This is a genomic window from Blastococcus tunisiensis (genome assembly GCF_900112815.1).
Taxonomy (GTDB): Bacteria; Actinomycetota; Actinomycetes; order Mycobacteriales; family Geodermatophilaceae; genus Blastococcus_B; species Blastococcus_B tunisiensis.
The window spans coordinates 1-55,784 of the sequence record NZ_FOND01000011.1; the positions used below are offsets into that span (position 1 = coordinate 1).

Sequence of the window (55,784 nt, forward strand, 5' to 3'; positions counted from 1 at the left end):
GCCTGGGCCCACCACCACCGAGCCCCGGCTACCGGCCCACCGACCCCCTCCAGCGCTACGTCCGCGCCCGCGACCGGCGCTGCCGCTTCCCCGGCTGCCGCGCCCGCGCCGACCGCTGCGACCTCGACCACAACACCCCCTACCCCGCCGGCGCCACCAGCTGCGACAACCTCTGCTGCCTGTGCCGCCACCACCACCGACTCAGCCACCAGGCACCCGGCTGGACCATGCGCCGCCTGCCCGACGGCGGCATCGAATGGACCACCCCCGGCGGCGACCGGATCACCACCCACCCACCCCGCTACGGCACCGAGGACCCACCACCGCCACCGGCCGACCCACCCCCGCCGCCCACCCTCCGCGAATGCCTCCTCGATCGCCCCACCACCGAGGAACTGCGCGCACAACTCCGCGCCGACCCCGCACCCTTCTGACGGCGAGCGCGCGGCCACGGTGAACGCGCACGGCGCCGGCACCCCGCGAGGCGGGGGCCGGCGCCGTGTCGGTGCAGAGCGGGTGCGGAGCGGGGAGCTACTGGGCCTTCGCCAGGGTCCCCAGGTAGAGCTCGATCACCTTGGGGTCGTGCATGAGCGACTCACCGGTGTCGGTGTAGGCGTTCCGCCCCTGGTCCAGCACGTAGCCGCGGTCGCAGATCTGCAGGCACCGGCGGGCGTTCTGCTCCACCATGATGATCGAGACGCCGGTGGCGTTGATCCGGCGGCAGCGGATGAAGACCTCGTCCTGGTACGCGGGGGAGAGGCCGGCCGACGGCTCGTCCAGCAGGAGCACCGACGGGTCCATCATCAGTGCCCGGCCCATCGCCACCATCTGCCGCTCGCCGCCGGAGAGGGTCCCGGCCTTGGACTTGCGGCGTTCGCCGAGGAGCGGGAACAGCTCCACGACGTAGTCGAAGCGATCCTTGAACGTCTTCGGCCGCAGGTACACGCCCATCTGCATGTTCTCCTCGAGCGTGAGCGAGGGGAACACGTTGTTGTTCTGCGGGACGTAGCCGACCCCCATCGACACCAGCCGGTGAGCGGGCGCCGAGGTGATGTTCTCGCCCCGCAGGGTCACCGATCCCGACCGGACGGGGATGAGCCCGAACAGCGCCTTCAGCAGGGTGGACTTCCCGGCGCCGTTCGGCCCGATGATGCCGACCAGCTCGCCGTCCTTCAGGTAGAAGTCGCAGCCGTTGAGGATGTTCACCCCGGGCACGTAGCCGGCCAGCAGCTCGTCGGCCCGCATCAGGGCACCCTCGGCGAGCTTGACGTGCTCCTCGCGCGTCGCGGCCTTCTCGGCAGGGGTGAGCGGTGCGGTCCGAGCGTCGCTCGCCGGCGTCTCGTCGGGGGTGACCTCGGCGGGACCGGTGCGGTCGTCCACCGGCCGGTCGAACTCGTACTCCGGGTTGGTGCTCTCGCGCGGGTCCGTCATCGGTCCGTGCCCTTCGGGTTCTTCGGCCGGTCGGAGCTCAGGACGTCGCCGCCGGAGCGTTCCTGCCGGGCGATCGTCTCCTCGGCCTCGGCGAGGACCTGGTCCTCCTCCTCGGCGCTGAGCGGGGCGTCGTGGTGGGCGCCGAGGTAGGCGTCCACCACGGCCTGGTTCTGGCTGATGGACTCCGGCGGCCCCTCGGCGATGATCTTGCCCGCCGACATGACCACGACCCAGTCGCTGATGTCCCGGACGACGTCCATGTCGTGCTCGACGAAGATCACCGTCATGCCCTGCTCGCGCAGGTCCTTCACGTGCCCGAGCAGGCTCTGGGTCAGCGCCGGGTTCACCCCGGCCATCGGCTCGTCCAGCATGACCACCTGCGGGTCGCTCATCAGCGCGCGCGCCATCTCCAGGAGTTTGCGCTGACCCCCCGAGAGCGTGCCGGCGAAGTCGTCCTTCTTGGTGTCCAGCTTGAACCGCTGGAGCAGGTCCATCGCCTTCTCGGTGTTGGCCTTCTCCTGCGCCCGCCACGTGCCGGGCACCAGGGCGCGGAAGAAGCTCTCGCCCTTCTGGTCCTGGGCCCCCAGCAGCATGTTCTGCAGCACGGTCAGCCGGGACAGCGCCTTGGTCAGCTGGAAGGTCCGGACGACGCCCATCCGCGCCACCTGGTGCGGGGAGAGCTTGCCCAGAGACTTCCCGTTGAACGACCAGGTCCCGGTGTCCGGCTGGTCGAATCCGGTCAGCAGGTTGAACAGGGTCGTCTTGCCGGCACCGTTGGGCCCGATCAGCCCGGTGATGCCCCCGCGCTGGATCTCGAGGTGGTCCACCGAGACGGCGGTCAGACCGCCGAAGGTGCGGGTCACGCCGTCGACGACGACTGCCGGGTCCGGCTTGGCGACACCGATCTCCCAGGGCAGGTCGCGCAGGGCGATCTGGGCGAGCCGCTGGGGGGTGTCGCCGCTGGCCCACCCGCCCTCCTGCCCGGGGCGGTAGCCCTGCGGGGACCCACCGGACGTCCCTGCCCCGGAAGCCGTCGCACCGTGCGGTGTCGGGTCAGCGGGCATCGAGCATCACCTCTCGTCGATCGCCGAAGATCCCCTGGGGCCGGAAGATCAGCAGCAGCATCAAGCCGACCCCCACCAGGACGAAGCGGATCTGCGCCACGTCGGTGGAGGAGAGCAGGTCCTCGGGGATGACCCCGTTGCTGATCAGCAGCCGGAGACCGGTGTCGGCGAACTGCAGGATGAACAGCAGCAGCATGGCCCCGATGACCGGCCCGAGCACCCGGGCCGCGCCGCCGAGGATCAACGCGGCATAGGCGAGGAACGTGTTGGCGTTCTGGTACTGGTCAGGGATCGCCGAGCCGGTGCCGACCGCATAGACCATGCCACCGAGGGCACCGAAGACGCCGCCGAGCACGAGCGCCTGCATCTTGTAGACGTAGACGTTCTTGCCCAGGGAACGGACGGCGTCCTCGTCCTCGCGGATGGACTTGAGCACGCGGCCCCACGGGCTGCGCATGAGAGCGAACACCAGCAGGCTGCCGAGGATCACCAGGATCCACCCGACGAGGGCGACCCAGAGCTCACCCCCGGACCACGAGGTGCCCAGGATGCTGTACCGCCGGCTGGTGTTCCACGGCGCCAGGGCGATGAAGTCACCGTTGAACGCCGACAGGCCGCGGGTGCCGTTGGTCACCGGCGTCGCCGACACCGAGCGGAAGAGCAGGCGCAGCCCCTCGGCCGTGGCGATCGTCGCGATCGCCAGGTAGTCCGCCCGCAGCCGCAGCGTCGGGAGCCCCAGCAGGAGGGCGAGGACGACCGCCGCCAGGATGCCGACGAGCACGCCGACCCAGAACGGCAGGCCCCACTTGCTCACCGAGATGGCGATGCCGAAACCGCCCAGCATCGCGAACGCGATCTGGCCGAAGTTCAGCAGGCCCGCGTACCCGAACTGCACGTTGATGCCGATGGCCAGCAGGGCGAAGAAGATCGCCTGGAAGCCCAGTGCCGACTTGCCGGCGACGGCGAGTGCGTTGAGGAGATCGGCCATCGGTCAGCCCACCCGCGCTCGGCTGCCGAGGATGCCCTGGGGCCTGATGACGAGGATGACGATCAAGAGCAGCAGCCCTCCGACGTACTTCACGTCATTCGGAATGACGAGGGTCGACATCTGCACGAACACGCCGACGATGAGGCTGCCGACCAGGGCGCCGTACGCCGTCCCGAGACCGCCCAGCGTGACGCCGGCGAACATCAGGAGCAGCAGGCGGAAGCCCATGTCCCACTGGACCTGGTCGGAGAGGCCGAGCAGGACGCCGCCGAGCGCCGCCAGCGCCCCACCCATCATCCAGACGAACAGGATGACCCGGTTGACGTCGATGCCCGACGACGCGGCCAGGTCCCGGTTGTCCGACACCGCCCGCATCGCCTTCCCGATCTTCGTGCGCTGCAGCATCACCGCGACGAGCAGCAGGACGACGACGGAGATGACGATCGAGTAGAAGTCGTTGTCGGTCATGGTGAACAGGCCGTAGTCCTGCGCGCGACCGCTCTGGGCCCCCTGGAAGGGGCTGGACCGGCCGCCGTAGACGACCTGGACCAGGTACCGCAGCAGCAGCGACAGCCCGATGGAGACGACGAGCGCGGCGATCAGCCCGGTGCCCCGGCGGCGCAGCGGCCGCCACAGGCCCAGTTCGTTCAACGCCCCGACCGCCGCCCCCACGAGCATCGCCAGCAGCGTCGCGGGGATCAGCGGAACGCCACCCTGCACGTTGATGTACCAGGCGGCGACGGCCCCGATGGTGACCAGCTCGCCGTGCGCGAAGTTGGTGAGGCCGGTGGTCCCGAAGATCAGGGACAGCCCGACCGCGGCCATCGCGATCAGCAGGCCGAAGCGGATGCCGTCGACCAGCAGCTGGACGGCTCGCACGCTGCCGCCGCCGGAGTTGCGGCTGCCGTCGGTCAGCCCGATCAGCACCGCCTGCCGCCGGCCCTCGTCCACGGTGACCGTCCGGCTGTCGCCGGCCGCAAGGGTGACCCCGTCGGGGAGATCGCCCTCGTCGATGGTGACGACGTACTGGCCCGGTCCCGGGAGGTCGACCGACCAGCGGCCGTTCTCGTCGGTCTCGACGCTGTCGATCTCGTCCCCGTCGGCCGTGGTGACCTCGACCTGCACGTCCTCGATCGGACCGCTGAGGCTGGTCTGCAGGGTGCCGTTCAGCACCTCGGTCGCCTCGGTCTCCTCCGTCTCCGCGTGGGCCAGGCCCGGCGCAAAGGCCGCGAGGCCCAGGCCGAACGTCAGGACCAGCAGGAGCCGGACGACGACGCGGTGCCCGCTCGGTGGCCGACCGCGACCTCTCGGTCGCTGCGGGGACCCGGTGGGTCCCGATCGTCGACCGTGCCGGCGGGCACGGTTTCCCGCGTGCGTCACTCGACCTCCCAGGGCGGATGAATTGAGCACGGACCCTAACCCCCTTGTGTTGCTCCACCGTCTCTTCGTGCTGACCTGTGACCTTTCCGCGACACGCCGCGGTGGTAACGGTCCGTGTCGTTGCGGCGCGTCGGCGTGATCAGGGCAGCTCAGCGGTGCAGTCTTCGCCCACGTCCAGGGGAGGCTCCCGTGCCAGGTTCCGGTCCGCGGTCCCGTGTGGTCACCCGCACGGCACGAGCGGGGGATCTGCCCGCCGTCCTGGCCCTGGTCCGGCAGCACCGCGCCGACGCGCACGCCGAGGACGTCCTGACCGGTCACGCGCCGCTGAACGCGGCCGCGTCCGGGTTCCGCCGGCTCCTCGAGGACCCCGGTCACCGGGTGGTCCTGGCCGTCCTGCCCGGGCCCTGCGCGGCCGACGGCGGCGCGACCGGCGAGCTGGCCGTCGGTCTGGCGGTCCTGGGCCTCGACCCGCTGTCCCTCGTGCTCGGCAACCCGCAGGTCACCGTGGACACGTTCGTCGTCCACCGCGAGCACCGCCGCCGCGGGGCCGGTGCCGTCCTCCTGGCATCTGCCGCCGACTACGCCCGGGAGAACGACGCGGCGCACGTGGTGGCCGCCGCCGGCGGGCACGAGGCCGAGCGGCAGCGGTTCCTGGCCCGCATGGGGTTCGCGCCGCTGACCACCCGGCGGATCGTCACGGTGGAGTCGCTGAGCCGTTCCCTCGCGTCCTGGGAGCGCGGCGGCTACCCGGTGCCCGGCCCGCGGCGCGCCTCGGCCGCCCGGCGGCGCCCGGTCCCGCGGCGGCTCACCGCCTGAGGCCCCTCGAGGGGGTCGTTCGTCAGGCCGGCAGGATCATGCAGGTCAGCCGGGCGCTGGCCGTCGTGCTGCCCGACTCGTCGCTGACCTCGATCAGGAACGTCGCGAGCGTCCGCCCGCGGCGCACCGGCGTGCAGACGGCCGTCACGACGCCGGACGTCGCCGCCTTGACGTAGGTGGCGTTCAGCTCGATCCCCACGGCCCGCCGGTCGGGCCCGGCGCCGATCGCCGCGGCCCACGAACCGATCGTCTCCACCAGCGAGCAGGTGGCGCCGCCGTGGAGCAGGCCGAAGGGCTGCTCGTTGCCCTTCACCGGCATCGTGGCGACGAGCCGGTCCGGGTGGAAGTCGACGATCTCGATGCCGAGCTTGTCGTCGAGCGGGCTGAAGCCCTCGGTCGGCATCCAGTCGGGGCGCGGAGTGGTCACGCAGGCACCGTATCGACGTCGGTACCCCCACATAGGATCGGCTCCGATGTCAGCGCCCAGCACCGCCGCCGCCCCGTCCGCCGCCGCCCCCACCTCCGGGGATCGGCCGCGCCTGCTGCTCCTCGACGGCCACTCGCTGGCCTACCGGGCCTTCTTCGCGCTCCCGGTGGAGAACTTCTCCACGACGACGGGGCAGCCGACCAACGCCGTCTACGGCTTCACGTCGATGCTGATCAACATCCTGCGCGACGAGAAGCCGACCCATCTCGCCGTCGCCTTCGACGTCGGCCGCAAGACCTTCCGCAGCGAGATCTTCGCCGAGTACAAGGCCAACCGCGCCGAGAGCCCGACCGACTTCCGCGGGCAGGTCAGCCTCGTGCAGGAGGTGCTCGCCGCACTGCACGTCCCGGTCATCACCGCCGAGGGCTACGAGGCCGACGACGTCATCGCCACGCTCACCGTGCAGGCCGTCGAGCAGGGCATGGACGTGCTGATCGGCACGGGCGACCGCGACGCCCTCCAGCTGGTCAACGAGCACGTCACGGTGCTCTACCCGCGCAAGGGCGTCTCCGACATGACCCGCTTCACGCCGGGGGAGGTGGAGACCAAGTACGGCCTCACCCCGAACCAGTACCCCGACTTCGCCGCGCTCCGTGGCGACCCGAGCGACAACCTGCCGAGCATCCCGAGCGTCGGGGAGAAGACGGCGGCGAAGTGGATCCGCGAGTACGGCTCCCTCGACGCGCTCGTCGACCAGGTCGACACCGTCAAGGGCAAGGTCGGCGAGAAGCTGCGCGAGCACCTGAGCTCCGTGCTGCAGAACCGCCGGCTCACCGAGCTCGACCGTGCCGTCCCGCTCGAGCTGGGCCCGGCCGACCTCGCCGTCCGGCCCTGGGACCGCAACGAGGTGCACACCCTCTTCGACAACCTGCAGTTCCGCGTGCTGCGCGACCGGCTCTTCGCCACGCTGACCAGCGCCGAGCCCGAGGTCGAGGGCGGCTTCGACGTCGCCGAGGACGAGGTGCCCGCCGGCGGCCTGGGGGAGTGGCTGCAGGCGAACGCACGCACCGGCCGGACCGGTGTCATCTTCCGCGGCACGTGGGGCCGGGGCGCCGGCGAGCTGACCGGCCTGGCCCTCGCCGCCGGGAACGACCACGCCACGTTCGTCGACCTCGGCCCCGGTCTCGACGCCGCCGACGAGCAGGCGCTGGCCGCCTGGCTGGCCGATCCCGCCGCGCTCAAGGTGGTGCACGAGGTCAAGGGCCCGCTGCTGGCGATCTGGGCGCGCGGCTGGGAGCTCGACGGCCTCATCAGCGACACCGCGCTGGCCGCGTACCTGGCGGCGCCGGGCCAGCGGTCCTTCGACCTGGGCGACCTCGCCGTCCGGTACCTGCGGCGCGAGCTCAAGGACGCGGCCGAGCCCGAGGGGCAGCTCACCCTGGACGGTCTCGGTCCGAGCGAGGACGACGTCGCGCGGGAGGCCGCGCACGCGGACGTGCTCAAGGCCGTCGCGGTCAACGACCTGTCCGACGCGCTCGAGACCGTGCTCGGCCAGCGCGGCGGCGACGCGCTCCTCGGCGGCATCGAGCTCCCGCTCACCCGGGTGCTCGCCGCCATGGAGTACCGGGGGATCGCAGCCGACCTGGACTTCCTGCACGACCTGCAGAAGGAGTTCGCCGAGGCCGTCACCGCCGCGGCCGCCGAGTGCTACGCCGTCATCGGCCGCGAGGTGAACCTCGGCTCGCCCAAGCAGTTGCAGGCGGTCCTGTTCGACGAGCTGGGGCTGCCCAAGACGAAGAAGAACAAGACCGGGTACACGACCGACGCCGAGGCGCTGACCTCGTTGCTGGCGACCACCGGCCACCCGTTCCTGGAGCACCTGCTCCGGCACCGCGACGTCACCCGGCTGCGCACCGTCATCGACGGGCTGATCCCGATGGTCGACGACGCCGGTCGCATCCACACCACGTACCAGCAGACGATCGCGGCGACGGGCCGGCTCTCCTCGACCGACCCCAACCTGCAGAACATCCCCATCCGCACCGCCGAGGGCCGCCGGATCCGCCAGGCGTTCGTGGTCGGCCAGGGCTACGAGTCCCTGATGACGGCGGACTACAGCCAGATCGAGATGCGGATCATGGCCCACCTCTCCGGCGACGAGGGACTCATCGAGGCCTTCACGTCGGGGGAGGACCTGCACTCGTTCGTCGCCTCGCGCGCCTTCGACATCCCGATCGAGGACGTCGACCCCGAGATGCGCCGCCGGATCAAGGCGATGAGCTACGGCCTGGCCTACGGGCTGTCGGCCTACGGGCTGTCGCAGCAGCTGCGCATCACCCCCGAGGAGGCGCGCGGCCAGATGCACGCCTACTTCGAGCGCTTCGGTGGCATCCGCGACTACCTCGACACGGTGGTCGAGGAGGCCCGGCTGACCGGCTACACCGAGACCACCCTGGGCCGGCGCCGGTACCTGCCCGACCTCACCAGCGACAACCGGCAGCGCCGCGAGATGGCCGAGCGGATGGCGCTCAACGCCCCCATCCAGGGCTCGGCGGCCGACGTCATCAAGGTGGCGATGCTCAACGTCGAGAAGGCGATCGCCGCCGAGGGGCTGACGTCGCGGATGCTGCTGCAGGTGCACGACGAGCTCGTGCTCGAGGTCGCGCCGGGGGAGAAGGAGCAGCTCGAGGAGCTGGTGCGCCGGGAGATGGCCGGCGCGGCCGACCTGTCGGTGGCGCTGGAGGTGTCCGTCGGCTTCGGCCGGACCTGGAACGACGCCGCGCACTGACCCCCAGCGGCTCGTCCCTGCCCGGGCCGCCGCAGCGTTACAGGCTGGTGTCGATCCCCGCCCGGGGGCCGGGCCGATGTGTCAGGCCGAGCCCCGCGGTCCACATCCGCTGCATGGCCTCTCCCTCCTCGTCCGGCCCCGCCGATCCGGCGATGCCCACCTGGCTGGTCAGATCGGCCGCCGTGGGCGGCCGGCTGCTCGTCCTGGCGGTCCTCCTGTGGCTCCTCGCGGGGTTCGCCGTCAAGGTGACGCTGCCGCTCGTGACCGTGCTGATCGCACTGCTGGTCGCCGGCGTGCTCGCGCCGGTGGTGGAGTGGGCGCAGGGCCGGGGGGCGCCGCGCTGGCTGGCCGCGGGAGCAGCCGTCCTGCTGCTCCTCACCGTGCTCGGTGGCGCGGCCGTCGGACTCGGCGCGCGGATCGTCGAACAGCTGCCCCAGCTGCGCGAGCGGTTCCAGCAGGTCTCCTCCGACCTGTCCCAGCGGTTCGGCATCGAGCTGCCGAGCTTCGGGTCGGGCGGTTCGGGAGGCTCGGGCGGGGCGTCCGGGGGGTCCGGGGGCGGGACCAGCGCAGCAGACCTGCTGGGTCCGGCGCGGACGGTGGCCGAGGTGCTGATCGCGGCATTCCTCGTCGTCGCGCTGACCTACCTGTTCCTGCACGGCGGGCCCGGGATGTGGCGCTGGCTGCTGGACCGGTTCGCGGGGCGGGCCCGCGAGGACGTCGACGCCGCCGGCCGGGCCGCCTGGACCACCGTCGGCGGGTACGTCCGCGGCCTGACGATCGTCGCGCTGTTCGACGCGGTGGGCATCGGTGCCGGTCTGCTGCTCCTGGGCGTGCCGCTGGCGCTGACTCTGGCGGCGCTGCAGTTCTTCGCCTCGTACATCCCCACGATCGGGGCCTTCGTCGCCGGCCTGGTCGCCGTCGTCGTGGCCTACGCGTCCGGCGGCCTGGTCACGGCAGCGCTCGTCCTGGGGCTGGTCGTGGTCGTCCAGCAGATCGGCAACGACGTGATCGAGCCGTACGTGATGAAGAACCGGCTGCCCCTGAACGCCGCGACGATCCTGATCGCCGTCACGGCCGGCGGGGTCCTGTGGGGGATCGCCGGCGCCCTGCTGTTCGTGCCGCTGGCCGCGGCCGTCTCGGCAGCCGCGCAGGAGCTGTGGGTGCGGCACGGGCGACGGCCGATCGCCGGAGGCTGAGCCGGTCAGGCGGGCGTGGTGCAGCTGAGGATCAGCGTGCCGGGGACCAGCGCGCCGCGCGCGGGGCTCCACTGGCCCCAGTCCTGCGTCCGGCCGGGCGTCCACTCCGGCTCGATCAGGTCCGCGAGCACCAGACCCGCTGCGACGACGGCCCGGACCCAGTCGCCGACCGTCCGGTGGTGCTCGACGTACACGGTCCGTCCCGCACCGTCGGTCTCGACGTAGGGCGTCCGGTCGAAGTAGGAGGAGACGACCCGCAGGTCCTCCGGGTCGGGGGAGTCGGGGAAGGGCCAGCGCATCGGGTGGTTGACCGACGCGACGAAGCGGCCCCCCGGCCGCAGCACCCGCGCCACCTCCCGCAGCGCCCCCTCGACGTCGGCCACGAAGGGCAGCCCGCCGAAGGCCGAGCACACGACGTCCAGCACGCCGCCGGCCAGCGGCAGCCGGCCCGCGTCGGCCTGCAGCAGGGGGACGTCGATGCCGGTGGAGCGGTTGAGCCGGGCGGCACGGTCGAGCATCCCGGCGGACAGGTCCATCGCCAGGACGTCGGCGCCGGCCGCGCGAAGCCAGCGGGCACAGGGCGCGGAGCCGCAGCCGATCTCCAGCACCCGCCGGCCGGCGACCTCGCCCAGCAGGTGTGCGTCGGCCTCCCGCAGCCCCTCCGGGCACCAGAGGAAATCGGCATCGCCGAGGTCGGCACCGTGCTCGGCCAGGTAGGCCGGCGCCGCCGCGTCCCACCACCGGCGGTTCGCCCGGACGGACTCCTCGTCCCCGGCGGGACGGCGGGCGACGCCGCCGGCGGCGGGGTAGCCGTCGCTCCCGAGCGGCAGGGGCGGCGGGATCCGGTTCATGACGCGCCGATCGTGACACGCGGGCGGGCGTCCCGGACCGCGCACCCAGGTGGACCCGGCGGTCCCGGCGTCCGTACGATGGGGAATGCGCCAGAGGTCTGTCGTGGTTTTCCCCACACGGGAACGCCAGAACCGGCTCTCCCCGCTGATCATCCCCGTGGTCACCGACCGCGGGTCGTCCTGTCCCTACGCATAAACCGTCCGGAGCAACCAACCACATGACCTCCACTCAGGTCCGTCCTTCCAGCACCCCCCAGGTCGCCATCAACGACATCGGTTCCGCCGAGGACTTCCTCGCGGCGATCGACCAGACGATCAAGTACTTCAACGATGGCGACATCGTCGAGGGCGTCATCGTCAAGGTCGACCGGGACGAGGTGCTGCTGGACATCGGCTACAAGACCGAGGGCGTCATCCCCTCGCGCGAGCTCTCCATCAAGCACGACGTCGACCCGAACGAGGTCGTCAGCGTCGGCGACGAGGTGGAAGCCCTGGTCCTCCAGAAGGAGGACAAGGAAGGGCGGCTGATCCTCTCCAAGAAGCGCGCGCAGTACGAGCGCGCCTGGGGCACGATCGAGGCCAAGAAGGAAGCCGACGAGGTCGTCACCGGCACCGTCATCGAGGTCGTCAAGGGCGGCCTCATCCTCGACATCGGCCTGCGCGGGTTCCTCCCCGCGTCGCTGGTCGAGATGCGGCGCGTCCGCGACCTGCAGCCCTACGTGGGCCGCGAGCTCGAGGCGAAGATCATCGAGCTCGACAAGAACCGCAACAACGTCGTCCTCTCCCGGCGCCAGTGGCTGGAGCAGACCCAGTCCGAGGTCCGCAGCGAGTTCCTCAACAAGCTCGCCAAGGGCCAGGTCCGCACGGGCGTCGTCTCCTCGATCGTCAACTTCGGTGCGTTCGTGGACCTGGGTGGCGTCGACGGCCTGGTGCACGTCTCCGAGCTGTCCTGGAAGCACATCGACCACCCGTCCGAGGTCGTCGAGGTGGGCCAGGAGGTCACCGTCGAGGTCCTCGACGTCGACCTGGACCGCGAGCGGGTCTCGCTGTCGCTGAAGGCGACGCAGGAGGACCCGTGGCGTCAGTTCGCCCGGACCCACCAGATCGGTCAGGTCGTCCCGGGCAAGGTCACCAAGCTCGTCCCGTTCGGTGCGTTCGTGCGCGTCGACGAGGGCATCGAGGGCCTGGTGCACATCTCCGAGCTGGCCGAGCGTCACGTGGAGATCCCCGAGCAGGTCGTGCAGGTCGGCGACGAGATCCTCGTCAAGGTCATCGACATCGACCTCGACCGCCGGCGCATCTCGCTGTCGCTCAAGCAGGCCAACGAGGGCGTCATCGGCGACGAGGAGCAGTTCGACCCGGCCGCCTACGGCATGGCCGCCTCCTACGACGCCGAGGGCAACTACCTCTACCCCGAGGGCTTCGACGCCGAGACCGGCGAGTGGCTCGAGGGCTACGACGAGGCCCGCGAGACGTGGGAGCGGCAGTACGCCGAAGCCCAGGCCCGGTTCGAGGCGCACCGCAAGCAGATCGCGGCCGCCAAGGAGGCCGACGCCGAGGCGGCGGCCGGTGGCAGCTACTCCAGCGACGACGTCGCCGGTCCGGACGCTCCGGCGGCCAGTGGCGGCGGCGGCGGCACCCTGGCCAGCGACGAGGCCCTGGCCGCGCTGCGGGCCAAGCTCGCCGGCGGTGAGTGAGTAGCAACGCCTGAACGCCAGAGGCCCAGGACCCCCGTGGTCCTGGGCCTCTGGCGTTCGGCGCCCGTGTGCAGCCATGGGAAAGGGCCCGTGGACGTGCGTCCACGGGCCCGGCCCCGTTCAGGGCCCCGCCGCGAGCGTGCGAGTGGCGGGGGGAACGGGGTGTTTCTCTACAGGCTGAGGATGATGGCGAACGCGGTGCGCGGGCGACCGCCGTTGCCGGCCAGGAACGTCCAGGTGTGGCGCCCGGCCGGCGGCGCCTGGAACAGCCACTGCAGGAACGTGTTGCGCCGCGGTGCGGCGGGGCGCTGGAACTGCATGCGCTCGCGGACGGCGGGGATGTCGGCGCAGCGGACCCCGGTGGTCGAGCCCAGGCGGTGACGGGCGGTGCCCTGGCGGCGGGCGGCGCGCGTCGAGGGGGGTGCGTCAGCGGCGGTACGGGACATGTCGGGTTCTGCCTCTCTCGGCGGGGGAAGATCGCCGGGACGGACGTTATGCGCGTGACGCGTGTGACTGGTGCGACGCGCCGGACCGGACGGGGCGGTGTTATCCGGCCGTGACCTCCGGCGCCCCGGATCGGCGTCGTGCGGCCGACTACTGTCCGGTCGTGCTGCGCATCGGACTGACCGGAGGGATCGGCTCGGGCAAGAGCACCGTCTCGGCCCTGCTCGCCGAGCGGGGGGCGGTCGTGGTGGACGCCGACCGGATCGCCCGCGAGGTGGTCGAGCCGGGGACGCCCGGGCTCGCGGCGGTCGTCGGCGCCTTCGGCACCGGGATGCTCGCCGCCGACGGGTCCCTCGACCGCGCGGCGCTGGCCGCGGTCGTCTTCGCCGACCCGGAGGCCCGGCAGCGCCTCGACGGGATCGTCCACCCACTGGTGCGCGCCCGGTCGGCCGAGCTGGCCGCCGCGGCGCCGGCCGACGCCGTCGTGGTGCACGACGTACCGCTCCTGGTGGAGACCGGCCAGGCGTCCTCCTACGACGTGGTCGTGGTCGTCGAGGCCGATCCCGCCGTACGGGAGGGCCGGCTCGTCCAGCGCGGTCTCACGGCGGAGGACGCGCGGGCCCGCATGGCCGCCCAGGCGTCCGACGAGCAGCGCCGGGCGGTGGCCGACGTCGTCCTGGACAACAGCGGGACGCTCGAGCAGCTGGCCGGGCAGGTCGACCGGTTCTGGGCGGAGCGTGTCGCTCCGGTGACCGGATGAGCCCGCCGGCCGCATCGCGCGCGGAGGCGCCGGAGGTGGCCCGGGGACGGTCGGCCACCTGGACCGCCCTCGTGCTGGTCCCCGTCGGTGCCGCCGTCGTGTTCATGCTCGACACCGACGCCGAGCCCGCGGTCCAGGGGCTGCTGGCGTCCCTCGCCGCGCTGCAGATCATGCTCGCGCTGTACTGGAAGCGGAGCCGCACGCGGCAGCGCTGACGTCCGGTCCCGGGAATGGCGAGAGCCCCAGGTCGGTGACCTGGGGCTCTTCCTGTGGGCGATACTGGGATCGAACCAGTGACCTCTTCCGTGTCAGGGAAGCGCGCTACCGCTGCGCCAATCGCCCGTTCCGGCCTCGCGACCGGACCCTCCTCCGCGCTCGTGCTCCGCGGAGGAGACGAGGTGGAGACGGGATTTGAACCCGTGTAGACGGCTTTGCAGGCCGTTGCCTCGCCTCTCGGCCACTCCACCGCACGCGGGCGCCAGTCTCTCGACCAGCGCCCGAGGTTCCGAGCGGACGACGGGATTCGAACCCGCGACCCTCACCTTGGCAAGGTGATGCTCTACCAACTGAGCCACGTCCGCGTTGCGTGGAGAACTCTAACCGACGGTCTCGAGCGCTCCAAGCAGGGGGGTCCGATCGGCGCTCCGCGACCGGACGGCCGACCCGAACCCGCAGGTCAGTGCCCCGACGCGTCCGTCCCGCCGTTGGACAGCAGGACCTGCAGCTCGTCGTCGAGGTCGAGCAGCTCGCTCTCCGAGCCGGAGGGGACCAGCGCCTCGGTGTGGCGCAGGAAGGCCGCCACGGTCGCCCGCGACAGCTCGAAGAGCGCCTCGCCCGAGGGGGCGCGCAGGTGCAGGAAGAGCACGTCGGTGGCCGCGTTCGCCGGCCACAGCCGCACGTCGCCCTCGCCGGCGGGGGCCTCGAGCCCGGCCTGCAGCAGCTCGCGGCTCAGCAGCCAGGCGATCCCGCCGTCGTCGAGGTCGACGACCGCGTAGCCGTCGCCCACGTCGCCGAAGGCGATGCGGACGGCGAAGGGGTCGGCCGCGTCGTAGCAGAGCAGAGCCGGTACCTCGGTCCACGACTGCGGGCCGACCAGCTGGAGGGTGAGAGGGGACGAGTACCCGGGGGTCCAACCGCTGCGCATGTCAGGTCAACGACCGTCGGTTCTCGAAGTGACGTGGCATTGCACTTCCTTCACATCCGTCACACCCGTCGCACGGGCAGGGCAGGTCCGAGCTGCTGTCGCACCCTGTGATGCCCGGGCGGACGCCCGGTGAACCGCGGGACGCCCAGGAATGAACCGCTGGGGCAGGAGTGACGAACGGTGCGTGTGATCATGGGAGCCGTGACCTCCCGGGTGCGTCCTGCTGACGACCCGGCGGGGGATGCCGACGTCCTGCGCCGCATCCGGGCCGGCGACCGGTCCGCCGTCGACGACCTGTACGCGCGGTTCCGCCGTCCGGCGTTCGCCCTCGCCCGCCGGATCCTGGCCGACGACGCCCTGGCGGAGGACGTCCTGCAGGAGGTGTTCCTGAGCGTGTGGCGGGACCCGGCCGCCTTCGACCGCGGGAAGGGGAGCGTGGCCTCCTGGCTGCTCGCCGTGGTCCACCACAAGGCGGTCGACGCCGTCCGGCGCGAGGAGTCCCAGCGGCGCCGGCAGGCACGCGCCGAGGACGAGCTGGTGCTGGACGCGCCCATGGCCGCGCGGGACGTGGAGGACGACGCGTCGTCCCGGATGGTCGGCGAGCAGGTGCGGGCGGCGCTGGGTCTGCTCTCCCAGCCGCAGCGCGAGGCGCTCACGCTGGCCTACTACGGCGGGTACACCCAGCGCGAGGTCGCTGCGCTGACCGGGACCCCGCTGGGCACCGTCAAGACCCGCATGCTCGCCGGTATGCGCCGGCTCAGGAAGGAGCTCGGCGGCCCCGCCGGCGCCGGTGCCCTGGGTGAATTCGCGGCGGCAACGGAGACGGCCGCAGGGGAGACGCAGCCATGAACGCCGATCACGCCCGGTTCGACGAGCTGGCCGTGGGCTGGACGCTGCACGCGCTGGAGCCCGAGGACGAGGCGCAGTTCTCGCGCCACCTGGCCGGTTGCGCCCGCTGCGCGGAGACCGTCGCCGAGACCACCGACGTGATGGGTTCCCTGGCCGCCGGCCTGCCGGCGGCCGAACCGTCGGACGCGCTGGGGGAACGGCTGCGCGCCGCTGTCGCGTCCACGGAGCAGGTCGGGCCGGTCGCCGTTCCCGGGCCGTCGACCGCTCCGGCCGTCCCCGTGCCTCCCGTGCCCCCCGCGGCCCCGGCGCCGCGGTCCCGCGCCCTCCCGCTGGCCCTGGTCGCCGCTGCCGTCGCCGCGGTGCTCGGCCTGGGGATCTGGAACGTCGGCCTGCGATCCGAGCAGGCGGAGCTCAGCGCCACCCTCGCCGAGCAGCGGGACGTCGTCGACGCACTGCTGACGCCGGGGCGGGCCACCGTCGCCACGCTCGACGACGAGGGAGGACCGGTCGCCACGGTGGTGGCGCGCGAGGACCGCGTGCAGGTGGTCACCTACGGCCTGCCGGCCAACGACGCCGCCGACACCACCTACGTGCTGTGGGGGCTGGGCGCCGATGCGCCGACACCCCTGGGCCCCTTCGACGTGGAGGGGTCACAGATCGCGGTGGAAACCGTAGGCTCCGAGGGGACCGGTCTCGACGGCTTCGCGCAGTACGGCATCAGCATCGAGCCCGGGCGGGAGGCTCCGTCGGAACCGACGGAGGTGGTGGCGACCGGGCAGGTGACCAGCTGAGCGATCAGGAGACGGCGTGCCCGCCGGAGCGCCCGGTCGCCCCGGCGTTGACGGCATGGCCCGGAAAGGGTGAGACCGCCCAGGAGCGGGTCGCCCGGTACGACGCCGACGACGTCAACAGCCTGCGCGAGCGGGTGGCCGACACCGCATGGCGCCGACGGCTCGCCGTGCGCCGCAGCCTCAACCACGGCTACCGCATCGCTGTGGGGGTCGTGGGCGGGCTGATCGTCGCCGTCGGCCTCGTGACGATCCCGCTGCCGGGGCCGGGCTGGCTCACCGTTCTCGCCGGCCTGTTCATCCTGGCCACGGAGTTCACCTGGGCCGAGCGGCTGCTGGAGTACACCAGGAAGCACGTCAAGCGCTGGACGGACTGGGTGGCCGCGCAGCCGGTGTGGGTACGGCTGCTGATCGGCGTGGCGACGGCGGCCTTCGTCTACGGCGTCCTCGTCGTCAGCCTGCACCTGCTGGGGGTGCCGGACTGGGTGCCGGGGTGGGTGCCGCTCTGGCGGTGACCTTCTGGCACAATCGGATCCGCGGTCGTCGAGGCCGCACCGGGCGATTGGCTCAGTGGTAGAGCGCTTCGTTCACACCGAAGAGGTCACTGGTTCGAACCCAGTATCGCCCACAGCAGGAGGCCCGGTCCGCGTGCGGACCGGGCCTTCGTCCGTCCTGGCGGCGGCACGGCTCGTAGGGTCCGGGCATGACGACGCCCGGAGTCCGGCCATGACGCTGCCGACCACGTGCCCGCGGTGCGGCGGTGCGGTCCGGCGCGGGGACGTCGCCGGGCAGGGGGTCTACCTCAACTGGATCCCGGAGGGCGAGTCCGTCGGCTGGACGACGCTGGGCAAGGAGCACCTGGCGACCGGCAGCGTCGTGCGCCCGCCGCTGCTCCCGGCGGTCCGCTGCGGCACCTGCGGGCTCGGCGTCTTCGAGGCCTGAGCCACCGGCTCAGGAGGCGGGGCCGTACTCGACCACCCGCACCATCCCGTCCTCCATGTGGTGGTGGTTGTGGCAGTGGAACAACCACCGTCCCGGGTTGGTCGCGAGGAAGTCGAACGTCACCTCCCCGCCCCGGGCGGGGACGGCGACGGTGTCCTTCACCGGTCCCCGCCCACCGGCCGTCAGCACCTGGAAGTGGTGGCCGTGCAGGTGCATCGGATGCCACTTCGCGCTGGTGTTGCGCATCGTGAACCGCACCCGTTCGCCCTCGGCCACCGGCAGCGGATCGGCGTCGGGATAGCTCTGCCCGCCGATCTCGGTGCCGGACAGGACCAGGTCGTACTGCCGGTCCGGAGGTCCGGCGGGCAGGTCCAGGGGTTCGCGGGCGAGCAGGTCGCCGTACTCCGCCAGCCGCCCGGCCAGCTCGGCCGGCCGCTCGGCCACCGCCGGGGCGCGGGACGCGTCGCTGCCGGTGTACCGCAGCAGTGCCCGGCCCCATCCGCTGCGGCCCTCCGGCTGGACGGCGATCTGCCACACGCCGCCGTCGGGCCGGTCGGCGTCGACGAGGACGTCGTAGCGCTCGCCCATGCCCAGTCGCAGGGCGTCGACGGTCACCGGTTCCACGGCCATGCCGTCGGTGTGCGTGACCGTCAGCCGGTGGCCCGCGATCGCGAAGCGGAAGCCGGTGTCGGCGGCCACGTTCATCACCCGCAGGCGCAGCCGGTCGCCGCGCCGTACCTCGACGACGGCCGCGTCCTCCGGTGGGCGGCCGTTGACCAGCAGCAGCGGGTAGGACCGCCCGCCGAAGGAGACGGTGCCGGCCGCGTCGTCGGCGGGGGCCTCCGCCGGGTCGGCGTGGCCGGTGTGGCCGTCCAGGCCGTCCCGCCAGTCGTCGAGCATCAGGGTGTGCTCGCGGTCGTAGGCGAGCTCCTCGGTGCGCGGCTCCACGATCAGGGGCCCGTAGAGCCCGCGGTCCAGTTGCATGCCGACGTGCGCGTGGTACATGAACGAGCCGGGGACCGGGGTCCGGAACTCGTAGTCGAAGCCCGCTCCCGGTGCCACCGGGTCCTGGGTGATCCCGGGGACCCCGTCCATCCGGTTCGGCGGTGCCAGCCCGTGCCAGTGGACCGTGGTGCCCTCCGGCAGCTCGTTGGCCAGCCGCACCCGCAGGGTGTCCCCGGCCCGGAGGCGGATCTCCGGGCCGGGGACGGTGCCGTACCCCCAGGTGGGCACCGCTCGGCCGGCCAGGTCCACCCGCATCGGGGCGGCCCGCAGCCGCAGGCCCGCCGGGGCGGGCGGCCCCGGTGACGACGGCGCGGGCCCCGGGCAGCCGGTGAGCAGGGTCAGTCCCGCGGCCCCGGTCAGGGCGAGGAACCGGCGCCGGCTCACCGGCCCGCGGGGCTCGCGACTCATCCGACGGTGAACTCCGCGACCATCCCCAGGGTGAAGTGCGGCGGGCCCTCGCCCTCCTGGTGGTGCGTGGTCCCCTCGGGCACGAAGCAGACCGCGGCGTAGCGGCCCGGCTCCAGCTGCAGGAACGTCGTGTCCGACGACCCGGGCTCGGCGAACGCCGCGCCGGTGAAGGTCACCATGCTCATGGCCTGCTCCTCCGGCAGCACCAGCAGCTCCTCGACCGGCATGGTGACGTCGTCGTCGATCCGTGCGAGCCCGATCTCGTGCAGCTCCTCGCCCTCGTTGTGGAAGGTCACGGCGACCGTGCCGGCCTCGATGCTGTCCGGGATGCCCTCGAACTCGTAGTCGACCCCGGTGGCCTCGAGCTGCTCGTAGCCGCACTCGGCGAGCATGTACTCGTCCATCGCGGCGTCGGCCTCCTGGAACTCCGGGCCGTCGAGCGCCCCGATGTCGCCCGTCGAGGAGGCCTCCCGGGCCAGGGCGGCCGCGGTGCCGACGTCGCCGGCGATCTCCTCGGGTGCGGTCTCCTCGACGCGCTCGAGCAGCGGGTCGACGCGGCCCGCGAACTCCGCCAGCGCCGCCTCGATCTCGGCCGGCGTCGCCGTCTCGAACTCCACGTCGGGGCCCATGCCGAAGGCGGCCTCGACCGCCACCGCGGCGCTGCAGAACTCCGCCGGGTCCGCCTCGGTCCCGGACGCCTCGGTCCCGGACGCGTCGGCCCCGGCCGCCCGGGTCTCGGTGTCCGGGTCGTCCGATCCGCAGGCCACCATCGTGGCCGCCAGCGCCAGCGAGGCGCCCCCGAGGACCAGGCGGCGCACCCCCCGGGTGCCTGTGGTGCTGCGCATGCTCTCCAACCTCTCTGCCAGGTGGACGGCGGTCGCCGGCCACGTCGACGGTGCAGATTCGCGAGGAGGAGGCGGGCGTGGGGACGGCGGATACGCGCGATCCGCCGGCCGGCCGAGGCCGTCTCGCGAGCCGTCACCCGGCGTCGCGGGCAGCGCCGGATCCCGTGGGACGGCAGCCGGCCGGGGCCACCCCGGTACGGTCCGGGCATGACGTCGGGGGAGCCTGTGGGCCGGGTCGGGGAGATCTGGCTCTACCCGGTGAAGTCGCTGGCCGGCACCCAGGTGGCCGCCGCCGACATCGGCCCCGACGGGCTCTCCGGGGACCGGGCGTGGACCGTCGTCGCCGGGGACCGGCCGGTGCGCGCCAAGGACGCCCCCGTCCTGGCCACGCTCGCGCCCGCCGATGCCGACGCCGCGACGCTGAGTGCCGCACTCGGCCGGCCGGTGCGCCTGGAGCCGCTCCCCCCGCAGCCGGGGACCGCACCCGTCCACCTCGTCTCCCGGGCGGCCATCGCGCGCGCCGCGGCCGGTGAGATCCCGGAGGGCTGCTCGGCCGAGGATCCCCGCGCGAACCTCCTGCTGGACCTCGACGGCGACGAGCGCACGTGGGTCGGCCGGGATCTCCGGGTGGGCGACGCCGTCCTCCGCATCTCCCGCACCCCCCGGCACTGCCTGGGCGTCTACGCCGACGTCGTCACCCCCGGCGCGGTGCGCACCGGGGACCGGGTCGCGCTGATCTAACCTCCCGGCATGCGACGCAGCCTGGCCTCGCTGGTCCCCCTGGTCCTGCTCGTCGCGTGCTCCACCGACCCGGTCGGTGCCCCCGCGTCGTCGCCGCCGTCGACCTCGGCCCCGTCCACGGCGCCCGCTCCGCCGGCGCCGCCGGAGAGCTTCACCCTCGTGGCCACCGGCGACGTGCTGATCCACCAGGACCGCGCGCTGACGACCGGGGCGCAGCAGCCGGACGGCTCCTACGACTTCTCGGCCGTGCTGGCGCCGGTCGCCCCGCTGGTTGAGGCCGCCGATCTGGCGATCTGCCACCTCGAGACGCCCGTCGCCCCGGCCGGCGGCCCCTACCGGGGGTACCCGAGCTTCGCCGTGCAGCCGGCGATCGTCGAGGCGCTGGCCGGCGCCGGGTACGACGCGTGCTCCACCGCGTCCAACCACTCGCTGGACGCCGGGACCGAGGGGCTGGTCCGCACGCTGGACACCCTCGACGCCGCCGGGCTGGCCCACGCCGGCACCGCGCGCACCGAGGCGGAGGCCCTCGAGCCGACGGTGGTCGATGCGGGGGGCGTCCCCGTCGGGCTCGTCGCCGGCACCTTCTCCCTCAACGGGGTGCCCCTGCCGGCCGGGAGGGAGTGGTCGGTCGATCTCGCCCCGGCGCCGGACGTCGACGGGATGCTGGCGGCCGCCGCCCGCGCGCGGGCAGCCGGTGCCGAGGTGGTCGTCGCCGCCCTGCACTGCTGCCTGGAGTACCGGCACGACCCCACCGAGGCGCAGGTGGCCGCCGTCGAGGCGCTGCTCGCCTCGCCGGACGTCGACCTCGTGCTCGGCCACCACGCGCACGTCGTCCAGCCGTTCGAGGAGATCGCGGGGGAGTGGGTGGCCTACGGGCTCGGCAACCACGTCGCCGAGCACGCCACCCGGGGTTACCCGACCGAGGACTCGGTGCTGGCCCGGTTCACCTTCACCCGCGGGGACGACGGCCGGTTCACGGTGACGACGGCGCAGGCGGTGCCGCTGGCCATCGACGTCGGCGGGGACTCGGTGACGGTGCGGCCGGCCGACCCGGAGACCTATGCCCGCGTCGCCGACGTGCTCGACCGCCGGGGCGGCGTCGCGGCGGGCCTGGAGGTGGTCCCGCACTAGGCTCGGGGGGTCCGTCCGCCGACCCCTCCAGGAGTTCTCCGTGTCCACCCCGCCCTCGCCGACCGCCGTACCCCCGATCCGGGTGCCGGCCGGGACGACGGCGATGCAGGCGCTCAAGGACGCCGGGATCCCGCTCAAGGGGCCCGACGGCGCCGTGGTCGTCCGCGACGTCGCCGACGGCGAGCTCAAGGACCTGGCCTGGGCCCCGGACGCCGACGCCGAGGTCGAGCCCGTCCCGGCCGCCAGCGCCGACGGCCGCGCGGTCATCCGCCACTCGACCGCGCACGTGCTGGCGCAGGCCGTCCAGGAGCTGTTCCCCGGCACGAAGCTCGGCATCGGCCCGCCGGTGGAGAACGGCTTCTACTACGACTTCGACCCCGAGCGGCCGTTCACCCCCGAGGACCTCACCGCCCTCGAGAAGAAGATGACCGAGATCGTCCGGGCCGGGCAGAACTTCTCCCGCCGGGAGATCAGCGACGCCGACGCGCAGGCCGAGCTCGCGCACGAGCCCTACAAGCTGGAGCTGATCGGGCTCAAGGGCGGTGCGGGAGACGTCGCCGAGGGCGCCGACGTGGAGGTCGGCGGCGCGCAGCTGATCATGTACGACAACCTCGACCCCCGCACCGGCGAGCGGCTCTGGACCGACCTGTGCCGCGGCCCGCACGTGCCGCGCACGAGCACCATCCCCGCGTTCAGCCTCACCCGCAGCGCCGCCGCCTACTGGCGGGGCAGCGAGAAGAACCCGCAGCTGCAGCGCGTCTACGGCACCGCCTGGGAGAGCCGGGACGCGCACAAGGCCTACCTGGAGCACCTGGCCGAGGCCGAGCGCCGCGACCACCGCCGGCTCGGGGTCGAGCTGGACCTGTTCAGCTTCCCCGACGAGATCGGCTCCGGGCTGCCCGTCTTCCACCCCAAGGGCGGGGTGATCAAGCGGGAGATGGAGGACTACGTCCGTCGCCGGCACCTCGAGGAGGGCTTCGACTACGTCGGCACCCCGCACATCAGCAAGAGCGGGCTGTTCGAGACCTCCGGGCACCTCCCGTACTACGAGGAGACCATGTTCCCGGGCATGGAGCTGGACAACTCCACGTACTACCTCAAGGCCATGAACTGCCCGATGCACAACCTGATCTTCCGGTCGCGCGGGCGGTCCTACCGCGAGCTCCCGCTGCGGCTGTTCGAGTTCGGCTCGGTCTACCGCTACGAGCAGTCCGGCGTCGTCCACGGCCTGACCCGGGTGCGCGGCTTCGCCCAGGACGACTCGCACAGCTACGTCACGCCGGAGCAGGCGCCGGGGGAGATCCGGCACCTGCTGGCCTTCGTGCTCGGCCTGCTGAGCGACTTCGGGCTCGACGACTACTACCTGGAGCTGTCCACCCGCGACGGGTCCGACAAGTTCATCGGGTCCGACGAGGAGTGGGCGGTCGCCACCGCCGTCCTCGAGGAGGCGGCGAAGGAGACCGGCCTGGAGTTGGTGCCGGACCCGGGCGGGGCGGCCTACTACGGCCCGAAGATCTCGGTGCAGGCGCGCGACGCCATCGGCCGCACCTGGCAGATGTCGACGATCCAGTACGACTTCAACCAGCCCGCCCGGTTCGGCCTCGAGTACACCGCGGCCGACGGCGGCCGGCAGCAGCCGGTGATGATCCACTCGGCGAAGTTCGGCTCCATCGAGCGGTTCTTCGGGGTGCTCACCGAGCACTACGCGGGCGCCTTCCCGGCCTGGCTGGCGCCCGTCCAGGTCGTCGGCATCCCGGTCACCGACGAGCAGGTGCCCTACCTGGCCGACGTCGCGCTCAAGCTGCAGCAGCGCGGCCTGCGGGTGGAGATCGACGACTCCGACGACCGGATGCAGAAGAAGATCCGGACCGCGAGCAAGCAGAAGATCCCGTTCGTGCTGATCGCCGGGGCCACCGACGCCGAGGCCGGCGCCGTCTCCTTCCGCTACCGCGACGGCAGCCAGCGCAACGGCATCCCGGTCGACGACGCCGTCGAGCAGGTCGCCGCGTGGATCGCCGCCCGGTCCAACCTCGACCCGTCGGCGGACTCATGGGGATGAGCGACGACGGCCCGGGGACGGCCTTCGAGCACCTCTGGACGCCCTACCGGATGGCCTACATCCGGGGCGAGGGCAAGCCCACCGGTGCCCACGACTGCCCGTTCTGCGTGATCCCGACGATGGACGACGAGCAGGGGCTGGTCGTGGCCCGGGGGGCGACGGTGTTCGCCGTCCTCAACCTCTACCCCTACAACGCCGGGCACCTGATGCTGGTCCCGTACCGGCACGTGCCGGACTACACCGACCTGACGCCCGCGGAGGTCGCCGAGCTGGGTACCTTCACCCAGACCGCGATGCGCACGGTGCGGGCCGTCAGCGGGGCGCACGGCTTCAACATCGGCATGAACCAGGGGTCGGTCGCCGGCGCGGGCATCGCCGACCACCTGCACCAGCACGCCGTACCCCGCTGGGGCGGGGACACCAACTTCATGCCGGTCATCGGCCTGACCCGTGTGCTCCCGCAGGTGCTGCGGGAGACACGGGCGCTGCTCGCCGAGGCCTGGGCCGACCAGGCCGTCCCGGTCGGGGAGGCCTGAGTGCTCGGCAGCAACGCGCGCCCGGCCGTCGCGCGCTTCTGGGGGCCGGTCGTCGCACGGCTGGCCCGGGCCGGGGTCACCCCGGACATGGTGACGATCACCGGCACCGTCGGCGCGGTCGTGTCCGCGGTGTTCCTGATCGGGAACGGCTGGCTGTTCTGGGGCTCGTTCGCCGTCACCGTCTTCGTGCTGCTCGACATGCTCGACGGCGCGCTGGCCCGCGCCCGCGGCGGGGGATCGGTCTGGGGCGCCGTCCTCGACTCCACCGGTGACCGCGCCGCCGACGCGGCGATCTTCGGCGCGCTGGTCTGGTGGTACTCCGGGGACGGCGACAACCGCCTGCTCGTCCTGCTCGCCCTCCTCTGCCTGGTGCTCGGGGTGCTCACCTCCTACATCAAGGCCCGCGCCGAGGGCGTCGGCCTCGCGTGCGACGTCGGCGTCGTCGAGCGCACCGAGCGGCTGATCCTCGTCCTGGTCGGTGCCGGCTTCACCGGGCTGGGCATCCCCTACGCGGCGCACGTGGCGCTCTGGCTGCTCCTGGCCGGCAGTGCGATCACCGTCGGCCAGCGGGTCGCCGCCGTCCACCGGGCCGCCGCGGGCCGGTCGCTGCCCGTCCCCCCACCGGCGCCGTGAGCCAGGCCCGCACCGCGGTCGTCGCCCGGCTCACCGACCTCGGGTTCGCCGCCGGCTGGCACGCCGTCCGGCTGCTCCCCGAGCCGGTCGCCCGGGGAGCGTTCGACCGGGCCGGTCGCTGGGCGGCCGGACGCGACGGCAGGGGCACCCGGCAGCTGCGGGCCAACCTCCGCGTCGTCACCGGGGGCCGGCTGAGCGAGGCGGAGCTGGGCGAGCTCACCGCCCGTGCCCTGCGCTCCTACGCCCGCTACTGGCAGGAGGCGTTCCGCCTGCCGGCGATCAGCAGCGAGCGCATCGTCGCCGACACCGAGGTCGTCGGGGTCGAGCACCTGGAGAAGGCCCGCGCGGGCGGGCGGCCGGTGATCATGGCGCTGCCGCACAGCGGCAACTGGGACGCGGCCGGGGTGTGGTTCATCGACTGGCTCGACGGGCCCTTCATGACCGTCGCCGAGCGGCTGCGGCCCGAGTCGCTGTACGAGCGCTTCGTCGCCTTCCGGGAGTCGCTGGGCTTCCGGGTCGTCCCGCTGACCGGCGGGCCCCGGCCGAGCACGGAGGTGCTCCGCGACTGGCTGGCCGATGGAGGGGCCACCTGCCTGCTGGTGGACCGCAACCTCGGCAGCGGGGGAGTGCCGGTGGAGTTCTTCGGCCGCACCGCGACCCTGCCCGGCGGCGCGGCGCTGCTGGCCGACCGGACCGGCGCCGCGCTGGTCCCGGTGGTCTGCCAGTTCACCGGGCGCGGCTGGCGGCTGGTGTTCGCGCCCGAGGTGCCGGTGGCGGGCGACGGCCGGCTCCGGGACCGGGTCACCACCGCCATGCAGGCCGTCGCCGATGCCTTCGCCGCCGCGATCGCCGGGCAGCCCGAGGACTGGCACATGCTGGGCCGCATCTGGGCCGACGTCCCCCCGGACCCGCCCGCCCGGCCGGGTGCCGGCGCTCCTCCGACCCCGGACGGCCGCTGATGCGCATCGGCCTGGTCTGCCCCTACCAGTGGGACGTCCCCGGCGGGGTGCAGTACCACGTCCGCGACCTGGCCGAGACGCTGCAGGCGCTGGGCCACCACGTCGAGGTCCTCACCCCGGCCGAGCACGAGGAGTCGCTCCCGCCGTACGCGACCTTCGCCGGCCGGACGGTGCCGGTGCCGTACAACGGCTCGATGGCCAGCCTGCAGTTCGGCCCCGTGTCTGCCGCCCGCGTGCGCCGCTGGCTGCGCGACGGGCGTTTCGACGTCGTCCACGTGCACGAACCGGCGTCGCCCTCGGTGTCGCTGCTGGTCTGCATGATCGCCACGGGGCCGGTCGTGGCCACCTTCCACGCGGCGACCACCCGGTCCAAGTGGCTGGCGGCGCTCGCCCCGATGGTGCGCCCCTGGCTGGAACGGGTCAGCGGGCGGATCGCGGTCTCCGACTTCGCCCGTCGGCTGCAGGTGGAGCACCTCGGCGGCGACGCGGTGATCATCCCGAACGGCGTGCACGTCGACGCGTTCACCCACGGACCGGGCCTGCCCGGTATCACCCGCGGCGTCGACGGGCCGACCATCGGCTTCCTCGGCAGGTTCGACGAGCCGCGCAAGGGGCTGCCGGTGCTGCTGGAGGCGATGCGGACCGTCGTCCGGCAGCACCCCGGTGCCCGGCTGCTGGTCGCCGGCCGGGGGGACGCCGCCGAACTGGACCGGCTGATCGGTCCGGACCTGCGCCCGCACGTCGCCCTCCTCGGGACGATCTCCGAGAAGGAGAAGGGCGCGTTCCTGCGGTCGGTGGACGTCTACTGCGCGCCGAACCTGCTGGGCGAGTCCTTCGGGGTCATCCTGATCGAGGCGCTGGCCGCCGGGGCGCCGATCGTGGCCAGCGACCTGGACGCCTTCGCCCGGGTGCTGGAGGACGGGAACGCCGGTGTGCTGGTCCGGCGAGGTGACGCCGCCGGCCTCGGTCGCGCCCTCTGCGACCTGCTCGCCGACCCCCGGCGCCTCGCCGAGCTCGCCGCCCGCGGCCCGGTCGCGGCCGCGGTCTACGACTGGCAGGTCCTCGCCCGCCGCATCCTGGCCGTCTACGAGACCGTGGTGCTCCCGGACGGCGGTGCGGTGACCGCGACCGACGAGGACCACTTCCCGGGCGTGCCCCCGGCCCGCCGCCAGCTGCGCTCGTCCCCACGGCGATGGGCGCCCCGCTAGCCTGACGCCCCGTGACGCCCGATGCCTGGTTGCTGGTCGGCGGCGTCCTGGCCGTCCTCCTGCTCGCGTGGGTGGGCTGGACGCTGCGGCGGCTGACCCGGCTCGAGGCCCGGGTGGAGCGGGCGTGGGCCGCGCTGGACACGCAGCTGCGGCGGCGGGCGGGGCTGGCCGAGCAGCTGGCCCGCGACCACCCCGCCGCCGTGGGGCAGGACCGGGCCCCCTACCTCGCCGCCTTCGCGGCGGACGCGCGGGACCCGGTCGACGGCGACCGGGAGCTGTCGGAGAACGCCCTGGGCCGGGAGCTGCGCGAGCTGCCGGCGGACCTGCCGGGCGTGCCCGCCGCGCTGCAGGCCGACCTCGCCGGCACCGCCACCCGCGTGGGTCTGGCCCGCCGCTTCTACAACGACGCGGTCCGCGACACGTGTGCGCTGCGGGGGCAGCGGATGCCGCGGCTGCTCGGCCTGCACGGCCGCCGGCCGCTGCCCCGCTACTTCGACATCGACGACCGGCTCCACCAGGTGGCCGGTGCCGGACGGGGCGGGAGCTGACCCGCCGTAGGATCGGGGGCTCCACGACCGTCCGTCGACCAGAGGCAGCCCCCGTGTCAGCGCAGAATCCCTCCACCGGCACCGACCGCGTCAAGCGCGGCATGGCCGAGCAGCTCAAGGGCGGCGTCATCATGGACGTCGTCACCCCCGAGCAGGCGACGATCGCCGAGGACGCCGGCGCGGTCGCCGTCATGGCGCTGGAGCGGGTGCCCGCCGACATCCGCGCCGAGGGCGGCGTCTCCCGGATGAGCGACCCGGACATGATCGACGGGATCATCGCGGCCGTCTCCATCCCGGTGATGGCCAAGGCCCGGATCGGGCACTTCGTCGAGGCCCAGGTGCTGCAGGCGCTGGGCGTCGACTACATCGACGAGTCCGAGGTGCTCACCCCGGCCGACGAGGCGCACCACATCGCCAAGAGCGAGTTCACCGTGCCGTTCGTGTGCGGAGCCACCGACCTCGGCGAGGCGCTGCGGCGGATCTCCGAGGGCGCCGCGATGATCCGCTCGAAGGGCGAGGCGGGCACCGGCAACGTCGTCGAGGCCACCCGCCACATGCGCTCCATCCGTGCGGGCATCCGGGCGCTGGGCACGCTGGACGAGACCGAGCTGTTCGTGGCCGCCAAGGAGCTGCGGGCGCCGTACGACCTGGTCGCCGAGGTGGCCCGGCTGGGCAAGCTGCCGGTCGTGCTGTTCACCGCCGGCGGCATCGCCACCCCGGCCGACGCCGCGATGATGATGCAGCTGGGTGCCGAGGGCGTGTTCGTCGGCTCGGGGATCTTCAAGTCCGGGGATCCGGCCCAGCGCGCCGCCGCGATCGTCCAGGCGACGACCTTCCACGACGACCCCGACGTCATCGCCAAGGTCTCCCGCGGCCTGGGCGAGCCGATGGTGGGGATCAACGTCGCGACGCTGCCGGAGAGCGAGCGGTACGCCACCCGCGGCTGGTGACCGGCCTCGCGTCCGCCGGACGCATCGGTGGATTGGACGTCGCACGCGGGCTCGCCGTCCTCGGCATGTTCGCCGCCCACATGCGGGTCGGCGGCGAGCTGCACCCCGATCCGGGGACCTGGTCCGGGCTCGTCGACGGGCGCTCGTCGATCCTCTTCGCCACCCTCGCCGGGCTCTCGGTGGCGATCCTCTCCGGGCGCACCCGACCGCCCGACGGCCTGGACCTCTCCCGGGTCCGGCTGCGGATCTTCGTCCGCGCCCTGTGGGTGTTCGCGATCGGCTGGGCCCTGCAGCAGCTGGACACGTTCGTCGCGGTGATCCTCGGCGTCTACGGGGTGCTCTTCCTCCTGGTGCTGCCGTTCCTGCGCTGGCCGGTGCGCCGGCTGCTCGCCACCGCGGCCGTCGTCGCGGTGGCCGTCCCGCCGCTGCTGGTGGTCCTCGGCCAAGCGCTCACCGTGGCCGGCGTGGAGGGCGCGCTCGTCCCGTCGCTGCTGGTCACCGGCTACTACCCGGCGCTGCTGTGGATCGCCTTCGTCCTGGTCGGCCTGGCCGTGGGGCGGCTCGACCTGGCCTCCGGCGCGGTGCGCCGGACGCTGGCGGCCTCCGGCGCGGCGGCCGCGGTCGTCGGCTACGGCGGCGGCTGGCTGAGCACGCGGCTGCTCGCCGACGGCGTGCCGTCGGCGGGGCCGGAGACCGGCTTCGCCGTCCCGGGCGTGCTCGACGTCCGCTGGCTGACCGGCGCCGAACCGCACAGCGGGACGACCTTCGAGGCCGTCGGCTCGGCCGGGTTCGCCGTCCTGGTGCTGGTGGCCTGCCTGGTGCTGGCCGAGCGGCTGCCGCGGGCGACCGCGCCGGTCGCCGCCGTGGGGGCGCTGGCGCTCACCGTGTACACCGTCCACATCCTGGCCATCGCGCTCCTCCTGGAGGTCGAGCCCGGTGCGGCGGAGGGGCCGGTCGCCTGGCTGTGGTTCGCCGCGTCCGCGCTGGTCGCCGCCCTCGCGTGGCGGCGGGTGGTGGGCCGCGGGCCACTGGAGTGGCTGCTGTCCTGGACGTCGAGCCGGGCGGCCGGCCTGGCTCCGCGGGCCCCGGCGGCATGAGCGCCGTCGACCGTCCGGTCATCGGGGTCCTCGCGCTGCAGGGGGACGTGCGCGAGCACCTCACGGCACTGGCCGCCCTGGGCGCGGAGCCGGTGGCGATCCGCCGTCCCGCGGAACTGGCCGCCGTCTCCGGCGTGGTGCTGCCCGGCGGGGAGTCGACGACGATCGCCAAGCTGGCCGACCGGTCGGGCCTGCTCGAGCCGCTCCGGGCCGCGGTGCGGGGCGGGCTGCCGGCCTACGGGTCCTGCGCCGGGATGATCCTGCTGGCCGACCGCATCCTCGACGCGCCTCCCGACCAGGAGACGATCGGCGGGCTCGACGTCACCGTCCGCCGCAACGCGTTCGGCCGGCAGGTCGACTCCTTCGAGTCCGAGGTCGACCTCGGGCTGGCCGGCGGCCCGCTGCACGCCGTCTTCATCCGCGCCCCGTGGGTCGAGGAGGCGGGCGACGGGGTCCAGGTGCTCGGGCGGGTCGTCGGGGGAGACGCCGACGGTAGGATCGTCGCCGTCCGCCAGGGGAACCTGGTGGCCACGAGCTTCCACCCCGAACTCACCGGGGACCGCCGGGTGCACGCGCTGTTCGTCGACATCGTCCGCGCTGCCCCGGCCCAGCAGGCCGGCCTCGTCGCCGGGACCGAGGAGGATTTCGACTCATGAGCGGCCATTCCAAGTGGGCGACGACCAAGCACAAGAAGGCGGGGATCGACGCCAAGCGCGGCAAGCTCTTCGCCAAGCTGATCAAGAACATCGAGGTCGCCGCCCGCACCGGCGGTGGTGACCTCTCCGGCAACCCGACGCTGTTCGACGCCGTCCAGAAGGCGAAGAAGAGCTCGGTGCCCAACGACAACATCGACCGCGCCGTCAAGCGCGGCGCCGGGCTCGAGGCCGGCGGGGTCGACTACCAGGGCATCACCTACGAGGGCTACGCCGCCGGCGGCGTCGCCGTCCTCATCGAGTGCCTGACGGACAACAAGAACCGCTCGGCCATGGAGGTCCGCACCGCCATGACCCGCAACGGCGGCTCGATGGCCGATCCGGGCTCGGTCTCCTACCTGTTCTCCCGCAAGGGCGTCGTGGTGGTGCCGAAGGCCGACGGCGCCGACGAGGACAGCGTGCTCATGGCGGTCCTGGACGCCGGTGCCGAGGAGGTGCGCGACCTCGGGGACACCTTCGAGGTGGTCAGCGAGCCCGGCGACCTGGTCGCCGTCCGCACCGCGCTGCAGGACGCCGGCATCGACTACGACTCGGCCGAGGCCGGCTTCGTGCCGAGCGTGACGGTCGAGCTCGACGAGGACGGCGCGGGCAAGGTCTTCCGGCTGATCGACGCGCTCGAGGACCTCGACGACGTGCAGAACGTGTACGCGAACTACGACGTGTCCGACGAGGTGCTCGAGAAGGTCGGCTGAGGCCCCCGTCGGCGCCCCGTCCACCCCGCTCGTCCCACCCGCCCCGGCGGTCCGCGCGCGCCCCGGGCGGGCCGGAAACCCCTGGTAGCTTCCCGGCGCAGGCGTGCGAGCCCTGCGCAGGCGAACGCGGGGGCGTGCGGGTATGGCGGCGAGGAAACGGTCGCGGGGCGGGCGTGCCCTTCGGGGGCTGGTGCTGGCGGCCGTACCGCTGCTGGTGATCGGCGGCTGGTCCGCGCCGGCCGACCGCTCCGCCGCCGTCGCCCTCGTTGCTGACGCGGCGGCCGATCCGCTGCCGCCGGCCCTGGCCGCGCCGGTGGCGGCCGACCCGTCGCTCCTCCGGGTCGCCGTCCCGCTCGGCTACGACACGGCCACCGCGCGCGCGGCCCGCGCCGCAGCCGCGGCGGCCGAGGCCGCGGCCGCCGCCGAGGCGGCCGCCGAGCAGACCAGGGCGGCAGCCGCGGCGGCGACCCGCGCCGCCGCCCCGGGGAACCGGGGCTCGGCCACCGACTCGGTGGCCGCACCGGCCCCGTCCGGGCTGCCGCTGGGTGTCGACCCCGGTCCGTCGCGGCAGGTCGTCACCGTGGTCGCGCCCACCAGCGGTTCCACCACCGCCACGGTCACCGCCTGGGAGCGCGGTCCCGGGGGGTGGGTGGCGGTGCTCGGCCCGATCGCCGCCCGCGTCGGTTCGGCGGGGGTCGGCCGGGCCAGCGAGACCAGCACCCGGACGCCGGCGGGCACCTTCTCCCTCACCGAGGCCTTCGGGCGGGCGGGGAACCCCGGCAGCGGGCTCCCGTACCGCGTCGTCGACGGCGACGACTGGTGGGTGTCGGACGTGCACAGCCCCCGCTACAACCAGTACGCCGAGTGCGCCCGCGGCACCTGCGACTTCGCCGAGGCGGCCAGTGAGAACCTGGCCGAGGAGCCGGCGTACCAGTACGCCGCCGTCATCGACTACAACCGCGGCGGGACGCCCGGCGCGGGCTCGGCCTTCTTCCTGCACGTCAGCAACGGGGCGGCGACGGCCGGCTGCGTCGCCATCGACGCCGGTAGCCTCGTCAGCCTGCTGCGGTGGCTCGATCCGGCCGCCGGGCCGGTGATCGCGATCGGGGTCGGCTGAGCTCCCCGCGTGTTGCGGGGCGCTTTCCGGGCGCCCGGCGATTAGCGTGGGTCGAACAGGCGTTCGGTCGGCGGGGAGGTCCAGTCATGCGGGTGCTCGGCATCGATCCGGGCCTCACCCGGTGCGGGTGGGGGGTCGTCGACGGCCGTCCCGGCGCGCGCCCGACGGCAGTGGGGGTCGGCGTGCTCCGCACCATGGCCGAGCTCGACCTCGAACTGCGGCTGCTGGAGCTGCACACCGCGGTCACGGCCCTGCTGCGGGAGCACCGGCCCGACGTGGTGGCGATCGAGCGCGTGTTCACCCAGAACAACAAGGGCACCGCCACGGGGACGGCGCAGGCGGCCGGGGTGGCCGCACTGGCCGCCGCGCAGGCCGACCGGCCGGTCGCGTGGCACACCCCGAGCGAGGTCAAGGCCGCCATCTCCGGCAACGGCCGCGCGGACAAGGAGCAGGTCACCCTCATGGTCACCCGGGTGCTCGGGCTCGCCGAGGCACCGCGGCCCGCCGACGCCGCCGACGCGCTCGCGCTCGCCGTCTGCCACGCCTGGCGCGGCCCGGCGCAGCAACGGCTGCGGGTCGCGGCGCTCGCCGGTGGCATCGGCGCACCCGTCGTGCAGCGGACGCTGCCCCGCTGGACGGGGATCAGCAAGTGATCGCCTCGGTCTCCGGACGGGTGGCCGCGGTCTCCCCGGACGGCGCGGTCGTGGAGGTCGGCGGCATCGGTCTCGCCGTCCAGTGCACGCCCGGCACCATCGCCCGCCTGCAGGTGGGGGCGGACGCGCGGCTGTCCACGAGCCTCGTCGTCCGCGAGGACTCGCTCACCCTCTACGGCTTCGCCGACGACGACGAACGGCAGCTGTTCGAGCTGCTGCAGACCGCCAACGGCGTCGGGCCCCGGCTCGCCCAGGCCGTGCTGGCCATCCATCCACCGCGCGAGGTGCGTCGCGCGGTGTCCATGGCCGACGTCAAGGCGCTCATGCAGGTGCCCGGGATCGGCCGGAAGGGCGCCGAGCGGCTGATCCTCGAGCTGCGCGACCGGCTCGGCTCCACGACCTCCGACATCTCGCTCGACGCGCCCGCCGGCCTCCCGTCGGTGACACCCGTCGCGCCGTGGCGGGACCAGCTGACGTCCGCGCTGGTCGGGCTCGGCTGGTCGGCCAAGGAGGCGGACACGGCCCTGGGCCAGCTCGCCCCGGTCGCCGACGAGCAGATCGCCGCGACCGGCTCGGTCGAGGTCGCGGTCCTCCTGCGGCAGGCGCTCCAGCTGCTCGGCAGGTCCTGATGTCCTCCTTCGACCGGCCGCTGGCCGGGGAGATCGACGAGGGACCGGGCCAGGACGCCGGGGTCTCGCCGCTGGCCGGCGACGAGGAGCGGGTGGTCGAGTCCGCGCTGCGGCCGCACTCCCTGCACGACTTCATCGGCCAGCCCAAGGTCGCCCGCCAGCTGGCCCTGGTCCTCGAGGGCGCCAAGCGCCGCGGCCGGCCGCCGGACCACGTGCTGCTCTCCGGGCCCCCGGGGCTGGGCAAGACCAGCCTCGCGCTCATCATCGGCTCCGAGCTCGGCACCTCGGTGAAGATCACCAGCGGCCCGGCGATCGAGCGCTCCGGGGACCTGGCGGCGATGCTGTCCAACCTGGCACCCGGCGACGTCCTGTTCATCGACGAGATCCACCGCATCGCCCGGCCGGCCGAGGAACTGCTGTACATGGCGATGGAGGACTTCCGGGTCGACGTCGTCGTCGGCAAGGGGCCCGGGGCGACCGCTATCCCGCTGGAGATCAGCCCGTTCACGCTGGTCGGCGCCACCACGCGGGCCGGCCTGCTGACCGGCCCGCTCCGCGACCGGTTCGGCTTCGTCGGCCAGATGGAGTTCTACGAGGTGGGCGAGCTCCAGCAGGTCCTGCGGCGCAGCGCCGACCTCCTGGGCGTGGAGCTCACCGAGGAGGGGTCGGCGGAGATCGCCGGCCGGTCCCGGGGCACGCCCCGCATCGCCAACCGGCTGCTGCGGCGGGTGCGGGACTACGCCGAGGTCGAGGGCGACGGCCGGGTCACCCGCGAGGTCGCCCAGGCGGCGCTGGCGCTCTACGACGTCGACGTGCTCGGCCTGGACCGGCTGGACCGGGCGGTGCTGGAGGCGCTCGTCGTCCGCTTCGGCGGCGGGCCGGTCGGCGTCGCCACCCTCGCCGTCGCGGTGGGGGAGGAGCCCAACACCGTGGAGGAGGTCTGCGAGCCGTTCCTGGTCCGCGCCGGGCTCCTGGCCCGCACCCCCCGCGGGCGGGTGGCGACGGAGGCCGCCTGGCACCACCTCGGCCACCCGCTGCCCCGCGGCGGGGCGCTGATCAGCGGAGCCGGTGGAGCCCTCGGCGGCGGGACCGGCACACCGACGACCCCGGGTCCGTCGTCAGAGCCGCTGTTCGGCGCATAGACTCCGCATCGCTGGCGCGCAACTCGTCCGGCCGCGGCCGTGCGCGTCCCGTCCGGTCGCCCGTGGGCCGTGCAGCATAGATGACCGAGGCATTCGAGCGGACCCGTCCCGGGCCCGCACCCACCGCGGAGTGCGACGCGCGGTAGAGAGGCACACCTGTCGTGGAGCAGTACTTTCCGATCCTCATGCTGGCCCTGCTGGCGCTCGTCCTGTTCGTCCTCCCGGCCCGGCAGCGCAAGCGCATGCAGGCCCAGCAGCAGGAGATGCAGAACTCGCTGACCGTGGGCACGCCGGTCATGACCACCGCCGGGATGCACGGCACCGTCGCCGGCCTCGCGGAGAAGACCGTGGACCTCGAGATCGCGCCCGGCGTCGTCGTGACCATGGCGCGCCCGGCGATCATGGAGATCCGCCGGCCGCTCGGCGCCGTGGACGGCGACGGCACGGACTCCGGTTCGTCCGGCACCACCGGCGGACGGCCGGCCGACGGCACCGTCTGAGCCGGGGGACCACCGTGGCCAACCGTTCGCTGCCGGCAGGCCGGTACTTCGCCGCCTTCCTGCTGATCGTGGCGATCATGTACTCGCTCATCTACCTCACCGGCAGCACGCGCACCCCGCAGCTGGGGCTGGACCTGCGCGGGGGCACGACGGTGACGCTCACCGCCCGCACCCCGGACGGGCAGGCCCCCGCGCAGGAGGACCTGGAGCTGGCCCGGCAGATCATCGAGCAGCGGGTCAACGGGCTCGGCGTGGCCGAGGCCGAGGTGGTCACCGAGGGCGACGCCAACATCGTCATCTCGGTGCCCGGGGACGACGGGGACCAGGCGCGCGAGCTCGGCCAGACCGCCCAGCTGCGCTTCCGTCCCGTCCTGCAGGGCCCCGAGCTGGTCACTCCCGCGACGGAGGACGCCGAACCGACCGACGGGGCGGAGCCGACGGACCCGGCCGAGCCGACCGAGCCGACCGACGAGGCCGAGTCGTCCGACGAGGCTGCGCCCGGTGACGCCGTGACCGACCCGGGGACCGACGAGTCGGCCCCGCCCGTGACGCTGGAGCAGGCGCAGGCCGAGTACGCGACGCTCACCTGCGAGCCCGAGTCGCCGGGCTCGGTCGACCGGCCCGGCGACTACATCGCCGCGTGCGGTGAGGACGGGGCCGCCAAGTTCCTCCTGGGCCCCGCGGTGGTCGAGGGGACCAACATCACCGACGCCGGGGCCGGCACGGTCTCCGGGACCGGCGAGTGGGTGGTCAACCTCGACTTCGACAACGAGGGCTCGGCGGCGTGGGCGGAGTACACGGCGGCCAACGTCGGCAACTCCGTGGCCATCACCCTCGACGGTCAGGTCATCTCCGCGCCGAGCATCAACAACGCCATCACCGGCGGTGGCACCGAGATCCGCGGCAGCTTCGACCAGGAGTCGGCCACCGAGCTGGCCAACCAGCTCAAGTACGGCGCGCTGCCGCTGAGCTTCACCCAGGCCACCGCCCAGTCGATCTCCACCGAGCTCGGCGCCGACCAGCTGCGGGCCGGCCTGATCGCGGGTGCCCTCGGGATCGGCCTGGTCTTCCTCTACTCCGTGCTGTACTACCGGCTCCTCGGCCTGGTGATGATCGCCAGCCTCGTCCTCTCCGCCGTCGTGGTCTACGCCGCACTGGTGCTGCTCGGCCGGGAGATCGGGTTCACCCTCAGCCTCGCCGGCATCGCCGGCTTCATCGTCGCGCTCGGGATCACCGCGGACTCCTTCGTCGTGTACTTCGAGCGGCTCAAGGACGAGATCCGCGAGGGGCGCAGCTTCCGGTCCGCGGTGCCCCGGGCCTGGGTCCGGGCCCGCCGCACGATCCTCTCGGCGGACGCGGTGAGCTTCCTCGCCGCGGCGATCCTCTACTGGCTGGCGATCGGTGACGTGAAGGGCTTCGCCTTCACCCTGGGCATGTCGACCGTCCTGGACCTGGTCGTCGTCTTCCTCTTCACCCACCCGCTGATGACGGTGCTGTCCCGGTTCAAGTCGTTCGGCAGCAGCCGGTTCTCCGGCCTGGGTCGGGTGGAGCACACCCGGCGGCCGTCCGCCGGCGTTCCCGCCGGCCGCGACCTCGTCGGGGCCGGGGCCGCCGCCTCCGGCGCCACAGCCCTGGACAGGAGCCGTTCATGACCCGGGACGACGAGACCCGCGCGCCCGAGGAGGCCGATCCCACCGTGGGCAGCGACGCCGACGAGCAGCAGGACGCCGACCGCGTGCTGGCCGACGCCACGGAGTCGGCCGACGAGCAGTCCCTCCAGGACGCCGGGCTCGCGGAGGGCGGCCGGGGTGCGCGCCGGGAGGGCCGCCGGTTCGCCGGCCTCGGCCACCGGCTCTACAACGGCGAGGCGGGGCTGGACGTCGTCGGCAACAGCCGGCTGATCTACCGCATCACCGCGGTCGTCCTGCTGCTCTGCGTGCTGTCGATGGTCGTCCGCGGCTTCAACTTCGGCATCGACTTCGCCGGCGGCAGCAGCTTCCGGCTGCCGGGCGGCGAGCAGCAGCTCGAGCAGGTGCGGGACGCGGCGGAGGAGGCCGGGGCCGAGGTGTCCACCGCGCAGATCGTCGGCGGCGACACCGTGCTCCTGCGCACCGGGACGCTCGACAACGACACCGAGCGCGCCGTCGTCGCGGCGGTCGCCGAGGCCGCCGGGGTGCAGCCCGACCAGGTCAGCCCCGAGTCGGTCAGCGCCGAGTGGGGCGCGGACGTCACCGACCAGGCGATCGTCGCGCTGGTGGTGTTCCTGGTCGCGGTGACGCTCTTCCTCGCGGTGCGCTTCCAGCCGAAGATGGCCATCGGCGCCATGGCCGCCCTGGTGCACGACATCCTCGTGACGGCCGGCGTCTACGCCCTCGTCGGCTTCGAGGTGACGCCGTCCACGGTGATCGGCTTCCTCACCATCCTCGGCTTCTCGCTGTACGACACCGTCGTGGTGTTCGACAAGGTCGACGAGAACGTGCGCGACCTCGAGCGCAGTGCCCGCATGACCTGGAGCGAGGCGGCCAACCTGGCCGTGAACCAGACGCTCATGCGGTCCATCAACACCTCGGTGATCGCGCTGCTGCCGGTGGCCGGCCTGCTGTTCGTCGGCGCCGGGCTGCTCGGTGTCGGCACGCTCAAGGACCTCGCGCTGGTGCTGTTCGTCGGCCTCGCCGCGGGGACCTACTCCTCGATCGTCCTGGCGACGCCCGTCGTCGCCGACCTCAAGGAGCGGGAGCCAGAGGTGCAGGCCCTGCGCCGTCGCGTCCAGGCCCGCCGTTCCTCGGCCGCCCGCCAGGGCGGGGCCCGCACCGGCCCCCCACGCGGGCCGGTGGCCAGCGCCCGGCGGGCCCGGCCGGCCGGAGGCGGCGTCGCGGTCGCCGAGCTGCCCGACTCGGTCGAGGCCGACGTCGTCGTCGAGTCCCCGGCGTCCGTGCGCCGCGAGGTGGGCGCACCGGCGGTGCCCCCGCGTCCCGGCGCCCGGCCGCAGCGTCCCGACGGCAAGGGTCCGCGCGGCGGGAAGAGGCGCCGGTGAGCGCCGCGCCCGTGACCGGCGGGCCCGGGGCGGGGGAGATGCCCCTCGACGAGCTGATCGCCTCGCTGACCGTCGATGTGCCGGACCACCCCGAGCCCGGCATCCTGTTCCGCGACCTGACGCCGGTGTTCGCCTCCGGGCCGGCCTTCCGGCGGATGGTGGCGGGGCTGGCGGCGGCGGCGGCCTCCGATCCGCGGGCGGCCGCCGTGGCCACGTCGGCGGGGCGCGACTTCGACGTCGTCGTCGGCGTGGAGGCGCGCGGGTTCCTGCTCGCGGCCGCGGTCGCCTACGACCGCGGGGTCGGCGTCGTCCCGGTCCGCAAGGCCGGCAAGCTGCCGCGGGAACGCGTCGCCGCCGACTACGCGCTCGAGTACGGGACGGCCACCCTGGAGCTGCACTCGGACTCCATCCGGGCCGGCGCGCGGGTGCTGGTCGTCGACGACGTGCTGGCCACCGGTGGCACGCTCGGCGCCACGGTGGAGCTGGTCGAGCGGCTCGGCGGGGTGGTCGCCGCGGTGTCGGTGGTCGTCGAGCTGACCGCGCTGGGTGGCCGCGAACGCCTCGCGCCGCACACGGTGCACGCGCTCTGGGCCACCTGACCGGCAGGGGGCACCCCCCTCGTCCGGGGTCGTCCGGGGCGAGGAGGCGCGCGCTCCGGCTAGCATGGAGCGGGTCATCCCTCCTCGACAGGGCAGGAGTCGCCGTGGCCTCGGACGTAGCCGCAGAGGCGGCTCGCGCGCGGCCGGACCAGGCCGCGGTCGAGGAGGCCGCAGCGCCCGGCGGGCCGCCGGAGGCCGCTGCGCCGACCCGTGCCCCGCTGCCGGACCGGCCCGCGGTCCGGCGTCCGGACGACGTCGCCCCCGAGGCCGGGGACGGCGACGCGCCCCGCCGCCGGGTCCGCGACCGGCTGGCCCGCCGGATCGTGGCCAGCCCGCGCACCCCGGTCGTGCGCCCGGTGCTGGAACCACTTGCCTCCCTGCACCGGCAGAGCCACCCCAAGGCCGACCTGGCCCTGCTGCAGCGCGCCTACGACGTCGCGGAGGCCGCGCACGCCAGCCAGAAGCGCAAGAGCGGCGATCCGTACATCACCCACCCGCTCGCCGTCGCGACCATCCTCGCCGGCCTGGGGATGGACACCACGACCCTGGTCGCCGCCCTGCTGCACGACACGGTGGAGGACACCGGCGTCACCCTCGAGTCGATCACGGCCGACTTCGGCTCCGAGGTCACCCACCTCGTCGACGGCGTCACCAAGATCGACAAGGTCAAGCTCGGGGATGCGGCCCAGGCCGAGACGATCCGCAAGATGATCGTGGCGATGGCCCGCGACCCCCGGGTGCTGGTCATCAAGCTGGCCGACCGGCTGCACAACATGCGCACGCTGCGCTTCCTCCCGCCCGAGAAGCAGGAGAAGAAGGCGCGCGAGACCCTGGAGATCCTGGCTCCGCTCGCCCACCGGCTGGGCATGAACACCATCAAGTGGGAGCTCGAGGACCTCGCGTTCGCCACCCTGTACCCCAAGCGCTACGACGAGATCGTGCGGCTGGTCGCCGAGCGGGCACCCTCGCGCGACACGTACCTCGCCGAGGTCACCACTACCGTCCAGGAGCAGCTCAAGGCCGCGAAGATCGAGGCCGTCGTCACCGGCCGGCCGAAGCACTACTACTCGATCTACCAGAAGATGATCGTCCGCGGCCGGGACTTCACCGACATCTGGGACCTCGTCGGCATCCGCATCCTGGTCGACTCGGTGCGCGACTGCTACGCCGCCCTGGGCATCATGCACGCGCACTGGCAGCCGCTGCCGGGCCGGTTCAAGGACTTCGTCGCGATGCCGAAGTTCAACATGTACCAGTCGCTGCACACGACCGTGATCGGGCCGCACGGCAAGCCGGTCGAGCTGCAGATCCGCACCCACGACATGCACCGCACGGCCGACTACGGCATCGCCGCGCACTGGAAGTACAAGGAGAGCGCGCGGGCCGGCGGCAAGCCCCGCGCCGGTGAGTTCGGTGCGCCGCCCAAGGTCGGCTCACCCGACGACATGCTCTGGCTGCGCCAGCTGCTGGACTGGCAGCGCGAGGCCCAGGAGCCGGGCGAGTTCCTCGAGACGCTGCGCTACGACCTCGGCCCGCAGGAGGTCTTCGTCTTCACGCCCAAGGGCGACGTCATCAGCCTGCCGGGCGGGTCGACCCCCGTCGACTTCGCCTTCGCCGTGCACACCGAGGTGGGCTACCGGACCATCGGCGCGCGGGTCAACGGATCGCTGGTGTCCCTGGACAGCACGCTGTCCAACGGCGACGTCGTCGAGGTCTTCACCTCCCGCTCGCCCACGGCCGGTCCGTCCCAGGACTGGCTGCAGTTCGTCGGGTCGTCGCGGGCCCGCACGAAGATCCGGCAGTGGTTCACCAAGGAGCGGCGGGAGGACGCGGTCGAGGCCGGCAAGGAGGCCCTGACCCGCGCCATGCGCAAGGCCGGGCTGCCGCTGCAGCGGCTGCTGGGCGGGGAGGCGCTGTCCACCCTCGCCAAGGACCTGCGCTACGCCGACGTCACCGCCCTGTACGCCGCGGTGGGGGAGAGCCAGATCTCCGCCGCCTCCGTGGTCGAGAAGCTCATCACCGCGCTCGGCGGCAGCGAGGGGGCGGCCGAGGACATCGCCGAGACCGCCATCCCGACCCGCCGGACGGTGCCGCGGCGCAGTTCCGGTGGGGACCCGGGGGTCGTCGTCCACGGGATGAGCGACGTCTGGGCCAAGCTCGCTAAGTGCTGCACGCCGGTACCCGGCGACGACATCCTCGGCTTCGTCACCCGCGGCGGGGGAGTGAGCGTCCACCGCACCGACTGCACCAACGCCGCCGACCTGCAGCGCAAGCCCGAGCGGCTGGTGGAGGTCGAGTGGGGCTCGCAGCCGGGGTCGATGTTCCTCGTGGCGATCCAGGTCGAGGCGCTGGACCGGCACCGGCTGCTCTCCGACGTCACCAAGGCGCTGGCCGACGAGCGGGTCAACATCCTGTCCGCCTCGGTGCAGACCAGCCGCGACCGGGTGGCGATCAGCCGGTTCACCTTCGAGCTGGCCGACCCCGCCCACCTGGGCGCGGTGCTGCAGACCGTGCGGAACGTGGACGGCGTCTTCGACGTGGAGCGCGTCACCGCCTGAGGAGGGGCCAGCCTTCCCGGCGATGATCACCGGCGGATGGCTGCCCCGTGCGGCGTGTCGGGCAGCCACGCGCCGATGATCATCGGCGTCGAGGGTTCTCAGCCGACGACGGCCATGTCCTGGATGGTGACCGGGATCGCCGGGGCGCCGTCGCCCTCGGCCTGGCCGCCCTCGATGCCGCCGGCGGCGACCTGGTCGAGCACGGCCAGCCCGGCCTCGTCGACGGTGCCGACGACCGTGTACTCCGGGGGCAGCTGGGTGTCGACGAAGGTCAGGAAGAACTGGCTGCCGGTGGTGTTCGGCGCGCTCGTCTTGGCCATCGCGATGGTGCCGCGCGGGTAGGTCGTGCCCTCGGTGACCTCCTCGGCGTACTTGTAGGTCGGGCCGCCCGAGCCGGTGCCGGTCGGGTCGCCGCACTGCAGGACGCCGAAGCTCGGCTGCACGACCAGCCGGTGGCACGGGGTGTCGTCGTAGAAGCCCTGCTCGGTCAGGTACGTGAAGCTGGCCGCGGCGCAGGGGGCCAGCGCGCGGTCGAGGGTGAGGCCCAGCGTCCCCTGGTCGGTGACCATCTGCACCGGCACGGTGCCCTGCGCCGGGGTGGCCTCGGGCGAGGGCGGGGTGCCGACGTCGACCAGGTTGGGGTTGCCGGACTCGTCCGGGGCGTAGGTGCAGCTGACCGTGCCGTCGGCGTTGGTCGACGGCGCGGCGGCGCTGGTCGGCGTGCCCGCGGGCCCGGGGTCGGCGGTGGGATCGGTGTCGTCACCGGTGAACACGCCGCCGATCAGCAGGGCCAGCAGCACGACCACGGCGGCGGCGACCGCCCCGGCGACGATGCCCACGTTCCGGCGCCGCTTCTTGGCCTGCTCGGCGCGGCGCTCCAGCTGGCGCTGCAGGTGTCGCTGGGCGGCCTGGCGCCGCTGCTTGTTCGTGGGCACGGTGCGGTACTCCTCGGGCGGACGAGAAACGGGGCGGGCGCGGTCGGCGGGGACGCTGCGCCCGCGGCTCGGCGGCGAGTCTAGGTGGCGGAGCTGCCGGTTCCCTGGCGGCGCCCGGGGGGTGATGCCCAGCCGCGTAACCTGCACGGGTGCTCATCCGCTCCTTCCCCGCCGGCGCGTTCGGCACCAACTGCTATGCCGTGGCCTCCGGGCCGGGGCAGGAGTGCGTGGTCGTCGACCCGGGCATGGACGCCGTCGAGCCCCTGGCCCGGATGCTCGCCGACGACGGGCTCAAGCCGGTCGCGGTCGTCCTCACCCACGGGCACCTGGACCACACGTTCTCGGTGCTGCCGGTGTGCGAGGGCTACGACATCCCCGCCTACCTGCACCCGGCCGACAACGGCATGCTGTCCGACCCGGCGCGGTGGCACGGCCCGCAGCTCGCCCCGCTGATCACCGGCGTCCGGCTGCCCGACCCCTCCGAGGTGCGCACGCTCGACGACGGCGCGGTGCTGTCCCTGGCCGGCGTCGACCTCACGGTGCGGCACGCGCCGGGCCACACGCAGGGCTCGGTGATGTTCTCCCTCGACCTCGGTGAGGCGCCCGGCCTGCTGACCGGCGACGTGCTGTTCGCCGGCTCCGTCGGCCGGGTGGACCTGCCCGGCGGGTCGTGGGACGCGATGCTCACCTCGCTGCGCGACGTCGTCCTGCCGCTGGACGACGAGACGGTGGTGCTCCCGGGGCACGGTCCCGCGACGACGGTGGGGCGGGAGCGGGCCACCAACCCCTACCTGGCCGAGGCCGCGTCCGCGCCGAAGGGCCGGGGGCTCTGATGGACCTGCGCGCGCCCAAGGGCACGTTCGACACGCTGCCGCCGGACTCCGCCCGGTTCCTGGCCGTCCGGGACACGCTGACCGCACCGCTGCGGCGGGCCGGCTACGGCTACGTCGAGACGCCGGTGTTCGAGGAGACCGCCGTCTTCTCCCGCGGCGTGGGCGAGTCCACCGACGTGGTGACGAAGGAGATGTACACCTTCGACGACCGCGGTGGCCGCTCCCTCACGCTCCGCCCCGAGCTCACCGCGGGCCTGATGCGTGCCTTCATCGAGCACCGGCTGCACGACGGGGCCCTGCCGGTGAAGCTGTGGACGGTCGGGTCCGCCTTCCGGTACGAGCGCCCCCAGGCCGGCCGGTACCGGCACTTCACCCAGGTCGACATGGAGGCGCTCGGCGTCGACGACCCGGCGCTGGACGCCGAGGTGGTGGCGCTCGGGGTCCAGGGCTTCCGCGACCTCGGGCTGACCGACTTCGAGCTGCTGCTCACCTCGCTCGGCGACGCCACCTGCCGCCCGCAGTACCGCGAGCTGCTCGTGGCGTTCCTCGAGAAGCTCGACCTGGACGACGACACCCGGCGGCGGGCGGCGATCAACCCGCTGCGGGTGCTCGACGACAAGCGGCCCGAGGTGCAGGCCCAGCTCGACGAGGCGCCGCTGATGGTCGACCACCTCTCCGACACCACCAGGGCGCACTACGACGCCGTCCGGCAGCACCTCACCGACCTCGGGGTCGCCTGGACGGAGGCCCCCCGGCTGGTCCGCGGCCTGGACTACTACACGAAGACCACCTTCGAGTTCGTGCACTCCGGCCTCGGCGCCCAGTCGGCGATCGGCGGCGGTGGCCGCTACGACGGGCTGTCGGCCGCGCTCGGCGGTCCGGACGTCTCGGGCATCGGCTACGCCGTCGGCGTCGACCGAACGCTGCTGGCCGTCCAGGCGGAGGGCCTCGACATCGGGGCGACGGCGGGCGTGCAGGCGTTCGTCGTCCCGCTCGGTGCCGAGGCCAAGCGGCTCGCCGTCCGGCTGGTCGGGCAGCTGCGGTCTGCGGGCATCTCCGCCGACACCGTGTACGGCGACCGCGGCCTCAAGGGCGCGATGAAGGCGGCCGACCGCTCGGGCGCCTCGCACGTCGTCGTCGTCGGCGACCGCGACCTGGCCGAGGGCGTGGGGCAGCTCAAGGACCTGCGCTCCGGCGAGCAGCACGCGGTCCCGGTCGGTGAGCTGTTCGAGCGGCTTCGTGAAAGCGTGGAGGGGTGACTTCTTCGATGGAACAGCGGCCGCTGGGGCGGACCGGGGCAGACGTCAGCGTGATCGGGCTGGGGACGTGGCAGCTCGGCGGTGACTGGGGGGACGTCGACGACGACGCGGCCGCCGAGGTCCTCGACGCGGCGCTCGACGCGGGGGTGACCCTGCTCGACACCGCCGACGTCTACGGCGACGGGCGCTCCGAGGAGCGCATCCGCCGGGCGCTGGTCACCCGCGACGACCGGCCGTTCGTGGCCACCAAGGCCGGGCGCCGCGCCCACCCGTTCGAGGCGGCGCAGTACACGCCGGAGAACCTGCGGGCCTGGATCGACCGGTCTCGCCGCAACCTCGGCGTCGACACCCTCGACCTCGTCCAGCTGCACTGCCCGCCGACCGCGGTGTACTCCGACCAGCGGGTCTACGACGCCCTCGACTCGTTCGTCGAGGACGGGGCGATCGCCGCCTACGGGGTCTCGGTGGAGACCGTGGCCGAAGGCCTGACGGCGCTGGAGCACCCGGGTGTGCAGACGATCCAGGTCATCCTCAACGTGTTCCGGCGCAAGCCGCTGGAGGAGCTGCTCCCCGCCGCGGCGAAGGCCGGCGTGGGCATCCTCGCCCGCGTGCCGCTGGCCAGCGGCCTGCTCACCGGCAAGTACGACGAGTCGACGACGTTCGCCGCCGACGACCACCGGAACTTCAACCGCAACGGCGAGGCCTTCGACGTCGGCGAGACCTTCGCCGGGGTGCCGTTCGAGGTGGGCGTCGCCGCCGCGCGGGAGGTGGCCGAGATCGCCGGTGACAGCGTGCCCACCGCCGCCTTCGCGCTGCGCTGGGTGATCGACCAGCCCGGCGTGACCACCGTCATCCCCGGCGCCCGCAACGTCACCCAGGTGCGCGGCAACGTCGCCGCGGCCTCGATGGCGAACCTGTCCGACTCCCAGCTCGCCGACCTCGAGCGGGTGTACGACGAGCGCATCCGCGCCCACGTGCACGACCGCTGGTGACCCCGCCCTCCCCTTCGAAAGGCACTGCCTTGCTCCGCACCCACGACGCCGGAACGCTGCGCGCGTCCGACGCCGGCACCACCGTCACCCTGGCCGGCTGGGTGGCCCGCCGCCGCGACCACGGCGGGGTGGTCTTCCTCGACCTGCGCGACGCCTCCGGGTACGTGCAGGTCGTCGTCCGCGAGGAGGAGGCCCACCACCTGCGCAACGAGTACTGCGTGCTCGTGACCGGTGAGGTGCGCCGCCGGCCGGAGGGCAACGAGAACCCGGAGCTCCCGACCGGCGAGATCGAGGTCGCCACCTCGAAGCTGGAGGTGCTCTCCGCGTCGGCGCCGCTGCCGTTCCCCATCGAGACCGACCAGGCGGCCTCCGACGACGTCCGCTACCGGTTCCGCTACCTGGACCTGCGCCGTCAGGGGCCGGCGTCGGTGCTGCGGCTGCGCTCGGAGATCAACCGGGTGGCCCGGGCGGCGATGGCGCGGCACGGGTTCACCGAGGTGGAGACGCCGAACCTGACCCGGTCCACGCCCGAGGGGGCGCGCGACTTCGTCGTCCCCGTCCGGCTGCAGCCGGGCAAGTGGTACGCCCTTCCGCAGTCGCCGCAGCTGTTCAAGCAGCTGCTGATGATCGGTGGGCTGGAGCGCTACTACCAGATCGCGCGCTGCTTCCGGGACGAGGACTTCCGCGCCGACCGCCAGCCGGAGTTCACCCAGCTGGACTTCGAGATGAGCTTCGTCGACCGCGACGACGTCCTGGCCGTCGTCGAGGACGTCGTGTCGGCGCTGTGGCGGGAGCTGGCCGGGCACGAGGTCGGCGAGATCCTGCGGATGACCTACCGCGAGGCCATGGACCGGTTCGGGTCGGACAAGCCCGACCTGCGCTTCGGCCTGGAGCTCACCGAGCTGACCTCCTTCTTCGCCGGCACCCCGTTCCGCGTGTTCCAGGCGCCCTACGTCGGTGCGGTCGTCATGCCCGGCGGCGGCTCCCAGCCGCGGCGCGCGTTCGACGCCTGGCAGGACTGGGCCAAGTCCCGGGGTGCCCGTGGCCTGGCCTACGTCACGATCGCCGAGGACGGCGAGCTCGGCGGGCCGGTCGCCAAGAACATCTCCGACGCCGAGCGGGCCGGGCTGGTCGAGGCCGTCGGCGCGAAGCCGGGGGACTGCGTGTTCTTCGCCGCAGGCCAGCGCCGCACCTCCCAGGAGCTGCTGGGTGCCGCGCGCAACGAGATCGCCCGCCGGCTGGAGCTGATCGCGCCGGGATCGTGGTCGTTCCTGTTCGTCGTCGACTTCCCGATGTTCGAGGAGACCGAGGACGGCTCCTGGACGTTCATGCACCACCCCTTCACCTCGCCCACGCCGGAGTGGCGGGAGCGGTTCGCCGAGGACAAGGGCAACGCGCTGTCGGACGCCTACGACCTCGTGGTCAACGGCAACGAGCTGGCCAGCGGATCGGTGCGTATCCACGACGCCGACCTGCAGGAGCGGGTGTTCGAGACCCTGGGCATGTCGCGCGAGGAGGCCCGCGAGCGGTTCGGGTTCTTCCTCGAGGCGTTCGCCTTCGGGCCGCCGCCGCACGCCGGTGCCGCGCTCGGCTGGGACCGGCTCACGGCGCTGCTGGCCGGGGTGGAGTCCATCCGCGAGGTGATCGCCTTCCCCAAGACCGGGGCCGGGTTCGACCCGCTCACCGGGGCGCCCACCCCGATCACCGACGCGCAGCGCGCGGAGGCGGGTATCGACGCGAAGCCCGAGGAGCCGGCGCTGCCCGGCCAGCCGGGTGCGCCGGGACCGAGCGACCCGACGAACTGAGGCTCATCCGGAGTTGATCATCGGCGGATGGCCGTGCCGGTCGGCGTGTCGGGCAGCCACCCGCCGATGATCAACTGACGTCCGGGGCACGGTCCGGCCGAGGCCGCCGGGCTGGTCGGTGGCCGCGCCGGTAGTTTGCATCGCATGCCGCTGCGTGCCCGCACCCTGCTCGGACCCGGACCGTCCAACCCGTACCCGGAGGCGACCATCGCCCTCGGGCAGCCCCTCCTCGGACACCTCGACCCGGTGTTCCTCGGCGTCCTCGACGAGACCTCCGAGCGCCTGCGCCAGGTCTTCGGGACGGCGAACCGGCGCACCCTCCCGCTGTCGGCCACGGGATCGGCCGGCATGGAGGCCGCCTTCGTCAACACCGTCGGCCCCGGGGACGTCGTCGTCGTCGCGGTCAACGGGCTGTTCGGCCAGCGCATGGTGGACGTCGCCTCGCGCTGCGGCGCCGAGGTGGTCGCCGTGGAGCACGAGTGGGGGCAGCCGGTCGACGCCGAGCGCGTGCTGGCCGCCCATCCCGCGCCGAAGCTCATCGCCGCCGTCCACGCCGAGACCTCGACCGGGGTGCGGTCGGACCTCGAGCCGCTGGCGGCCGGCAAGGGCGACGCGCTCCTCCTGGCCGACTGCGTGACCTCGCTGGGCGGCATCCCCGTGCAGCTGGACGACTGGGGGGTCGACCTGGCGTACTCCGGCTCGCAGAAGTGCCTCGGCGTGGCCCCCGGGCTGGCGCCGTTCACCATCAACGACCGCGCCTGGGAGCGGCGGATCGAGAAGCCGCAGAGCTGGTACCTCGACCTGGGCCTGCTCGGCGGGTACGCGGGCGAGGCGGCGGGCGCGGGGCGGACCTACCACCACACCGCGCCCACCGGCATGGTCGTGTCCCTGCACGCCGCGCTGGGCCGGATCCTCGAGGAGGGCCTGGACGCCGTCCACGCCCGCCACGCCGAGGCCGGCCGGCTGCTGCACGAGGGGCTGGCGCAGCTGGGGCTGGAGCTCTTCGCCGCCGAGGGGTTCCGGCTGCCCGAGCTGACCACGGTGAAGGTCCCCGACGGCGTCGACTCGGCCGCCGTGCGCAAGGAGCTGCTCGAGCGCTTCGACGTCGAGATCGGCGGGGGCGTGGGCCCCTACGCGGCGACGGTCTGGCGGATCGGCCTCATGGGTCCCAACGCCGCACCCGACAAGGTCGCGCTGGTGCTGGCCGCGCTGAAGGAGCTCCTGGGCCGCTGAGCGCGGTACTTCCCGTTGATCATCGGCGGGTGGCTGCGACAATCGGCGTGTCGCGCAGCCATCCGCCGATGATCACCGTGCATCAGGGACGCCAGCCTCGGCTGAGCAGTGCGCGCCGAGTGCGGTCGAGGACCACCGCCGGGCCCCGGACGTGACGAGCCGCGAAGCGCAGCGTCAGCCAGCCGTCGGCGGCCATGAGCGAGTACCGGTCGACGTCCCGCCCGAACTGGTCGGCGTCCGCGTGCTGCCGGCCCTCGTACTCGAGCGCGATCTTCCACTCCTCGTAGCCGAGGTCGGCATGGACCACCTCGGCGCCCCAGCGGTCGTGGACCGGCACCTGTGGCCGGGGGTCGGGCAGATCGCTGGTCACCAGCCAGTAGCGCATGCGGCTCTCCGGCGCTGACATGGCCAGGGGAGAGAGCAGCGGAGCGCACGCCCGTGCGCGGACGACACCGCGGACGCGAGCACCCCGGGCCAGGCGCTCGGCGAGGGAAGCGGCCGTCACACGCTCCCTCCGTAGCAGCGCATCGCCGACCGCCACGAGGTCCGCCGGGCACAGCGACGACGCCAGGTCGAGGAACGTCTGGGGTCCTGCCGTGACGCGTAGCCCGCCGAGGTCCACGACGTCCACCTCCGCCAGCCGGCGGGTGTGGACCACGAGCTCCGCACGCTGCGGCAGCACCCGGCGCGGCGTGAGGGCGACGTGCGGTCGGCGCGGTGGGTCGATCGGTGCACCGAGCAGTGCAGCGGCGGTGGCGTGGCTGAAGGCGGCGTCGTCGGGCAGCACGGTGCTCAGCAGCATCAACCGGTCGTGTTCGTCGATCGCGTCGTCGAGCTGGACCACCAGGTCGTGGGCGAGCCGCACGAACCGGGGCCCGCGGAGCTGACCGCGGGTGAACCCGGCCGCGCGCGCGGAGGCGGCGGAGTACGTCGGAGGCAGAGACATCCGGCGACGATCGGGCGTCGGGCGACGCCACCCGTGTGCCCGGCGTCATCTGTGGACAGCGAACTCTCCTGTGGATCTGCCGTGCTGCGCGATCATCGGCACGTGGCTGCCCGACACGCCGACGGCGGCAACCATTCGCCGATGATCAACCCGCGTTCAGGCAGGCGAGCTGGTCGTCGGACAACGTGAGGTGGGTGGCGGCGGCCGAGTCCCGGATGGACTCCGGGCGGGAGGCGCCGGGGATGGGCAGGACGACGTCGGACTGGGCGAGGTGCCAGGCCAGCGTCACCTGGTACACCGAGACGCCGAGCTCGCCGGCCACCTCGGCGAACGCCGGTGCCGCGGCGTCGAGCGAGCCGGCCGCCGACACCCCGCCGAACGGGCTCCAGGGCAGCCAGGCCAGCCCGTGCGCCGCGCAGTGCGCGAGCTCGCCGGCCGAGGAGCGCCAGCCGGGGGAGAACTGGTTCTGCACGCTGACCAGCGCCGGCCCGAGGATCGCCCGGGCGGCGTCGATCTGGGCGATGTCGGCGTTGGAGATGCCCACCATCCGCACCAGGCCGTCGTCGTGCAGCGACCGCAGGGCGCCCATCGAGTCCTCCCACGGCGTCGCCGGGTCGGGCCGGTGGAACTGGTAGAGGCCGATCGCGTCGACGTGCAGCCGCCGCAGCGACGCCTCGCAGGCCCGCCGCAGGTAGGCCGGCGACCCGTCCAGCTCCCAGTCGGTGCCCCGCCGGGTGTGGCCACCCTTCGTCGCCACCAGCACCGAGGAGGTGTCGCCGTAGCTGCGCAGCGCGAGCGCCACCAGCTCCTCGTTGTGCCCGAACTCGCTCTCGTCCCGGGCATAGGCGTCCGCGGTGTCGATGAGGGTGACGCCGGCGTCCAGGGCTGCGTGGACGGTGGCCTCCGCGTCGGTGGGGCTCGGGCGGTCCTGCTTGGTGGACAGGGGCATGGCGCCCAGGCCGATGGCCCCGACGTCGAGCCGGCCAACGGTGTCGTTCCCGATGCTTCGCTGCTGCATGGGGGTGTCGTGCCCCGCGGGTAGCGTCGCAACCGTGAGCTCCCTGTTCGACGATCCCGCCGAGACGGCTGCCGCCGCGGCCGTCGATGCGGGGGCGCCGCTGGCGGTGCGGATGCGACCCCGGGCGCTCGACGAGGTCGTGGGCCAGCAGCACCTGCTGGGGGAGCGGGCGCCGCTGCGCCGGCTGGTCGAGTCCGACGAGCCGATGTCGCTGGTGCTCTACGGGCCACCCGGCACCGGGAAGACCACGCTGGCGCACGTCATCTCGCTGGCCACCAAGCGGCAGTTCGTCCAGCTGTCCGCGCTGGACTCCGGGGTCAAGGAGGTCCGCGCGGTCATCACCGCCGCCAAGCGCGAGCTCACCTACGCCGGGCGTCGCACGGTCCTGTTCATCGACGAGGTGCACCGCTTCTCCAAGACCCAGCAGGACTCGCTGCTGAGCGCCGTCGAGGACCGGATCGTCAGCCTCATCGCGGCGACCACCGAGAACCCGTTCTTCTCCGTCGTCAGCCCGCTGCTGTCGCGCAGCCTCGTCCTCGCCCTGCAGCCGCTGTCGGACGACGACATCCGCGCCGTCCTGCACCGTGCGCTGACCAGCGAGCGCGGCCTCGACGGCGCCGTCACCCTCACCGAGGAGGCGGAGCTGCACCTGGTCCGGGTGGCCGGGGGTGACGCGCGCAAAGCGCTGACCGCGCTGGAGTCCGGCGCGGGGGCGGCCACGGCGGCCGGTAGCGACGTCCTGGACCTCGCCACGCTGGAGACGGCGGTCGCGCAGGCCGCCGTCCGCTACGACCGGCAGGGCGACCAGCACTACGACGTCGCCAGTGCCCTGATCAAGAGCATCCGCGGCAGCGACGTGGACGCAGCCCTGCACTACCTGGCCCGGATGGTGGAGGCGGGGGAGGACCCGCGGTTCATCGCCCGCCGGCTGGTCATCTCGGCCAGCGAGGACATCGGCATGGCCGACCCGACGGCTCTGCTGACCGCCGTCGCCGCCGCCGACGCGGTGGCCTTCATCGGGATGCCCGAGGGGCACTTCCCGCTGGCCCACGCGGTGGTCCACCTGGCGACGGCCCCCAAGTCCAACGCCGTGACCGTGGCCATGGGGGAGTCGGTGGCCGACGTGCGGGCGGGCCTGGCCGGACCGGTGCCGCCGGGCTTGCGCGACGGGCACTACGCGGGCGCGAAGAAGCTCGGCCACGCCCAGACCTACGTCTACCCGCACGCCCACCCCGACGGCGTCGTGCCGCAGCAGTACCCGCCCGACGCGCTGGTCGGGAAGGACTACTACCGGCCGACCGCACGCGGAGCGGAGGCCCGGCTGGGGGAGCGGCTGGCCAAGTTGCGGGCGATCATCCGTCGCAGGCGCTGACCCCGCTGCCGATACAGGTCCGGGGAGCCGCGGGCGCGCGACTACTGTGACCACGCCGGGTGCGAAGCCTCGTGGGGTGAGCCGGGCCCGATCAGATGCCGAGAACAGGGAGCGCGCGTGTCCGTAGGAGAGATCGCCGGGCTGGTCGCAGCCGGCGCCTTCGTACTGCTGGTGGTGCTGGTGGCCGTGCCGCTGCTCAAGCTCGGGCGCACGCTCGACGAGACCACGCTGACCATCCGCCAGGTGCGGGAGCAGAGCGCCCCGATCCTGAGCCAGGCCAGCACGACGGTCACCCACGTCAACAGCAACCTCGAGCGGGTCGACGACATCACCGGCAACGCGGCGAACGTGTCCAGCAACGTGGCCGCGCTGACCAGCGTCGTCGCCGCCACCCTCGGCAGCCCGCTGATCAAGGTCGCGGCCTTCAGCTACGGCGTCCGCAGCGCGGCCAGGAAGAAGCGGGAGGGCCAGGCGATCGCCGACGCCGCCGCCCGGGACAAGGCCGCGCGCCGTGAGCGCCGCGCCGCACGGCGGGCCGCCTGATGCGCCGGCTGTTCTGGCTCGCCATGGGCATCACCATCGGCGCGCTCGTCGTGCGCAAGCTGGGCCGCGCCGCGGAGAAGATGACACCGGCGGGCATCGGCGGCTCGATCGCCGAGGGCCTGCGCGACCTCGCCGAGGCGATCGGTGACTTCGGTGCCGACATCCGGGACGCGATGGCCGAACGGGAGCAGGAGCTGCGTGCCGGCACCGGCCTCGACGCACCCCTGCCCACCGGCGACGAGGTGCAGCTGCCCACCCGCCGCGGCGGGGCCCACAGCGCCTGACCGGGCCGCAGCCAGCTGACCGCTCCCCGGGCCGGCTGCCCGAACCGCAGAACTGAGTAGGACCTGATGCAGACCGCCGAGATCCGCCGCCGCTTCCTCGAGCACTTCGCCGCGCGCGGGCACACCGTCGTCCCCAGCGCGTCCCTGGTGTCGCCGGACCCGTCGCTGCTGTTCACCGTCGCCGGCATGGTGCCGTTCATCCCGTACCTGACCGGACGGGAGCCGGCGCCCTACCCGCGCGCGGCCAGCGTCCAGAAGTGCGTCCGCACCCTCGACATCGAGGAGGTGGGCAAGACCACCCGGCACGGCACGTTCTTCCAGATGAACGGCAACTTCTCCTTCGGCGACTACTTCAAGGAAGGGGCGATCCAGCACGCCTGGGACCTGATCACCGGACCGGTCGACGACGGCGGGCTCGGCTTCGACCCCGACCGGATCTGGGTCACCGTCTACCTGGACGACGACGAGGCCGCCGAGGCGTGGCACCGGATCGCGGGCCTGCCGGTCGAGCGCATCCAGCGGCTGGGCAAGAAGGACAACTACTGGCACACCGGGGCGCCGGGGCCCGGCGGCCCCTGCTCGGAGATCTACTACGACCGCGGCCCGGAGTTCGGCCCCGAGGGCGGCCCGCTGGTCGACCTCGCCGGCGACCGGTTCCTGGAGATCTGGAACCTCGTCTTCATGCAGTACGAGCTGACCGACGTCCGGAGCAAGGAGGAGTTCACGGTCGTCGGCGAGCTGCCGAACAAGAACATCGACACCGGCATGGGTCTGGAGCGGGTCGCGTTCCTGCTCCAGGGCGTCGACAACATGTACGAGATCGACGAGGTGGCCCCGGTGCTCCGCCGCGGGGCCGAGCTGGCCGGGGTCACCTACGGCAAGGACCGGGACGCCGACGTGCGCCTGCGCGTCGTGGCCGACCACGTGCGCAGCGGGCTGATGCTGATCGGGGACGGCGTCACCCCGGGCAACGAGGGCCGCGGCTACATCCTGCGCCGGCTGCTCCGCCGCGCCGTCCGGTCGATGAAGCTGCTGGGGGTCGACGACGCGACCCTGCCCGAGCTGCTGCCGGTGTCGAAGGACGCGATGAAGGCCAGCTACCCGGAGCTGGAGACCGACTTCGCCCGCATCTCCGCCGTCGCCTACGCGGAGGAGGAGGCCTTCCGCCGCACCCTCACCTCGGGGACGGCGCTGTTCGACACCGCGGTGGCGACCGCCAAGCAGGCCGGCGCACCCACGCTGAGCGGCGAGCAAGCGTTCTCCCTGCACGACACGTACGGCTTCCCCATCGACGTCACCCTGGAGATGGCCGCCGAACAGGGCGTCACCGTCGACGAGCAGGGGTTCCGCGCGCTCATGAAGGAGCAGCGCGACCGGGCCCGCGCCGACGCCCGGGCCAAGCGCACCGGATCGGTCGACGTCCTCGCCTACCGGCGGCTGCTCGCCGAGCACGGCCCGACCGACTGGCAGGCATACGACACCCTGCGCACCGACTCGCGGGTGCTCGCCGTCGTGGCCGAGGACGAGGGCCCGCAGGTCGCGACGGCCGGCGAGATCGTCCGGGTCGTGCTGGACCGGACGCCGTTCTACGCCGAGTCCGGCGGCCAGGTCGCCGACGCCGGCGTCCTCGCCTGGGACGGCGGGCGGGCCGAGGTCATCGACGTCCAGCGGCCGGTCAAGGGTCTGGTGACCCACCAGGTGCGGGTGCTGGAGGGGGAGCTGCGCGAGGGCGCCGAGCTGACCGCCGAGGTGGACTACGAGTGGCGGCTGTCGGCCTGCCAGGCGCACTCGGGCACGCACGTCGTGCACGCGGCCCTGCGCCAGGTGCTCGGGCCCCAGGCGCTGCAGTCCGGCTCCTACAACCGGCCCGGATACCTGCGGCTGGACTTCGCCTGGCAGGGCGCCCTGAGCCAGCAGCAGCGCACCGACATCGAGGACGTCGCGAACGCCGCCGTCCGCGCCGACCACCGGGTGACCGCGTCCTACATGACGCTGCCCGAGGCACGGGCCTTCGGGGCGCTGGCGCTGTTCGGCGAGACCTACGGCGAGCAGGTGCGGGTCGTCGAGATCGGCGGCCCCTGGTCGCGCGAGCTCTGCGGCGGCACGCACGTGCGCGGCAGCGCGCAGATCGGCACGCTGGCGCTGACCGGGGAGTCGTCGGTCGGATCCGGTGCCCGCCGGGTGGAGGCCGTGGTCGGCCTCGAGGGGTACCGCTACCTCGCGCGGGAGCGCGACCTGGTCCGGCAGCTGGCCGAGCTGCTGAAGTCGCCGCAGGACGGCCTCGTCGATCGGGTCGGCGGGATGCTGGCGCGGCTGCGGGACGTGGACAAGGAGCTCGCCGAGCTCCGGGCGCAGCAGTCGGTCGCCGCGGCCGGCCAGCTCGCCGCCGCGGCCACCGACGTGGACGGCGTCGCGGTCGTCACCGGCTCGCCCGCCGGGCTGGGCGGCGGCGACCTCCGGACGCTCGCTCTCGACGTCCGCGGGCGACTCGCCGACCGGCCTGCGGTGGTGCTGCTGGCGTCGGAGTCCGGTGGCAAGGTGGCACTGGTGGCTGCGCTGAACCCGGCGGCCCTGGAACGCGGGCTGTCGGCCAACGACGTCCTCCGTGCCGCCGCTGCCCCGGTCGGTGGCCGGGGCGGAGGCAAGGCCGACGTCGCCCAGGGGGGCGGCACCGATCCCGCGGGGATCCCCGCGGCACTGCAGGCCGGCGAGCAGGCGGTCGTGACCGCCACGGGAAGGTGACCAACGTGTCCGACTCCGAGTACAACCCCGAGGACACCGGCCCGGTCGGCGGGCGGCGGCGCGAGCTGCCGGCCGTCCCGCCGGCACGGCCCCGCGCGACGCCGTCGCAGCCGCAGTACCACCCGACGACCGAGCTCGACCTCAGCCGCGGTTTCCCGCCGGTCTCCAACGAGACCAGCGAGATCGACCTCAGCGGCGGCTGGCCGGAGCACCTCAAGGTGCCGCCGCGCCCGCCGGCGCAGCGCGCGGCGGGCCGGGTGCTCGGCGTCGACGTCGGCACCGTGCGGGTGGGCCTCGCCCTGTCCGATCCCACCGGCACGCTCGCCAGCCCGCTGGACACGCTGCGGCGGGCCAAGGACAAGGCCGATCTGGACCGCCTCGCCGCCCTGGTCGTGGAACACGAGGTGACAGAGGTGGTCGTGGGGGAGCCGGTGCACCTGTCGGGTGCTGCGGGCACGTCGGCCGCCGATGCTGCCGATTACGCACAGGAACTGGCCGAC

55 protein-coding genes and 4 tRNA genes (1 of these 59 running past the window's edge) are annotated in these 55,784 nt (G+C 73.6%); 43 read left to right on the top strand and 16 right to left on the bottom strand.

All coding sequences use genetic code 11. From position 1 onward, the window contains the following. The coding region (locus BM142_RS24580) for an HNH endonuclease signature motif containing protein (RefSeq protein WP_175527283.1) at nt 1–434 on the top strand (434 nt) is incomplete at its 5' end. A 97-nt stretch (nt 435–531) separates the two neighbouring features. Here BM142_RS24580 and BM142_RS14385 read toward each other — a convergent pair. The 4 genes from BM142_RS14385 to BM142_RS14400 are packed head-to-tail and all read right to left on the bottom strand — an operon-like array spanning nt 532 to nt 4,863. Then, entirely contained in the window at nt 532–1,431 is a 900-nt protein-coding gene (locus BM142_RS14385) for an ABC transporter ATP-binding protein (protein ID WP_092200081.1), read from the bottom strand. Next, entirely contained in the window at nt 1,428–2,495 is a 1,068-nt protein-coding gene (locus tag BM142_RS14390) for an ABC transporter ATP-binding protein (protein WP_092200084.1), read from the bottom strand. Before BM142_RS14390 ends, BM142_RS14385 begins: the two co-directional genes overlap by 4 nt. Then, nucleotides 2,485–3,483 (bottom strand): branched-chain amino acid ABC transporter permease, encoded by a 999-nt coding sequence (locus tag BM142_RS14395; protein ID WP_092200087.1) that lies wholly within the window; start codon nt 3,481–3,483, stop codon nt 2,485–2,487. The genes BM142_RS14390 and BM142_RS14395 overlap by 11 nt, the downstream gene beginning before the upstream one ends. A gap of 3 nt (nt 3,484–3,486) precedes the next feature. Then, entirely contained in the window at nt 3,487–4,863 is a 1,377-nt protein-coding gene (locus BM142_RS14400) for a branched-chain amino acid ABC transporter permease (RefSeq protein ID WP_092200090.1), read from the bottom strand. A gap of 189 nt (nt 4,864–5,052) precedes the next feature. Between BM142_RS14400 and BM142_RS14405 the strand changes: the two genes are divergently transcribed. Further along, nucleotides 5,053–5,679: a GNAT family N-acetyltransferase gene (locus BM142_RS14405; RefSeq protein WP_175527284.1), complete on the top strand. Its 627-nt coding sequence runs from the start codon at nt 5,053–5,055 to the stop codon at nt 5,677–5,679. 22 nt (nt 5,680–5,701) lie between these two features. Here the strand turns inward: BM142_RS14405 and BM142_RS14410 are convergent, their stop codons facing one another. Further along, nucleotides 5,702–6,106: a PaaI family thioesterase gene (locus BM142_RS14410; protein ID WP_092200096.1), complete on the bottom strand. Its 405-nt coding sequence runs from the start codon at nt 6,104–6,106 to the stop codon at nt 5,702–5,704. Between the two features lie 46 nt (nt 6,107–6,152). Between BM142_RS14410 and polA the strand changes: the two genes are divergently transcribed. After that, nucleotides 6,153–8,894, top strand: coding sequence for a DNA polymerase I (polA, locus tag BM142_RS14415; RefSeq protein ID WP_092200099.1), 2,742 nt, complete (start codon nt 6,153–6,155; stop codon nt 8,892–8,894). A 113-nt stretch (nt 8,895–9,007) separates the two neighbouring features. Next, nucleotides 9,008–10,090: an AI-2E family transporter gene (locus tag BM142_RS14420; RefSeq protein ID WP_092200102.1), complete on the top strand. Its 1,083-nt coding sequence runs from the start codon at nt 9,008–9,010 to the stop codon at nt 10,088–10,090. A 5-nt stretch (nt 10,091–10,095) separates the two neighbouring features. Here the strand turns inward: BM142_RS14420 and BM142_RS14425 are convergent, their stop codons facing one another. Next, complete coding sequence (locus BM142_RS14425; protein WP_092200105.1) at nt 10,096–10,941, bottom strand: class I SAM-dependent methyltransferase; 846 nt, start codon at nt 10,939–10,941, stop codon at nt 10,096–10,098. Nucleotides 10,942–11,159: 218 nt separating this feature from the next. On the opposite strand from BM142_RS14425, the gene rpsA reads away from it, so the two are divergent. After that, nucleotides 11,160–12,638, top strand: coding sequence for a 30S ribosomal protein S1 (gene rpsA / locus BM142_RS14430; protein ID WP_092200108.1), 1,479 nt, complete (start codon nt 11,160–11,162; stop codon nt 12,636–12,638). Between the two features lie 170 nt (nt 12,639–12,808). On the opposite strand, the gene BM142_RS14435 is transcribed toward rpsA, so the two are convergent. Continuing rightward, nucleotides 12,809–13,084: a hypothetical protein gene (locus BM142_RS14435; protein WP_092200111.1), complete on the bottom strand. Its 276-nt coding sequence runs from the start codon at nt 13,082–13,084 to the stop codon at nt 12,809–12,811. A gap of 161 nt (nt 13,085–13,245) precedes the next feature. Here BM142_RS14435 and coaE point away from each other — a divergent pair, with 161 nt between their 5' ends. Together coaE and BM142_RS14445 are read left to right on the top strand one after the other, a co-directional pair. Further along, on the top strand, nt 13,246–13,842 hold the full coding sequence (gene coaE / locus BM142_RS14440; RefSeq protein ID WP_092200435.1) for a dephospho-CoA kinase: 597 nt from the start codon (nt 13,246–13,248) through the stop codon (nt 13,840–13,842). Then, a complete protein-coding gene (locus BM142_RS14445) occupies nt 13,839–14,057 on the top strand; it encodes a hypothetical protein (RefSeq protein ID WP_092200114.1) in 219 nt (72 codons plus the stop codon). Before coaE ends, BM142_RS14445 begins: the two co-directional genes overlap by 4 nt. A gap of 55 nt (nt 14,058–14,112) precedes the next feature. Here the strand turns inward: BM142_RS14445 and BM142_RS14450 are convergent. From BM142_RS14450 to BM142_RS14465, 4 genes are all read right to left on the bottom strand, one after another. Beyond that, nucleotides 14,113–14,184: transfer RNA gene (locus tag BM142_RS14450), tRNA-Val, on the bottom strand. A 54-nt stretch (nt 14,185–14,238) separates the two neighbouring features. Continuing rightward, nucleotides 14,239–14,309 (bottom strand) — tRNA-Cys (locus BM142_RS14455). Nucleotides 14,310–14,350: 41 nt separating this feature from the next. After that, a tRNA-Gly gene (locus tag BM142_RS14460) sits at nt 14,351–14,423 on the bottom strand. Between the two features lie 95 nt (nt 14,424–14,518). Further along, nucleotides 14,519–14,986: an SsgA family sporulation/cell division regulator gene (locus BM142_RS14465; protein WP_092200117.1), complete on the bottom strand. Its 468-nt coding sequence runs from the start codon at nt 14,984–14,986 to the stop codon at nt 14,519–14,521. 192 nt (nt 14,987–15,178) lie between these two features. On the opposite strand from BM142_RS14465, the gene BM142_RS14470 reads away from it, so the two are divergent. The 5 genes from BM142_RS14470 to BM142_RS14490 all read left to right on the top strand — a co-directional run bounded on the left by BM142_RS14470 (nt 15,179) and on the right by BM142_RS14490 (nt 17,565). Then, nucleotides 15,179–15,835, top strand: coding sequence for a sigma-70 family RNA polymerase sigma factor (locus BM142_RS14470; RefSeq protein ID WP_092200438.1), 657 nt, complete (start codon nt 15,179–15,181; stop codon nt 15,833–15,835). Continuing rightward, a complete protein-coding gene (locus BM142_RS14475) occupies nt 15,832–16,626 on the top strand; it encodes an anti-sigma factor (protein WP_092200120.1) in 795 nt (264 codons plus the stop codon). The genes BM142_RS14470 and BM142_RS14475 overlap by 4 nt, the downstream gene beginning before the upstream one ends. A 47-nt stretch (nt 16,627–16,673) precedes the next feature. Next, complete coding sequence (locus BM142_RS14480; protein ID WP_254790953.1) at nt 16,674–17,138, top strand: TIGR02611 family protein; 465 nt, start codon at nt 16,674–16,676, stop codon at nt 17,136–17,138. Between the two features lie 41 nt (nt 17,139–17,179). Continuing rightward, a tRNA-Val gene (locus BM142_RS14485) sits at nt 17,180–17,251 on the top strand. Nucleotides 17,252–17,349: 98 nt separating this feature from the next. Continuing rightward, nucleotides 17,350–17,565: a PF20097 family protein gene (locus BM142_RS14490; RefSeq protein WP_092200123.1), complete on the top strand. Its 216-nt coding sequence runs from the start codon at nt 17,350–17,352 to the stop codon at nt 17,563–17,565. A gap of 9 nt (nt 17,566–17,574) precedes the next feature. Here BM142_RS14490 and BM142_RS14495 read toward each other — a convergent pair whose 3' ends face one another. Together BM142_RS14495 and BM142_RS14500 are read right to left on the bottom strand one after the other, a co-directional pair. Beyond that, complete coding sequence (locus BM142_RS14495) at nt 17,575–18,978, bottom strand: multicopper oxidase family protein (protein ID WP_092200126.1); 1,404 nt, start codon at nt 18,976–18,978, stop codon at nt 17,575–17,577. Beyond that, entirely contained in the window at nt 18,975–19,823 is an 849-nt protein-coding gene (locus BM142_RS14500) for a hypothetical protein (protein ID WP_092200129.1), read from the bottom strand. The genes BM142_RS14495 and BM142_RS14500 overlap by 4 nt, the downstream gene beginning before the upstream one ends. Nucleotides 19,824–20,030: 207 nt before the next feature. Here BM142_RS14500 and BM142_RS14505 point away from each other — a divergent pair, with 207 nt between their 5' ends. The 21 genes from BM142_RS14505 (at nt 20,031) to BM142_RS14605 (ending at nt 41,322) form a co-directional block, all read left to right on the top strand. After that, complete coding sequence (locus BM142_RS14505; RefSeq protein WP_092200132.1) at nt 20,031–20,564, top strand: MOSC N-terminal beta barrel domain-containing protein; 534 nt, start codon at nt 20,031–20,033, stop codon at nt 20,562–20,564. A 9-nt stretch (nt 20,565–20,573) separates the two neighbouring features. Next, complete coding sequence (locus tag BM142_RS14510) at nt 20,574–21,695, top strand: CapA family protein (protein WP_092200135.1); 1,122 nt, start codon at nt 20,574–20,576, stop codon at nt 21,693–21,695. Between the two features lie 40 nt (nt 21,696–21,735). After that, entirely contained in the window at nt 21,736–23,754 is a 2,019-nt protein-coding gene (gene thrS / locus BM142_RS14515; protein ID WP_092200138.1) for a threonine--tRNA ligase, read from the top strand. After that, the gene (locus BM142_RS14520; RefSeq protein ID WP_305764368.1) at nt 23,751–24,290 is read left to right on the top strand and encodes an HIT family protein; all 540 of its coding nucleotides are present in this window, start codon (nt 23,751–23,753) and stop codon (nt 24,288–24,290) included. The genes thrS and BM142_RS14520 overlap by 4 nt, the downstream gene beginning before the upstream one ends. After that, nucleotides 24,291–24,923, top strand: a complete 633-nt coding sequence (gene pgsA / locus BM142_RS14525; protein ID WP_092200144.1) for a phosphatidylinositol phosphate synthase — start codon at nt 24,291–24,293, stop codon at nt 24,921–24,923. After that, nucleotides 24,920–25,882, top strand: a complete 963-nt coding sequence (locus BM142_RS14530; protein ID WP_092200147.1) for a phosphatidylinositol mannoside acyltransferase — start codon at nt 24,920–24,922, stop codon at nt 25,880–25,882. The genes pgsA and BM142_RS14530 overlap by 4 nt, the downstream gene beginning before the upstream one ends. Beyond that, nucleotides 25,882–27,090 carry a glycosyltransferase family 4 protein gene (locus BM142_RS14535; RefSeq protein ID WP_092200150.1) on the top strand — a complete coding sequence of 403 codons (1,209 nt, stop codon included), beginning with the start codon at nt 25,882–25,884 and terminating at the stop codon, nt 27,088–27,090. Before BM142_RS14530 ends, BM142_RS14535 begins: the two co-directional genes overlap by 1 nt. Before the next feature lie 11 nt (nt 27,091–27,101). Continuing rightward, nucleotides 27,102–27,638 carry a LemA family protein gene (locus tag BM142_RS14540; RefSeq protein ID WP_092200153.1) on the top strand — a complete coding sequence of 179 codons (537 nt, stop codon included), beginning with the start codon at nt 27,102–27,104 and terminating at the stop codon, nt 27,636–27,638. Nucleotides 27,639–27,691: 53 nt separating this feature from the next. After that, a complete protein-coding gene (pdxS, locus tag BM142_RS14545; protein ID WP_175527286.1) occupies nt 27,692–28,588 on the top strand; it encodes a pyridoxal 5'-phosphate synthase lyase subunit PdxS in 897 nt (298 codons plus the stop codon). Next, a complete protein-coding gene (locus tag BM142_RS14550; protein ID WP_217640725.1) occupies nt 28,585–29,685 on the top strand; it encodes a heparan-alpha-glucosaminide N-acetyltransferase domain-containing protein in 1,101 nt (366 codons plus the stop codon). The genes pdxS and BM142_RS14550 overlap by 4 nt, the downstream gene beginning before the upstream one ends. Continuing rightward, a complete protein-coding gene (pdxT, locus tag BM142_RS14555) occupies nt 29,682–30,341 on the top strand; it encodes a pyridoxal 5'-phosphate synthase glutaminase subunit PdxT (RefSeq protein WP_092200450.1) in 660 nt (219 codons plus the stop codon). Before BM142_RS14550 ends, pdxT begins: the two co-directional genes overlap by 4 nt. Then, a complete protein-coding gene (locus BM142_RS14560; RefSeq protein ID WP_092200156.1) occupies nt 30,338–31,090 on the top strand; it encodes a YebC/PmpR family DNA-binding transcriptional regulator in 753 nt (250 codons plus the stop codon). Before pdxT ends, BM142_RS14560 begins: the two co-directional genes overlap by 4 nt. Nucleotides 31,091–31,280: 190 nt before the next feature. Next, on the top strand, nt 31,281–32,207 hold the full coding sequence (locus BM142_RS14565) for a L,D-transpeptidase family protein (protein ID WP_092200159.1): 927 nt from the start codon (nt 31,281–31,283) through the stop codon (nt 32,205–32,207). 86 nt (nt 32,208–32,293) lie between these two features. Continuing rightward, nucleotides 32,294–32,860: a crossover junction endodeoxyribonuclease RuvC gene (gene ruvC, locus BM142_RS14570; RefSeq protein WP_092200162.1), complete on the top strand. Its 567-nt coding sequence runs from the start codon at nt 32,294–32,296 to the stop codon at nt 32,858–32,860. Continuing rightward, nucleotides 32,857–33,489, top strand: a complete 633-nt coding sequence (gene ruvA, locus BM142_RS14575; RefSeq protein ID WP_092200165.1) for a Holliday junction branch migration protein RuvA — start codon at nt 32,857–32,859, stop codon at nt 33,487–33,489. Before ruvC ends, ruvA begins: the two co-directional genes overlap by 4 nt. Continuing rightward, complete coding sequence (gene ruvB, locus BM142_RS14580) at nt 33,489–34,631, top strand: Holliday junction branch migration DNA helicase RuvB (protein WP_417852096.1); 1,143 nt, start codon at nt 33,489–33,491, stop codon at nt 34,629–34,631. Before ruvA ends, ruvB begins: the two co-directional genes overlap by 1 nt. Before the next feature lie 161 nt (nt 34,632–34,792). Beyond that, entirely contained in the window at nt 34,793–35,131 is a 339-nt protein-coding gene (yajC, locus tag BM142_RS14585) for a preprotein translocase subunit YajC (RefSeq protein ID WP_254790955.1), read from the top strand. Between the two features lie 14 nt (nt 35,132–35,145). Continuing rightward, the gene (gene secD, locus BM142_RS14590; protein WP_092200168.1) at nt 35,146–36,783 is read left to right on the top strand and encodes a protein translocase subunit SecD; all 1,638 of its coding nucleotides are present in this window, start codon (nt 35,146–35,148) and stop codon (nt 36,781–36,783) included. Continuing rightward, a complete protein-coding gene (gene secF / locus BM142_RS14595; protein WP_254790957.1) occupies nt 36,780–38,165 on the top strand; it encodes a protein translocase subunit SecF in 1,386 nt (461 codons plus the stop codon). The genes secD and secF overlap by 4 nt, the downstream gene beginning before the upstream one ends. Then, nucleotides 38,162–38,764 (top strand): adenine phosphoribosyltransferase, encoded by a 603-nt coding sequence (locus tag BM142_RS14600; RefSeq protein ID WP_335340780.1) that lies wholly within the window; start codon nt 38,162–38,164, stop codon nt 38,762–38,764. The genes secF and BM142_RS14600 overlap by 4 nt, the downstream gene beginning before the upstream one ends. Nucleotides 38,765–38,868: 104 nt before the next feature. Next, on the top strand, nt 38,869–41,322 hold the full coding sequence (locus BM142_RS14605) for a RelA/SpoT family protein (RefSeq protein ID WP_092200172.1): 2,454 nt from the start codon (nt 38,869–38,871) through the stop codon (nt 41,320–41,322). Between the two features lie 98 nt (nt 41,323–41,420). On the opposite strand, the gene BM142_RS14610 is transcribed toward BM142_RS14605, so the two are convergent. Beyond that, on the bottom strand, nt 41,421–42,257 hold the full coding sequence (locus BM142_RS14610; RefSeq protein ID WP_092200175.1) for a peptidylprolyl isomerase: 837 nt from the start codon (nt 42,255–42,257) through the stop codon (nt 41,421–41,423). A 149-nt stretch (nt 42,258–42,406) separates the two neighbouring features. Here BM142_RS14610 and BM142_RS14615 point away from each other — a divergent pair, with 149 nt between their 5' ends. The 5 genes from BM142_RS14615 to BM142_RS14635 all read left to right on the top strand — a co-directional run bounded on the left by BM142_RS14615 (nt 42,407) and on the right by BM142_RS14635 (nt 48,379). Further along, entirely contained in the window at nt 42,407–43,090 is a 684-nt protein-coding gene (locus tag BM142_RS14615; RefSeq protein ID WP_092200178.1) for an MBL fold metallo-hydrolase, read from the top strand. Further along, on the top strand, nt 43,090–44,349 hold the full coding sequence (gene hisS / locus BM142_RS14620; protein ID WP_092200181.1) for a histidine--tRNA ligase: 1,260 nt from the start codon (nt 43,090–43,092) through the stop codon (nt 44,347–44,349). The genes BM142_RS14615 and hisS overlap by 1 nt, the downstream gene beginning before the upstream one ends. Then, on the top strand, nt 44,346–45,341 hold the full coding sequence (locus BM142_RS14625; protein WP_254790959.1) for an aldo/keto reductase: 996 nt from the start codon (nt 44,346–44,348) through the stop codon (nt 45,339–45,341). The genes hisS and BM142_RS14625 overlap by 4 nt, the downstream gene beginning before the upstream one ends. 29 nt (nt 45,342–45,370) lie before the next feature. After that, a complete protein-coding gene (gene aspS / locus BM142_RS14630) occupies nt 45,371–47,146 on the top strand; it encodes an aspartate--tRNA ligase (RefSeq protein WP_092200187.1) in 1,776 nt (591 codons plus the stop codon). A 144-nt stretch (nt 47,147–47,290) separates the two neighbouring features. Continuing rightward, the gene (locus BM142_RS14635) at nt 47,291–48,379 is read left to right on the top strand and encodes a pyridoxal-phosphate-dependent aminotransferase family protein (RefSeq protein ID WP_092200190.1); all 1,089 of its coding nucleotides are present in this window, start codon (nt 47,291–47,293) and stop codon (nt 48,377–48,379) included. Nucleotides 48,380–48,461: 82 nt separating this feature from the next. Here the strand turns inward: BM142_RS14635 and BM142_RS14640 are convergent, their stop codons facing one another. Beyond that, the gene (locus BM142_RS14640) at nt 48,462–49,325 is read right to left on the bottom strand and encodes an endonuclease domain-containing protein (protein WP_254790961.1); all 864 of its coding nucleotides are present in this window, start codon (nt 49,323–49,325) and stop codon (nt 48,462–48,464) included. Nucleotides 49,326–49,470: 145 nt separating this feature from the next. Further along, entirely contained in the window at nt 49,471–50,343 is an 873-nt protein-coding gene (locus BM142_RS14645; RefSeq protein ID WP_092200193.1) for an aldo/keto reductase, read from the bottom strand. Between the two features lie 34 nt (nt 50,344–50,377). Here BM142_RS14645 and BM142_RS14650 point away from each other — a divergent pair, with 34 nt between their 5' ends. From BM142_RS14650 to ruvX, 5 genes are all read left to right on the top strand, one after another. Then, on the top strand, nt 50,378–51,715 hold the full coding sequence (locus BM142_RS14650) for a replication-associated recombination protein A (protein ID WP_092200196.1): 1,338 nt from the start codon (nt 50,378–50,380) through the stop codon (nt 51,713–51,715). Between the two features lie 117 nt (nt 51,716–51,832). After that, nucleotides 51,833–52,258, top strand: a complete 426-nt coding sequence (locus tag BM142_RS14655; RefSeq protein WP_092200200.1) for a DUF948 domain-containing protein — start codon at nt 51,833–51,835, stop codon at nt 52,256–52,258. Beyond that, nucleotides 52,258–52,542, top strand: coding sequence for a hypothetical protein (locus tag BM142_RS14660; RefSeq protein ID WP_092200203.1), 285 nt, complete (start codon nt 52,258–52,260; stop codon nt 52,540–52,542). Before BM142_RS14655 ends, BM142_RS14660 begins: the two co-directional genes overlap by 1 nt. A 66-nt stretch (nt 52,543–52,608) precedes the next feature. Continuing rightward, a complete protein-coding gene (gene alaS / locus BM142_RS14665; RefSeq protein WP_092200206.1) occupies nt 52,609–55,284 on the top strand; it encodes an alanine--tRNA ligase in 2,676 nt (891 codons plus the stop codon). Nucleotides 55,285–55,289: 5 nt separating this feature from the next. Next, on the top strand, nt 55,290–55,784 hold the 5' portion of the coding sequence (gene ruvX / locus BM142_RS14670) for a Holliday junction resolvase RuvX (protein WP_092200466.1). The gene runs 174 nt beyond the window's last position; the window shows 495 of its 669 coding nt (coding positions 1–495); its start codon is at nt 55,290–55,292; the stop codon falls past the right edge of the window.

What these genes read in the sequence shown, in the direction of transcription:
- BM142_RS14470 (WP_092200438.1), top strand. Translation starts at nt 15,179, where the DNA reads ATGGGAGCCGTGACCTCCCGGGTGCGTCCTGCTGACGACCCGGCGGGG.
- BM142_RS14500 (WP_092200129.1), bottom strand. Translation starts at nt 19,823, where the DNA reads ATGCGCAGCACCACAGGCACCCGGGGGGTGCGCCGCCTGGTCCTCGGG.
- BM142_RS14435 (WP_092200111.1), bottom strand. Translation starts at nt 13,084, where the DNA reads ATGTCCCGTACCGCCGCTGACGCACCCCCCTCGACGCGCGCCGCCCGC.
- BM142_RS14640 (WP_254790961.1), bottom strand. Translation starts at nt 49,325, where the DNA reads ATGTCTCTGCCTCCGACGTACTCCGCCGCCTCCGCGCGCGCGGCCGGG.
- alaS (WP_092200206.1), top strand. Translation starts at nt 52,609, where the DNA reads ATGCAGACCGCCGAGATCCGCCGCCGCTTCCTCGAGCACTTCGCCGCG.
- rpsA (WP_092200108.1), top strand. Translation starts at nt 11,160, where the DNA reads ATGACCTCCACTCAGGTCCGTCCTTCCAGCACCCCCCAGGTCGCCATC.
- BM142_RS14420 (WP_092200102.1), top strand. Translation starts at nt 9,008, where the DNA reads ATGGCCTCTCCCTCCTCGTCCGGCCCCGCCGATCCGGCGATGCCCACC.
- BM142_RS14495 (WP_092200126.1), bottom strand. Translation starts at nt 18,978, where the DNA reads ATGAGTCGCGAGCCCCGCGGGCCGGTGAGCCGGCGCCGGTTCCTCGCC.
- pdxT (WP_092200450.1), top strand. Translation starts at nt 29,682, where the DNA reads ATGAGCGCCGTCGACCGTCCGGTCATCGGGGTCCTCGCGCTGCAGGGG.
- BM142_RS14535 (WP_092200150.1), top strand. Translation starts at nt 25,882, where the DNA reads ATGCGCATCGGCCTGGTCTGCCCCTACCAGTGGGACGTCCCCGGCGGG.
- polA (WP_092200099.1), top strand. Translation starts at nt 6,153, where the DNA reads ATGTCAGCGCCCAGCACCGCCGCCGCCCCGTCCGCCGCCGCCCCCACC.
- ruvC (WP_092200162.1), top strand. Translation starts at nt 32,294, where the DNA reads ATGCGGGTGCTCGGCATCGATCCGGGCCTCACCCGGTGCGGGTGGGGG.
- BM142_RS14510 (WP_092200135.1), top strand. Translation starts at nt 20,574, where the DNA reads ATGCGACGCAGCCTGGCCTCGCTGGTCCCCCTGGTCCTGCTCGTCGCG.
- hisS (WP_092200181.1), top strand. Translation starts at nt 43,090, where the DNA reads ATGGACCTGCGCGCGCCCAAGGGCACGTTCGACACGCTGCCGCCGGAC.
- BM142_RS14390 (WP_092200084.1), bottom strand. Translation starts at nt 2,495, where the DNA reads ATGCCCGCTGACCCGACACCGCACGGTGCGACGGCTTCCGGGGCAGGG.
- BM142_RS14660 (WP_092200203.1), top strand. Translation starts at nt 52,258, where the DNA reads ATGCGCCGGCTGTTCTGGCTCGCCATGGGCATCACCATCGGCGCGCTC.
- BM142_RS14385 (WP_092200081.1), bottom strand. Translation starts at nt 1,431, where the DNA reads ATGACGGACCCGCGCGAGAGCACCAACCCGGAGTACGAGTTCGACCGG.
- BM142_RS14490 (WP_092200123.1), top strand. Translation starts at nt 17,350, where the DNA reads ATGACGCTGCCGACCACGTGCCCGCGGTGCGGCGGTGCGGTCCGGCGC.
- BM142_RS14475 (WP_092200120.1), top strand. Translation starts at nt 15,832, where the DNA reads ATGAACGCCGATCACGCCCGGTTCGACGAGCTGGCCGTGGGCTGGACG.
- ruvB (WP_417852096.1), top strand. Translation starts at nt 33,489, where the DNA reads ATGTCCTCCTTCGACCGGCCGCTGGCCGGGGAGATCGACGAGGGACCG.
- secF (WP_254790957.1), top strand. Translation starts at nt 36,780, where the DNA reads ATGACCCGGGACGACGAGACCCGCGCGCCCGAGGAGGCCGATCCCACC.
- BM142_RS14645 (WP_092200193.1), bottom strand. Translation starts at nt 50,343, where the DNA reads ATGCAGCAGCGAAGCATCGGGAACGACACCGTTGGCCGGCTCGACGTC.
- BM142_RS14465 (WP_092200117.1), bottom strand. Translation starts at nt 14,986, where the DNA reads ATGCGCAGCGGTTGGACCCCCGGGTACTCGTCCCCTCTCACCCTCCAG.
- BM142_RS14445 (WP_092200114.1), top strand. Translation starts at nt 13,839, where the DNA reads ATGAGCCCGCCGGCCGCATCGCGCGCGGAGGCGCCGGAGGTGGCCCGG.
- BM142_RS14560 (WP_092200156.1), top strand. Translation starts at nt 30,338, where the DNA reads ATGAGCGGCCATTCCAAGTGGGCGACGACCAAGCACAAGAAGGCGGGG.
- BM142_RS14635 (WP_092200190.1), top strand. Translation starts at nt 47,291, where the DNA reads ATGCCGCTGCGTGCCCGCACCCTGCTCGGACCCGGACCGTCCAACCCG.
- BM142_RS14395 (WP_092200087.1), bottom strand. Translation starts at nt 3,483, where the DNA reads ATGGCCGATCTCCTCAACGCACTCGCCGTCGCCGGCAAGTCGGCACTG.
- BM142_RS14505 (WP_092200132.1), top strand. Translation starts at nt 20,031, where the DNA reads ATGACGTCGGGGGAGCCTGTGGGCCGGGTCGGGGAGATCTGGCTCTAC.
- BM142_RS14520 (WP_305764368.1), top strand. Translation starts at nt 23,751, where the DNA reads ATGAGCGACGACGGCCCGGGGACGGCCTTCGAGCACCTCTGGACGCCC.
- BM142_RS14425 (WP_092200105.1), bottom strand. Translation starts at nt 10,941, where the DNA reads ATGAACCGGATCCCGCCGCCCCTGCCGCTCGGGAGCGACGGCTACCCC.